Annotated in this window: 52 protein-coding genes, 8 tRNA genes and 1 pseudogene (1 of these 61 only partly in view); 34 read left to right on the top strand and 27 right to left on the bottom strand. The window is 45.9% G+C overall.

Annotation, left to right across the window (positions count from 1 at the left end):
- Positions 1–99 precede the first annotated feature (99 nt).
- Positions 100–438 (bottom strand): PBPRA1643 family SWIM/SEC-C metal-binding motif protein, encoded by a 339-nt coding sequence (locus L5M51_RS11095; RefSeq protein ID WP_113939267.1) that lies wholly within the window; start codon positions 436–438, stop codon positions 100–102.
- 381 nt (positions 439–819) lie between these two features.
- Between L5M51_RS11095 and L5M51_RS11090 the strand changes: the two genes are divergently transcribed.
- The 3 genes from L5M51_RS11090 to L5M51_RS11080 all read left to right on the top strand — a co-directional run bounded on the left by L5M51_RS11090 (position 820) and on the right by L5M51_RS11080 (position 4,174).
- Positions 820–896, top strand: a tRNA-Trp gene (locus tag L5M51_RS11090).
- A gap of 673 nt (positions 897–1,569) precedes the next feature.
- The gene (locus L5M51_RS11085; protein WP_263172697.1) at positions 1,570–2,781 is read left to right on the top strand and encodes an NnrS family protein; all 1,212 of its coding nucleotides are present in this window, start codon (positions 1,570–1,572) and stop codon (positions 2,779–2,781) included.
- Positions 2,765–4,174, top strand: coding sequence for an ammonia-forming cytochrome c nitrite reductase subunit c552 (locus tag L5M51_RS11080; RefSeq protein WP_263172784.1), 1,410 nt, complete (start codon positions 2,765–2,767; stop codon positions 4,172–4,174). The genes L5M51_RS11085 and L5M51_RS11080 overlap by 17 nt, the downstream gene beginning before the upstream one ends.
- A 286-nt stretch (positions 4,175–4,460) precedes the next feature.
- Here the strand turns inward: L5M51_RS11080 and L5M51_RS11075 are convergent, their stop codons facing one another.
- Both L5M51_RS11075 and L5M51_RS11070 read right to left on the bottom strand, forming a co-directional pair.
- On the bottom strand, positions 4,461–6,038 hold the full coding sequence (locus L5M51_RS11075) for an ATP-binding cassette domain-containing protein (RefSeq protein WP_105251674.1): 1,578 nt from the start codon (positions 6,036–6,038) through the stop codon (positions 4,461–4,463).
- On the bottom strand, positions 6,035–7,633 hold the full coding sequence (locus tag L5M51_RS11070; RefSeq protein WP_263172695.1) for an ATP-binding cassette domain-containing protein: 1,599 nt from the start codon (positions 7,631–7,633) through the stop codon (positions 6,035–6,037). Before L5M51_RS11070 ends, L5M51_RS11075 begins: the two co-directional genes overlap by 4 nt.
- Positions 7,634–7,952: 319 nt before the next feature.
- On the opposite strand from L5M51_RS11070, the gene L5M51_RS11065 reads away from it, so the two are divergent.
- The 9 genes and pseudogenes from L5M51_RS11065 to L5M51_RS11025 all read left to right on the top strand — a co-directional run bounded on the left by L5M51_RS11065 (position 7,953) and on the right by L5M51_RS11025 (position 18,556).
- The gene (locus L5M51_RS11065) at positions 7,953–10,070 is read left to right on the top strand and encodes a TonB-dependent receptor (protein ID WP_263172693.1); all 2,118 of its coding nucleotides are present in this window, start codon (positions 7,953–7,955) and stop codon (positions 10,068–10,070) included.
- Positions 10,071–10,162: 92 nt separating this feature from the next.
- Complete coding sequence (locus L5M51_RS11060; protein ID WP_263172691.1) at positions 10,163–10,873, top strand: TetR/AcrR family transcriptional regulator; 711 nt, start codon at positions 10,163–10,165, stop codon at positions 10,871–10,873.
- Positions 10,874–10,945: 72 nt separating this feature from the next.
- Entirely contained in the window at positions 10,946–11,887 is a 942-nt protein-coding gene (locus tag L5M51_RS11055; protein ID WP_315942860.1) for an ABC transporter permease, read from the top strand.
- Positions 11,884–12,834, top strand: coding sequence for an iron chelate uptake ABC transporter family permease subunit (locus L5M51_RS11050; RefSeq protein ID WP_263172689.1), 951 nt, complete (start codon positions 11,884–11,886; stop codon positions 12,832–12,834). The genes L5M51_RS11055 and L5M51_RS11050 overlap by 4 nt, the downstream gene beginning before the upstream one ends.
- On the top strand, positions 12,831–13,613 hold the full coding sequence (locus L5M51_RS11045) for an ABC transporter ATP-binding protein (RefSeq protein WP_263172687.1): 783 nt from the start codon (positions 12,831–12,833) through the stop codon (positions 13,611–13,613). The genes L5M51_RS11050 and L5M51_RS11045 overlap by 4 nt, the downstream gene beginning before the upstream one ends.
- Positions 13,610–14,611 (top strand): annotated as a pseudogene (locus L5M51_RS11040) (siderophore ABC transporter substrate-binding protein). Before L5M51_RS11045 ends, L5M51_RS11040 begins: the two are co-directional and overlap by 4 nt.
- A 154-nt stretch (positions 14,612–14,765) precedes the next feature.
- On the top strand, positions 14,766–15,056 hold the full coding sequence (locus L5M51_RS11035) for a DUF2607 family protein (protein WP_028761491.1): 291 nt from the start codon (positions 14,766–14,768) through the stop codon (positions 15,054–15,056).
- An 85-nt stretch (positions 15,057–15,141) separates the two neighbouring features.
- On the top strand, positions 15,142–17,310 hold the full coding sequence (locus L5M51_RS11030; protein WP_263172685.1) for a TonB-dependent siderophore receptor: 2,169 nt from the start codon (positions 15,142–15,144) through the stop codon (positions 17,308–17,310).
- On the top strand, positions 17,300–18,556 hold the full coding sequence (locus tag L5M51_RS11025; protein WP_263172683.1) for a DUF1624 domain-containing protein: 1,257 nt from the start codon (positions 17,300–17,302) through the stop codon (positions 18,554–18,556). The genes L5M51_RS11030 and L5M51_RS11025 overlap by 11 nt, the downstream gene beginning before the upstream one ends.
- Positions 18,557–18,649: 93 nt before the next feature.
- Here the strand turns inward: L5M51_RS11025 and dpsA are convergent, their stop codons facing one another.
- Complete coding sequence (gene dpsA, locus L5M51_RS11020) at positions 18,650–19,117, bottom strand: DNA starvation/stationary phase protection protein DpsA (protein ID WP_028761488.1); 468 nt, start codon at positions 19,115–19,117, stop codon at positions 18,650–18,652.
- 243 nt (positions 19,118–19,360) lie between these two features.
- On the opposite strand from dpsA, the gene L5M51_RS11015 reads away from it, so the two are divergent.
- Together L5M51_RS11015 and rimI are read left to right on the top strand one after the other, a co-directional pair.
- Positions 19,361–19,726 carry a hypothetical protein gene (locus L5M51_RS11015; protein ID WP_263172681.1) on the top strand — a complete coding sequence of 122 codons (366 nt, stop codon included), beginning with the start codon at positions 19,361–19,363 and terminating at the stop codon, positions 19,724–19,726.
- Between the two features lie 47 nt (positions 19,727–19,773).
- Positions 19,774–20,361 (top strand): ribosomal protein S18-alanine N-acetyltransferase, encoded by a 588-nt coding sequence (gene rimI / locus L5M51_RS11010; protein ID WP_411569248.1) that lies wholly within the window; start codon positions 19,774–19,776, stop codon positions 20,359–20,361.
- Positions 20,362–20,526: 165 nt separating this feature from the next.
- Here rimI and lipA read toward each other — a convergent pair whose 3' ends face one another.
- From lipA to leuS, 14 genes are all read right to left on the bottom strand, one after another.
- The gene (lipA, locus tag L5M51_RS11005; protein ID WP_028761485.1) at positions 20,527–21,492 is read right to left on the bottom strand and encodes a lipoyl synthase; all 966 of its coding nucleotides are present in this window, start codon (positions 21,490–21,492) and stop codon (positions 20,527–20,529) included.
- The gene (gene lipB / locus L5M51_RS11000) at positions 21,489–22,142 is read right to left on the bottom strand and encodes a lipoyl(octanoyl) transferase LipB (RefSeq protein ID WP_028761484.1); all 654 of its coding nucleotides are present in this window, start codon (positions 22,140–22,142) and stop codon (positions 21,489–21,491) included. The genes lipA and lipB overlap by 4 nt, the downstream gene beginning before the upstream one ends.
- Positions 22,143–22,235: 93 nt before the next feature.
- Positions 22,236–22,502, bottom strand: a complete 267-nt coding sequence (gene ybeD / locus L5M51_RS10995; protein ID WP_006082758.1) for a DUF493 family protein YbeD — start codon at positions 22,500–22,502, stop codon at positions 22,236–22,238.
- A gap of 121 nt (positions 22,503–22,623) precedes the next feature.
- Complete coding sequence (locus L5M51_RS10990; RefSeq protein WP_028761483.1) at positions 22,624–23,799, bottom strand: serine hydrolase; 1,176 nt, start codon at positions 23,797–23,799, stop codon at positions 22,624–22,626.
- Positions 23,800–23,940: 141 nt separating this feature from the next.
- Positions 23,941–24,786, bottom strand: coding sequence for a septal ring lytic transglycosylase RlpA family protein (locus L5M51_RS10985; RefSeq protein ID WP_131523223.1), 846 nt, complete (start codon positions 24,784–24,786; stop codon positions 23,941–23,943).
- A complete protein-coding gene (gene mltB / locus L5M51_RS10980; RefSeq protein ID WP_263172680.1) occupies positions 24,770–25,846 on the bottom strand; it encodes a lytic murein transglycosylase B in 1,077 nt (358 codons plus the stop codon). Before mltB ends, L5M51_RS10985 begins: the two co-directional genes overlap by 17 nt.
- A 16-nt stretch (positions 25,847–25,862) precedes the next feature.
- On the bottom strand, positions 25,863–26,969 hold the full coding sequence (gene rodA, locus L5M51_RS10975; RefSeq protein WP_028761480.1) for a rod shape-determining protein RodA: 1,107 nt from the start codon (positions 26,967–26,969) through the stop codon (positions 25,863–25,865).
- Positions 26,966–28,822 carry a penicillin-binding protein 2 gene (mrdA, locus tag L5M51_RS10970; protein ID WP_131523225.1) on the bottom strand — a complete coding sequence of 619 codons (1,857 nt, stop codon included), beginning with the start codon at positions 28,820–28,822 and terminating at the stop codon, positions 26,966–26,968. The genes rodA and mrdA overlap by 4 nt, the downstream gene beginning before the upstream one ends.
- 61 nt (positions 28,823–28,883) lie before the next feature.
- Entirely contained in the window at positions 28,884–29,354 is a 471-nt protein-coding gene (gene rlmH, locus L5M51_RS10965; protein ID WP_263172678.1) for a 23S rRNA (pseudouridine(1915)-N(3))-methyltransferase RlmH, read from the bottom strand.
- Positions 29,354–29,683 carry a ribosome silencing factor gene (rsfS, locus tag L5M51_RS10960; RefSeq protein WP_006082751.1) on the bottom strand — a complete coding sequence of 110 codons (330 nt, stop codon included), beginning with the start codon at positions 29,681–29,683 and terminating at the stop codon, positions 29,354–29,356. The genes rlmH and rsfS overlap by 1 nt, the downstream gene beginning before the upstream one ends.
- 107 nt (positions 29,684–29,790) lie before the next feature.
- Complete coding sequence (gene nadD / locus L5M51_RS10955) at positions 29,791–30,441, bottom strand: nicotinate-nucleotide adenylyltransferase (protein WP_263172676.1); 651 nt, start codon at positions 30,439–30,441, stop codon at positions 29,791–29,793.
- A gap of 24 nt (positions 30,442–30,465) precedes the next feature.
- Positions 30,466–31,497 (bottom strand): DNA polymerase III subunit delta, encoded by a 1,032-nt coding sequence (holA, locus tag L5M51_RS10950; protein WP_263172675.1) that lies wholly within the window; start codon positions 31,495–31,497, stop codon positions 30,466–30,468.
- A 17-nt stretch (positions 31,498–31,514) separates the two neighbouring features.
- Positions 31,515–32,009, bottom strand: a complete 495-nt coding sequence (gene lptE, locus L5M51_RS10945; protein ID WP_028761476.1) for an LPS assembly lipoprotein LptE — start codon at positions 32,007–32,009, stop codon at positions 31,515–31,517.
- A 100-nt stretch (positions 32,010–32,109) separates the two neighbouring features.
- A complete protein-coding gene (gene leuS, locus L5M51_RS10940) occupies positions 32,110–34,689 on the bottom strand; it encodes a leucine--tRNA ligase (RefSeq protein WP_263172673.1) in 2,580 nt (859 codons plus the stop codon).
- A gap of 121 nt (positions 34,690–34,810) precedes the next feature.
- Here leuS and L5M51_RS10935 point away from each other — a divergent pair, with 121 nt between their 5' ends.
- Positions 34,811–35,311, top strand: a complete 501-nt coding sequence (locus tag L5M51_RS10935) for a zinc ribbon-containing protein (RefSeq protein WP_173497496.1) — start codon at positions 34,811–34,813, stop codon at positions 35,309–35,311.
- Positions 35,312–35,415: 104 nt separating this feature from the next.
- Here the strand turns inward: L5M51_RS10935 and L5M51_RS10930 are convergent, their stop codons facing one another.
- From L5M51_RS10930 to miaB, 7 genes are all read right to left on the bottom strand, one after another.
- Positions 35,416–36,075 carry a class I SAM-dependent methyltransferase gene (locus L5M51_RS10930; protein ID WP_263172671.1) on the bottom strand — a complete coding sequence of 220 codons (660 nt, stop codon included), beginning with the start codon at positions 36,073–36,075 and terminating at the stop codon, positions 35,416–35,418.
- Positions 36,076–36,263: 188 nt separating this feature from the next.
- The gene (locus tag L5M51_RS10925; RefSeq protein WP_173243242.1) at positions 36,264–36,767 is read right to left on the bottom strand and encodes a Tfp pilus assembly protein FimT/FimU; all 504 of its coding nucleotides are present in this window, start codon (positions 36,765–36,767) and stop codon (positions 36,264–36,266) included.
- Between the two features lie 10 nt (positions 36,768–36,777).
- Entirely contained in the window at positions 36,778–38,352 is a 1,575-nt protein-coding gene (gene lnt / locus L5M51_RS10920; RefSeq protein WP_173243245.1) for an apolipoprotein N-acyltransferase, read from the bottom strand.
- Between the two features lie 6 nt (positions 38,353–38,358).
- The gene (corC, locus tag L5M51_RS10915; RefSeq protein ID WP_006082742.1) at positions 38,359–39,234 is read right to left on the bottom strand and encodes a CNNM family magnesium/cobalt transport protein CorC; all 876 of its coding nucleotides are present in this window, start codon (positions 39,232–39,234) and stop codon (positions 38,359–38,361) included.
- Positions 39,235–39,274: 40 nt separating this feature from the next.
- On the bottom strand, positions 39,275–39,736 hold the full coding sequence (gene ybeY / locus L5M51_RS10910) for an rRNA maturation RNase YbeY (protein WP_105251690.1): 462 nt from the start codon (positions 39,734–39,736) through the stop codon (positions 39,275–39,277).
- On the bottom strand, positions 39,726–40,775 hold the full coding sequence (locus L5M51_RS10905) for a PhoH family protein (protein WP_263172670.1): 1,050 nt from the start codon (positions 40,773–40,775) through the stop codon (positions 39,726–39,728). Before L5M51_RS10905 ends, ybeY begins: the two co-directional genes overlap by 11 nt.
- Before the next feature lie 214 nt (positions 40,776–40,989).
- Positions 40,990–42,414 (bottom strand): tRNA (N6-isopentenyl adenosine(37)-C2)-methylthiotransferase MiaB, encoded by a 1,425-nt coding sequence (miaB, locus tag L5M51_RS10900; protein WP_006082739.1) that lies wholly within the window; start codon positions 42,412–42,414, stop codon positions 40,990–40,992.
- Between the two features lie 377 nt (positions 42,415–42,791).
- Between miaB and L5M51_RS10895 the strand changes: the two genes are divergently transcribed.
- The 10 genes from L5M51_RS10895 to L5M51_RS10850 all read left to right on the top strand — a co-directional run bounded on the left by L5M51_RS10895 (position 42,792) and on the right by L5M51_RS10850 (position 47,081).
- Positions 42,792–44,054, top strand: a complete 1,263-nt coding sequence (locus L5M51_RS10895; RefSeq protein ID WP_263172669.1) for an FAD-dependent monooxygenase — start codon at positions 42,792–42,794, stop codon at positions 44,052–44,054.
- A gap of 165 nt (positions 44,055–44,219) precedes the next feature.
- Positions 44,220–44,807, top strand: coding sequence for an aminoacyl-tRNA hydrolase (gene pth, locus L5M51_RS10890; RefSeq protein ID WP_028761467.1), 588 nt, complete (start codon positions 44,220–44,222; stop codon positions 44,805–44,807).
- 132 nt (positions 44,808–44,939) lie between these two features.
- Entirely contained in the window at positions 44,940–46,031 is a 1,092-nt protein-coding gene (gene ychF / locus L5M51_RS10885) for a redox-regulated ATPase YchF (protein WP_219251197.1), read from the top strand.
- A gap of 208 nt (positions 46,032–46,239) precedes the next feature.
- Positions 46,240–46,316: transfer RNA gene (locus L5M51_RS10880), tRNA-Met, on the top strand.
- Positions 46,317–46,410: 94 nt separating this feature from the next.
- Positions 46,411–46,495, top strand: a tRNA-Leu gene (locus tag L5M51_RS10875).
- A 59-nt stretch (positions 46,496–46,554) separates the two neighbouring features.
- A tRNA-Gln gene (locus L5M51_RS10870) sits at positions 46,555–46,629 on the top strand.
- A gap of 24 nt (positions 46,630–46,653) precedes the next feature.
- Positions 46,654–46,728, top strand: a tRNA-Gln gene (locus L5M51_RS10865).
- Between the two features lie 2 nt (positions 46,729–46,730).
- Positions 46,731–46,807 (top strand) — tRNA-Met (locus L5M51_RS10860).
- Between the two features lie 75 nt (positions 46,808–46,882).
- Positions 46,883–46,967 (top strand) — tRNA-Leu (locus L5M51_RS10855).
- Positions 46,968–47,006: 39 nt separating this feature from the next.
- Positions 47,007–47,081 (top strand) — tRNA-Gln (locus tag L5M51_RS10850).
- 206 nt (positions 47,082–47,287) lie between these two features.
- Here L5M51_RS10850 and L5M51_RS10845 read toward each other — a convergent pair.
- Positions 47,288–48,064, bottom strand: a complete 777-nt coding sequence (locus L5M51_RS10845; protein WP_263172667.1) for a hypothetical protein — start codon at positions 48,062–48,064, stop codon at positions 47,288–47,290.
- A 446-nt stretch (positions 48,065–48,510) separates the two neighbouring features.
- Here L5M51_RS10845 and L5M51_RS10840 point away from each other — a divergent pair, with 446 nt between their 5' ends.
- The 7 genes from L5M51_RS10840 (at position 48,511) to secF (ending at position 55,211) form a co-directional block, all read left to right on the top strand.
- Complete coding sequence (locus tag L5M51_RS10840) at positions 48,511–49,107, top strand: PepSY-associated TM helix domain-containing protein (protein WP_263172665.1); 597 nt, start codon at positions 48,511–48,513, stop codon at positions 49,105–49,107.
- 16 nt (positions 49,108–49,123) lie between these two features.
- Positions 49,124–49,636, top strand: a complete 513-nt coding sequence (locus L5M51_RS10835) for a DUF2271 domain-containing protein (protein ID WP_105251693.1) — start codon at positions 49,124–49,126, stop codon at positions 49,634–49,636.
- A gap of 55 nt (positions 49,637–49,691) precedes the next feature.
- Entirely contained in the window at positions 49,692–50,510 is an 819-nt protein-coding gene (locus L5M51_RS10830; RefSeq protein ID WP_028761462.1) for a DUF4198 domain-containing protein, read from the top strand.
- Between the two features lie 299 nt (positions 50,511–50,809).
- Entirely contained in the window at positions 50,810–51,286 is a 477-nt protein-coding gene (greA, locus tag L5M51_RS10825) for a transcription elongation factor GreA (protein WP_028761461.1), read from the top strand.
- 385 nt (positions 51,287–51,671) lie between these two features.
- Entirely contained in the window at positions 51,672–52,265 is a 594-nt protein-coding gene (locus tag L5M51_RS10820; RefSeq protein ID WP_263172779.1) for a hypothetical protein, read from the top strand.
- 226 nt (positions 52,266–52,491) lie between these two features.
- Entirely contained in the window at positions 52,492–54,306 is a 1,815-nt protein-coding gene (gene secD, locus L5M51_RS10815) for a protein translocase subunit SecD (protein WP_105251696.1), read from the top strand.
- A 2-nt stretch (positions 54,307–54,308) separates the two neighbouring features.
- A complete protein-coding gene (gene secF, locus L5M51_RS10810) occupies positions 54,309–55,211 on the top strand; it encodes a protein translocase subunit SecF (RefSeq protein ID WP_028761458.1) in 903 nt (300 codons plus the stop codon).
- A gap of 89 nt (positions 55,212–55,300) precedes the next feature.
- Here secF and yhbY read toward each other — a convergent pair whose 3' ends face one another.
- Positions 55,301–55,600: a ribosome assembly RNA-binding protein YhbY gene (gene yhbY, locus L5M51_RS10805; RefSeq protein ID WP_006082725.1), complete on the bottom strand. Its 300-nt coding sequence runs from the start codon at positions 55,598–55,600 to the stop codon at positions 55,301–55,303.
- A gap of 90 nt (positions 55,601–55,690) precedes the next feature.
- On the opposite strand from yhbY, the gene rlmE reads away from it, so the two are divergent.
- Both rlmE and ftsH read left to right on the top strand, forming a co-directional pair.
- Complete coding sequence (rlmE, locus tag L5M51_RS10800; RefSeq protein ID WP_006082724.1) at positions 55,691–56,320, top strand: 23S rRNA (uridine(2552)-2'-O)-methyltransferase RlmE; 630 nt, start codon at positions 55,691–55,693, stop codon at positions 56,318–56,320.
- A gap of 29 nt (positions 56,321–56,349) precedes the next feature.
- A protein-coding gene (ftsH, locus tag L5M51_RS10795) for an ATP-dependent zinc metalloprotease FtsH (protein WP_263172664.1) crosses the window boundary here: on the top strand, positions 56,350–57,671 show its 5' portion. Its footprint extends 649 nt past the window's final position; the window shows 1,322 of its 1,971 coding nt (coding positions 1–1,322); its start codon is at positions 56,350–56,352; its stop codon lies off the right edge, out of view.

The raw sequence follows: 57,671 nt of genomic DNA, 5'->3' as shown, positions 1-57,671 counted from the left end.
TTCGGGCAGAAACTAAAAAGAGGGGAGTAAAGGGGCGATTCCCGACGCACAAAAGCGTTACAGCAAAAGTCCCTATCTATATCACGCTTATGAAAGCGCTTACTTGCCGCAGCACTTCTTGAATTTTTGACCGCTACCACAAACGCAAGGCTCGTTACGATTCGGTTTTTTCTCGAAAGTCGTGGTCTTAGGCTTATTTAATAAACCGTCTAATTCAACAATATCTTCAGCGACGTCGGCATTGACTTCGATATTGGCGAACAGCTGGTGTTCGGCAACAATCGCGGCAACTTCGAGTTTACGCGCTTCGTCGGCAACAATTAATTGTAATGGTAATGCTTCTGTACCCGGTTTAGCGGCACGTTTAGTGTTGTAGCCATAGCTTTCGTGCTTTGGCTTAGGGGTTTTACGACCCTTGAAGAAAAATTTGTCAGACATGAGTGGTTCCGTCGAGCTGTGTATGAAATTGACGATGCTTATACTATAAAACGCCGATTTTATAAATCGAACTCAGATCTTTTTTCGATAAATGCGCGTCTTTAACCCTTAAGCACCTCAAAATGGCCGAAACGGCACACTTATTCGACGTCATCAAACTGATTTGTTGTGGGATCATTAAGTCGAGTTACTATTAACCTATGGGCTCTAAACTAAGTATCTACTACGTCATATCGCTAATATGCGATGGCTTTTTAATCTCAGTGGCAGTTAAATCAACAGCAATAGCCTAACTTGTTTGAAAAACCTTCAGTTAATGAGTTTTGCCATAAAAAGTACTTTACCTTTGGAGGTGCTTTTAGCATAATGCCCCACGTCAACAGGGGTGTAGTTCCAATTGGTAGAACAGCGGTCTCCAAAACCGATGGTTGCGGGTTCGAGTCCTGCCACCCCTGCCAAATAAAACAACGGCTTGCATAGAAATATGCGAGCCGTTTTCTTTTGCGTTGAATAAAGCGTAAAAAATGATTTTGCTTGGATTGAATAACTTGCCATTTTTTAACACTACCAATTGCCGGTACTATTTCCATTTTTTTGTCGTAACCCTCCAACATAACTGCGGCTTGTAGGCTACTTACTGCCAATGCTTGTTCATCAAATAGGTTGTTGGCGAAGTCACTAATCCGCCAGTTTTTAGCTTGATAATCGACGCTAAAGCGAGTTACCACATAATCATCTGCAACTGTCATCGCCGTTATAAATTGAGCTGCCTGTGCTATCAAAGTCTTGGCTGTGTTCGAAATAAGATAGGCCAATCAAAGCCACGGTTATTTAAATCAAAACGGTATTTATCCTATCTAAAATTTACCAATGTGTGACTGGTTTGTGCCGTTACTTGTGTAAAAGTCTGCATTGAACCTTTGCCTGTCATGAACCCACAGTACATTGATCAAGACTATTAGCCGTCAGAAATGAGTATTCCACGACACTTTATTTTTTGTTCATCTTTGGGATCTTAGTTCCAAAATCTAAGATTTAGTTTGAATTGAAGGTCATAACAGTACAATATAAGAACTATATTGAATGCATCTTAATTGTGTTCATCATCGTTCTGCTACTCGGCTAACAACTATGCTAAATATTGATGATCCTACACAAACCGAACGTACTCACGCGTTATGGCGCTTAGGCTTTAGACCTTTTTTCCTTGGGGGAGCAATATTAGCTGCGCTATATATCCCTTTATGGCTATTAACTTGGTTTACTCCCCAATATAGTTTTTTCCCTTCATCCTTTTGGAGCAAGATATTGCCGCTATGGTGGCATCCACATGAAATGCTGTTCGGTTTTGCTATGGCAATTGTGTGTGGATTTTTGCTGACTGCCGTTCAAAATTGGACTAACCAACCCACATTAAAGGGATGGCCACTCGCATTGACCTTTAGCTGCTGGCTATTGGCACGATTATTACTCTTACTCCCAATGCAAGTTCCGCTCATTTTGCCCGCCGTGTTTGATTCATTGTTCCTTGGTATGGCAAGCCTTACCCTATGGCGCTGTATTTATAAGGTGAAGCAATGGCGCAATATTGGTTTTCCGATCATGTTGTTTGCCGCACTCGTGATTAACAATGTCAGCTATTACGCTTTATTTGAACGCGATTTTATCCTTGCCAACCAGATCTGGCAGGCGATGTTATGGTGGTTAGCCTTACTTATCACCATAGTCGGTGGACGTGTCATTCCATTCTTTACCGCGATGCGCATTAAGGCCACTAAAGCAGATCCCTTAACTTGGATTGAATACCCGCTGATCCTGACGATGATCTTGCTCGTCATTCAATCACTCATCCACCTTATACCTCTGGAAGTCGAGCGAGGCTTACTGCTCATTGCGGGGCTTTTGCAGCTGGTCCGACTTGCACGCTGGTTACCCCATAAAACACTGAAAGAACCTATGCTGTGGTCCTTGCATCTTGCCTATTTAATGTTGCCTCTCAGCCTGTTAGCTATGAGTTGGTATCTCGATAATGAATATGCCTATCGCAGTTTGCTTCACCTATTTGCTATTGGTTGTATGGCTACCCTGTGTCTTTCGATGATTTCCAGAGTGTCACTCGGGCACACAAGTCGAAATATTTATGAGGGCCCTAAGATGATCTTGGCATTTATTTGCCTACCGTTAGCGGCACTGCTCAGGGCGCTAATGCCCATCTGGTTTCCGGCCCACACCCAAGTCTGGTTATGGTTGGCTGGCAGTTGCTGGTTTATCGCATTTGCACTGTTTGTATGGCATTACTTGCCGATACTTTCTCGCCCCCGTATTGATGGGCGCCCAGGTTAATATTGATGTTAGGACAAAAGGATACAAAGTGAAAACTTATTTTAAAACAGTCACATTGCTAAAAATGATTTGCTTGCTCGCCATAACTACATGTACATCTGTAGCGGCTTCCGATACTAGCAACCAACAAAAATACCCTAACCAATATCAATCTTGGCAAGCGACATCTGAACAGGTCGAGCGCGAAGATATGCTCGCCAATTATCCCGCCAGCATCATACTCTGGGCAGGATCTTCCTATGCAAAAGAGTACCATAGCCCACGTGGGCATCATTTTGCCGTTGCTGATGTGACGCATACTTTACGTACAGGTGTCCCCCCTAAGGCAGGAGAGAAAGGATTATCCGCCAGTTGTTGGACCTGCAAGACACCGGATGCCCCTAGATTGATTGAACAACTGGGATTTGAAGGATACTCTGCTAAAAACTTTACCGATTTGGGCAAAGAGATCCAAAGCGTAGTGTATTGCAGTGATTGCCATGAATCTGGCACTAATAAGTTAACTTTACCTCGCCCCCATGCCCAAGAGGCTATGGCTAAAATTCACCTGCCATTCGATAAACAAGATACCGATATGCAAGGTGCGCAGGTATGTGGTCAATGTCATGTCACTTACTATTTCCGTCCGGAAAAAAGTAATGTTGTAAATATTCCCTGGATTTTTGGCAGCACAGCCGATGATATTGAAAAATATTATGACACTCGCCGCTTCTTCGAATGGATCCATCCTCTTTCGAAAACGCCCATACTCAAAGCACGTCATCCTGAGTTTGAACACTGGAGTCGCAGTAAACATGCCGAAGTCGGTGTTACTTGCATTACCTGCCATATGCCAACCCAGCAGGATGCAAAAGGTGTTGAATTTACTAGTCATAAAGTTGATAAAGCCTTACCGCATTTTGATAACAGTTGCAGTGGCTGCCATAGCAGTAAAACCAAAATTGAAACCAAGCTCGCGGCCAATAAATTAACGATTGAGACCAAAGCCCGCGAAGTTGAAGCTCTGCTCGTCAAAGCCCACTATGAAGCTAAAGCGGCATGGGATGCTGGTGCTAAATGGGAGAATATGAATGAGCCAATTATGGCGATACGACACAGTCAGTGGCGCTGGGACTTTGCCATGTCTTCACATGGTTTGTATGCACATAATCCACAAGAAGGTAAGCAGCTTTTAGATAAAGCTATCGAACAAGCGAACGAAGCACGTCATCTGCTCGCTGGAATATTGAAGCAACTTAACGTGACTCAAGTTAGTTATCCAGATATCAGTACTAAGGAAAAGGCCCATCAAGCGATAGGGTTAATTGAATCGGATTTAATCAAAGAAAAACAAAAGTTTATTGAAGATGATGTTAATAAAAACTGGCAGCCTGTCGCAAAATATGGTTATTAGTTTATTAGCGGGTGGCTGATAATTTGAGGGATTTTAAAGCTCAAAAGCGAGAGGAAGTTCGAGTATTTATGCTTTGATTCAGTGAGCGTTATGCCAACAAGGCTTGGTCGGTTCTACAGCGATGCTCATCTTCCTTTGCACGAGCAATAACTGCAGCCGAAATGATTCATGTCATTTCGGCTGCAGTACATAACTCATTGATAGGTTGGTCAGTAACGACAAATTAATCACTGTAATCTGTGTCAGATATCTGTAATTCAGTTTTTTAATGCGTAGAAAGCCGATCTTACTTTGAGGCAAGTAATTGATGAAATTCTATTATCTTGGTTGGCTGCCAAAGTGATTGGTTTCGATGCGAAACTAAAACCAATGTACAACTCTGTTCGCAAATAGCCTTGGCTACACGCTTTTCTGTCTCTTCATCCAATGCCGAGGTGGCCTCATCCATTATCAGAATCGGTGCATTTTTGATAAGCGCGCGTGCTAAGGCAAGCCTTTGGCGTTCCCCTCCCGATAACCCTGCGCCTTGCAGGCCGACTTCTTGGTAAATGCCCAGTTCTGATCTGTCTAATACTTCATCCAGAGCCACTTGGCGTGCCGCTTTATCTACGGCTTGATCGTCGGCATCAGGGTTACCAATACGAATGTTACTGGCAATGGTGCCTGTAAAGATGAGTGGATCCTGCGGCACATAGGCGAAAAAGCGGGCAAGTTCAGTTGCGGGAACTGACGTGAGCGGCACCTTGCCCAAAGTGATCAGGCCTAGGGTGGGATCATCAAAGCGCATCAATAGCTTAAGTAAGCTGGTTTTACCTGAACCGCTCGGGCCACAAATCAGCACGCGTTCACCTGATTCGATAGTGGCATTGATATTTTGCACCGCAGGGGGAAATGTTACGTTATTCAATTCGATTGTATGATTGTTCGGTGTCTTTTGTTGCGCTTGGCTTGGCTCTTTGAGCGTTGGCGCATGAGTCGCTTGTCGATAGTGTTTAATAGCCGCTAACTGATCATTAATGCTTATTGCCGCCACGGCGAGAGTCTCAAGTGGCGCCGCCGCGCGCATGGTCAACATCAAAACAGCGAGCAGCATTATCGTATTGTTTATACCGGATAGCACCAGGTAGAGTGCCATGCCTGCAATAGGTAAAAAACTGGCGATAGCCGACAGTAATGTTGCTATAGCAGCGGCGCGATTAGTTCGTTCCAATGCGATTTCTTGTGTTTGCCAGTTTTGCTCCACCCGTGTTGTTGCGCCGCTATATCCTGCTGCTGTGCGCAGTAACTCTAAGTGGTCGATCAGTTCAAGAGTTGACTGCTCTGCAGCCAATTCAGTGTTGTTTCGGTCCATATCTGCGCGGGCAAGGGCTCGTTGCGCCATACTCTGAATCACAAATGACATCAGCAACAAGCTAGCCAACATTAGTACCAGTGGTATGCCACCGATCAATCCTATGCCAAAGGTAATGCAGAGCGGAATAAGCGGTGCATGAATAAATACCTGAAATTGATGTGCCGGAATACTCATAAAGCCAGGAATACTCCGAGAGACAGTTTCTATGAGTAGTGTCCTGACACTCGGTGTAAACCAAGAGAGTTTCGCTTGTTGCATGGTCGTGCCTAATGCACTGTAGAGCGCATTGGCCAGCCTTGCGCCAGCCCAAAAACCTGAACGCGAAGCCAGTATTGTGGTGAGTATGGTTATTGCGGCAATCGATAGCACTTTTTGCGGTGATTGCTGCTGAGTAATGGCTAAAGCCAGTTGAATGTAGCATGCCGCTTCCAATATGGCCGCCACAGCCCAACCGCAGGCAACAGGTATTAAGTGCTTTATGGCTGCGTAATCTTGGGGACGATTTATCATTGGCCTTCTCCTTCCCTGTGATGCTTGAGTGCGAGCTTGTCATCCGCCAGCTCGGCAAGCGTTAAGTCATGGGTGACCATCACAATCGTTTTGTGGTTTGTTTTTGCGTGATGGTGTAGTGCTGTGAACACGTTAAACGCCGTTTCGCTGTCTAGGGCCGATGTGGGTTCATCAAGCAATATCACCCTAGCGGGTGAAAGAAACACACGGGCAAGATTAACGCGTTGTATTTCACCGCCAGACAGTGTGCTCGCATGAGTATTTAAGGGTTTATCCAATTGCGCACAGTGTAATGCTGCTAAGTAATCGTCATCCGTGGCACAAGGTGCGGTGAGCGCGAGATTGTCGGCGATGGAGGTCGCCAGTAGTCCCGCACTTTGTGGTAATAGCATGATCGCGCGATTAATCGAGGCTTCATCCATCTCTTTGAGTACCATACCAGCGAGTCGAATATCTCCGGCATGTAGCGGCTCCATGCCAGCTAATAAGCGCAGTAATGTGGATTTACCAACACCACTGATCCCTGTAACTGCTGTCACTCTGCCAGATCTAAATTGATAGTTAATGGGCACAGATTGATTGCTTGTAGACAGTGAAGGCACAACATTCGTGAGGGTGAGCGGCATAGGTGTATTAAGCTCAATATTGCCGCTACCAACAGGAACTCTCGATTGCTCAAGAAAATCCGTTAGCCGCTGAGCGGCAGCGCGGCCCGTGGCGAGATAATCAAGCCCATGCCCGAGCTTTAGGGCTGGCGTGACTATGGCCAGACTGAAGAACAAGGCTGCAGCAAGGTTTTCTGGGGGCCATTCATACCCGATGGCATAGACAATCGCAAAAGTACAGACAGCCTGCAGTAGTGATGTGGCCACGGCGACTGAAGTTGATACCTTGCTTACCCGCTCAAGAATATCCCCAATAAAATGTGTCGTTGCCTTTTGGTAGTCGGCCATAGCACCCGTTTGTGCGCCATAAATGCGAAATACAGGCGCACCACGGGCGTAGTCATCTACTGCTGCAGTGATATTTCCCATCACATTGACTCGTGCTTCCCCCTGTTTTGCTGCAAGCCTTGGGATCACCACCAAATAGAAAAGCGCTGCGACTAGACCTGGGATAAGGGCAAGTAATGCCACTAAGCCCGCACTTAAGATCAGCAAACCAATAGTGATGACAGGGACAATAATAAAGGTCGCTAGCTCAGAGGGTAAATGCGCGATCATATGATGCAATGACGCTATGTCATCGACCATTAATCGCTTTAACTTTTCGCCCTTATATTTTGCCAAAGTACTTGGTGGCAGCCTGACAAGATGCGCTGCAACCTGACGCCTTAATCTTCCAGAAAATTGCGCCTCAGCATTGTGATTAATCCAAGAGGCGCTACCAGAAAGCAGTGCCGACAATATCCAAAATATGAGCGCACCCGCTAACCAAAATGAATGATGTCCAGCAATAAGCTGTATTACGCACCAGAGTGCACTTAGTGCCATCACGCCGGTACCAGCCGCTAGTAATGTTCCGAAAGTGAGTGCGGGAATCGCCGGACGTAGGGCGAAGGCTAATGTTGAAGTGGGACTGAAAAGTCGCTGCATTTTAATGTTCACCTAAAAAATCGAAGTGGAACAGGCTGGGCTTCGATCTGGAAAGTGTGATTAACACAAGGCCAATGAAGCGATGAAGTCTTGATATTGCAGAGTAAAAAATAGTCTGAGTGCCAGAGTTTATGGGCAAATGAACATCCACGAGCCAAATTCCTTGTTTCATAAAAATTGAACCGCCATGAGATGGCGACCATATTAAGCGGTCATTTTTATTTATCAACACAGTGTTGATAAATGTTTTGAACGGCGATAATATAATTGATAACTATTCTCATTGGCAACAAATCTTTCGTATAAGGAGTTATTACACATGCCCCGATTTGGTAAGTTTTACCCACAATCAAAGTGGGTTATCGGTTCTCTTGCGCTGGGGCTTAGCGCTATTTCCGGCTCAACTATTGCTGACAGTGGAACTGCTCCGGATAAGCAATCCAAGCAACAAGATGCAGCGGGAAATATTGAAGTCATCACAGTTTACGGTCAGAAAATCGAGCGCACGCTGAAGGAAACGGCTAGCTCAGTGACAGTGATCACTGAAGAACAGTTGAGGAAAAATGCCGACCAATCAACGATTTCTGAAATTCTCGGCGGTACGCCAAACTTAATTTATGCCGGAAATACCGATGCGCCCATTATCCGCGGAACAGATACTAAAGGGCCTGTTGCAGCGGGTAATGCCTACTTATCTAAGCCTGTGCCTGGGGCAACTATCAGTGTTGATGGTAAATATCTGAGCCCCGCAGAACTGGATTTAGGTGCCGCAGGCGTGTGGGATGTGTCGTCTATTGAAGTTTACCGTGGTCCGCAAACGACCAGTCAAGGAGCCAACAGTATTGCTGGCGCTGTAGTGATCCATACCCATAACCCCACTTATACGCCAGAATTTGCAGCACAAGCACTTTATGGCAGTCGGAATAAGCAGCGTTTTTCGGTTATGGCGTCCGGTGCGCTCAGTAATGACTTTGCCGCAAGAATTAGCGCAGATTACAGTGCTAGAGATACCTTTGTTGATTACGTTAACCCAGATTTTACTGCCCATGATTTGGATTTTGAGTTTAAAAACCAAAATCTACGGGCGAAGTTGCTATGGGAACCCGAAAAATACAGCAACTTTTCCGCCATGCTGACTTATTCCTCCACTGAGGCTAAACGTCCCAGAAACGAGGTGGTATCAGAACCCTATGATGACTTAGAAAATCGTTCAATTTTTCAGGACAATCAAGAAGTCAGTAATCGTGTTGGAATTTTTGATCTTGAATATGTGTTCGACAATGGGATGAAGTTGCATAACCAACTGCAGTATTCAGAAGGGCAGTTTGATTATCGGTTCGCAGCACCTTATCAAGGGATCGCAAAACGAGATAATGAAAACTTTTCGAATGATATAAGGCTGAACTTTGGTGACAAGAGTTCAGAGTTTAGTGGGGTTGCCGGTGTCTTCTACTGGGATGATAAAACCAACAACAAGCTGAACAACGTATTTGGTAATGCCGACGCAGACCTGAGACATACCAGTTTTGCCCCCTACGGTGAAGTCATATGGCGCTTCTCACCCAAGTGGGCATTCACCAGCGCTCTTCGTTATCAGTCTGATGAAATTAGCCACGATGGTATTGCCAGCTACATCCCAGGTGTGCGCCATCAATATGAAGAGACGTTTACGGCTTTATTACCTAAGGTTGCCCTGTCCTATGATCTGACAGATAACGTCTTAATCGGCGCTATGATCAGTGAAGGTAACATTCCTGGGGGCACAGGTATTAACTTCCGCGGCGGCGAATATTATACCTTTGATGCCGAATCGGCATGGAACTATGAACTTTTTACCCGTATCGATCTGCTTGAACAACGCTTAATCATAAATAGCAATCTCTTCTACACCCGCTTTAAGGATTCACAACGTTCAGTTACTGACTACCTCGATGGACGTCCCTTTGGTTCTGTCATTATTAATGCCGATGAAGCGCAAAGCTATGGGATTGAATTAGATTGGAACTTTAAAGTTGCCGATAGTTTTAGCTTATATGGTGGGCTGGGTTTACTTGAAACTGAGATAAGTGAATTTAATGACTACCGTGGCGAGGAGTTTGTCGGCAACGAGTTTAGTAAAGCGCCGGGATATATGCTCAATATAGGGTTTGACTATTCAATCACAGACACTATCAAAGTGAGCGGTGATGTGCGCCATACGGATGGATACTTTTCAACGGATACCAATGAGCCAGAGTTAAGAGTGGGATCTTACACTACGGTAAACCTGAATTCTTCCTATCAAATCAACCAATATTTTGAAGCCTTTGTTTATGCACGCAATTTGCTGGATGAACGTGCACCCGTGGCAAAAATGGCTGACAGAAGTACCGGAGGCGTGGATGCATATTTACTTGAACCTCGAGAAATAGGTGTAGGCGTTAGGGCGAAGTTTTAGCGGCTAGCTTCTACCCGCTGTATTGGGTATTGCCATGCAGCGGGTAGCAAGAGCGGTTAGAATGGCTTTTTTGCCTTGGAAACCTTATCGATATGACACAAGTACCGGAGCAACTTACTCAAAAACGCCAGCGTGGTAGACCAAGCCGTATTTCCCGTGAGGCTATCGCCAGAGCTGCGTTGGAGATTGGGGTTGATCAAGCGACCATCCCTGCTATAGCCGCGCATTTAAAGGTCGATCATTCTTCCCTCTACCATCACGTAGCAGGTCGAAATGATGTTATCTCCATTGCCGCTGAGCTTGCAATTAATGAGCTGGACTGGCGAGCGCCAGCGGCCACAGATTGGCGGAGCGAATTGATCATATTGACCGATGCCATTTGGGCACTCTATGAGCGTCATCCTGGCCTCGCTGAGTCTATCCATCAGGCCAGTGTTACGCCGTCATCGGGTATACGTTCTTTTGCTGAATCGGTCGAAAAGCTGCAACGCAAAGGCTTCTCCCTCGATGAAGCAGTGCTTGCCGTTGATATCTTAGTTGACATGGTGGGGGAGTGCTTTTTGGGATGGTGGTCAACCACTAAACCAGAGGCCGATGGTCGGACACGTAAAGAGCGAATTATCGCAATTTGGGAAGATGAAGCCTCCAAGCTCCCTGATAAAGCTGAGCAGATAAATGCGATGGTAGACATCATGAAGGTGGGCGCCCGCAAATGGTGGGAGCGAAAACGTGACTTAGTGTTAGCGGGTATTGCCGTTACCCATGCCCAAAAGGCAGGGGGATCCGATAAGGCTCAAACATAGCGCGTCGATATGAAAACCTCATAGCGGCTGCAGATTAGTACAAGATTTATTGCGTATAGGAAGTATCAGCTTGTGAAGGTGGTTTATGCACTGACGTGCTTTTTTGTGCTTTGTTTTGCCTCATTGCTGCTAGGCGCAAAGTATGCCTCTGTGACGCAGATGCTGACGTTCTCGGATGATGTTTGGTTGGTGTTATCTGCTAGTCGTCTGCCGCGGCTCTTTGCCTTGATTTGCTCAGGTGTCGGGCTCGCAGTCTGTGGCGTGATATTACAGCAGATTGTGCAAAACAAGTTTGTTGAACCTGCTACTTGTGGCGGGCTTGATGCCGCCAAACTAGGCATATTAATTTCAATCATTCATGCCCCGAGTATGGGGGTTACCGCCAGAATGTTGGGGGCTTTGGTTTTTTGCCTGCTTGCGAGTTTAGCCTTTATTCTGATTATTCGTGGTATTCGGTATAAGAGTCCGGTGCTCATTCCAATTATTGGGATTATGTTTGGCAGTGTACTCAGTGCGATAGCGGAACTTTATGCTTATCAAAACAATATGATGCAGAGTATGCAGGGATGGATGCTGGGTGATTTTTCAAAAATCGTGCAGGGTAACTACGAAATCATCTATCTGATCCTTCCCGTAGTCATACTGACCTACCTTTATGCACAGCGCTTTACCATTGTAGGAATGGGCGAAGGCTTAGCTACCACACTAGGCCTGAGTTATTTCAACCTAGTTATCTTAGGGTTAGTGCTGGTTTCCCTGACCATAGCGACCACAGTTATCACAGTCGGGAGCATTCCATTTATTGGTTTGATTATTCCTAATCTTGTCGCTATGCGTTACGGCGATAATTTAAAACGTACCTTGCCTATTATCGCCTTTGCTGGCGCAACACTACTGATTATCTGCGACTTACTTGGTCGGCTTGTTTTGTATCCCTTTGAAATTCCTATAGGTCTAACGGCAAGCTGTTTAGGTGGACTCATATTTTTAGTTATCGTTTGGAAAATCAAATGAAAGACAGTGCATGGCGTTTTTTGAGCTGGGGGCTGCCTATTATGTTGGCAGTCACATTTTTATTGATGGGCTCAGGCTTTGATTTTGACTATGTCATACCGAATCGATTGGTGCGTTTGGGCACTATTTGCCTTGGTGGTGTCTGTATTGCGTTTTCTTCGATACTGTTTCAGACCTTAGCCGGAAATCGCATTTTAACGCCATCTATCATGGGGTATGAAGGGGTTTACTTGATTTTGCAGGCTCTGTTGATCCTTATCTTAGGGACGGGCAGCAGTATTCTGATCACCGCTAACAGCAATTTCTTTGTCTCAGTCGTGGTGATGTTGCTTTACTCAACGGCGATTCACCGCTGGCTATTTAGTGGAGATCGACATGATGTGTTCTTCCTACTGCTTGTGGGCTTAGTGCTCACTGTGGTGTTAGGCAGTTTTACTCAGTTAATCCAATATTCTATCAGTCCCGGTGAGTTTTCTATTTTCCAGAGCTATAGCTTAGCGTCGTTCAACCGCGCTCAACCAGAGCAATTGCTTATCTCTCTAGTGCTTGTCAGTGCCGTGTGTATTGCCGCTTGGAGAGTGCGCGCTGTACTTGATGTATTACTGATGGGGCGGGAGCAAGCTATCTCTCTTGGTATTGATTATCAAAAAGTGGTGCGCCTGCTATTGGGTCTTATCGCGGTATTGGTCGCAATATCAACCAGTTTAGTGGGGCCGACTGCTTTTATGGGGATATTTGTCGCGAACATGGCCTATGCACTGGCAAGGCATCCGTCGCACTCATTTACTTTGATAACAGGATGCGCCGTTGCTATCTCGGTTTTTCTGATCGCGCAAATGCTCGTTGAGCATCTGTTTAATTATCAAACCAGTGTTGGGCTGTTAATTAATCTATTTTGTGGCGCCTATTTCTTTGTCTTAATTCTTAAACCTCGGAGCGCAGTGTGATAACCGTCAATAACTTATATCAGTCTTATGGCGCGAAACCTGTGCTAAAAAATGTCACTGCACAATTTCCCGAACATCAGATGACTTCTCTCATCGGCCCTAACGGTGCCGGCAAAAGTACCTTACTGATGTCGATTGGTCGGTTACTGAATATCCAGCAGGGCGAGGTATTACTCAAAGGTACTGCTATCCACAATATTCCCTTGAAGGATTATGCCAAGCAAGTGGCAACCATGCGTCAGTTTAACAGCCTCAATTTACGCCTGACGGTCAGGGAGTTAGTGGCATTTGGTCGTTTTCCCTATAGCCAAGGGGCACTCACAAAGGAAGATCATTGCGCCATTGATGAAGCGCTGTCGTTTTTAGCTTTACAGTCATTAGCCAATGTATTTATTGATGAACTTAGTGGCGGACAACGCCAAATGGCTTTTCTGGCAATGGCGATTGCGCAGCAAACGGATTATTTATTGTTAGATGAACCGCTCAATAATTTGGATATGAAACATGCCGTTAGCATAATGCGGGCGCTTCGTCATCTGTGTGACGATTACAAACGAACGGTAGTGTTAGTGGTTCACGATATCAATTTTGCGGCTAACTACTCCGACTATATTGTCGGTATGAAGCAAGGCGTTGTGCACTGCGCTGGACCCGTTGAAGAGGTCGTCACAGCACAAAGGTTAAAAGCACTGTACGAACTGGATCTTGAGGTGCTGAAAACGAGTCAAGGAACTGTATGTAATTATTTCAACTTCAACTTACAAGGAGAATACAAGTGACGTCGAAATGTAGAAGTGGGACTAAAGTGGTAGCGATTCTGTTATTTAGCTCGGCTTTTTTGCTGGCCTGCGACAATAAAACCGAGTCATTACAGCCTGCATCATCGGATACGAGTGCTTCAACGGTTGAGTTGGAGTTTGCCCCGATAGAGGTAGAGCATAAGTTGGGCACTACTGTTATTACAAAACGGCCAGTACGCGTTGCGGCCCTAGATATGAATGAAGTCGACTATCTCGAACAGTTGGGTGTTCCGATTGTCGGTATGCCAAAGGATTTTGTTCCTTACTACCTGAAAGACTACAGCAACAATAGTGATATCGTTGATTTAGGTGCTATCGTTCAACCCAATATGGAACGTATTTATGCACTTAAACCCGATTTGGTGCTGATGTCATCCGTTCAAGCTAGTCATTATCAAGCGCTTTCCAATTTGGCACCAACCATTCATTTGGATATTGATTATCAAGACAGCAACAGCGATTACTTTGATATAGTCACAAAACACTTATTGATGCTGGGTAAATTATTCGATAAGTAAACCTTGGCAAAACATAAAGTGGATGAACTGGAAACTAAGATCCAAGCCGCCAGAATGGTGATTAAGGACAGGCCTGAAAAAGCCTTGGTGGTGCTACATAATAACGGCGCTTTTCGATTTTTAGGTATTCGTTCTCGCTATGGGTTTATTTACAGCGCGCTAGGGGTGAAACCCGCTAGCCTTTCAGAGCAGATGGGATTGCACGGTCAACCTGTATCAAGCGAGTTTATTCTTGAAAACAATCCCGACATCATTTACGTGGTTGACAGAACCGCAGTGATGGAGCGAAGCCCCGTATTGGATAAACAATCTATTGATAATCCTCTTTTGCGTGAAACTAACGCTTGGAAGACGGGGAACATTATTTTTGTGGATCCCGAGGCTTGGTATATAACTGGGGCGGGCATAACATCCCTTAATATTATGATTGATGATGTGTTAAAGGGTTATGTAAAGTAGATGGCTGCAAATAGTCTATGGACGGCATAGCTAATGACTCATGAGATAAGTTACCTCTTGTAACATTTAAGCCCTACGGCTTAGGTAAATCGGTTTGCAACTTTAGTAGTGCTTAACATACAATCGCCTGCCAAATTATCTGAGGAAGTAGGGTTTGAATAGTGTGATACAAACAAGACGCACCCTAGCGATATGGCTTGCTGCCATATTGGTGCTATTGTCTGTTGCCATTGCTGTTCACAGTGTTTCCCATGCTAGTGAAGACTCTAAGGCCAATTGTTCGCTGTGCTTACATCAGCACCAGTTGCAACATGCGCTAACCAGTACCCCCTTTCATTTTCAACTCGCTCAGCAGGGTTATATCTCGGTTGAGTTTCAGGCCGTTTCCTTTAAGCGACCTTTTAGTCGTTTCTTCAATAGTCGTGCTCCGCCCATAACAGCATAAGTTACTGTTTATTCAATTTATCTTAATTAACTTTGAGCGCCTTGGCTTAGCTAAGGCGCCTATGCTGTTTATTTTCGGAGTGAAAATGACTTCTTTTTATGTCCCTAAGCGCACTGCGCTGTTGCTGGGCGCCTTGTTTGTGCTCAATCCTATTTCAATGTTGTTGGCCGCAGAAAGCAGTCAATCGAGTTCACAAGCTATTGATACTGTGAGTGACGCAGTGCTTGACACTGACATTGAACGTTTAAGTATCCACTATCGCCAAGCCTATCGTGGCAATGTGTCCTCAACTGAACTTCCCCAAGCGATCAGTGTGTTAGACGAGCAATTGATAAAAGATGCGGGGCTGACGCGGTTTCAAGATGTACTGGACTATTCCGCGAGTGTGGCGCGGCAAAACAATGGCGGCGGTTTATGGGATAGTTTTTCCCTACGCGGCTTTCCGGGCAACGAAAACATGCCATCGGGGTATTTAATCAATGGCTTTAATGGTGGCCGAGGTTTTAGTGGTCATAGAGATTTATCAAACGTTGCCTATGTCGAGATTTTAAAAGGCCCAGGTTCGGCACTTTATGGCCGCTCGGAGCCCGGTGGCACAGTTAATATCGTCACTAAGAAACCCCAATATGAAACCAGTGGTTATTTAAAAGCATCGGCTGGGAGTTTCGACCAATATCGGTTAGAAGGTGATGTGACCTCAGGTTTAACCGATAACTTGGCATTTCGGATTAATGGCGCTTGGCAGGAACACGATAGTTTTCGTGATTATGTGTTTAGCGATAAAAAAATCGTTACGCCGTCTGTGCGTTGGCAGATTTCCGAAAAAGCTTCCTTGCTGTATGAAATGGAATACCTCAAGCAGGAACAGCTATTCGATCGCGGCATTATTGTGCTCAATAACGATATTAATACCGTACCCCGCTCGCGTTATTTAGGTGAGCCTAATGATGGCGCAACGGAGGTGAATGCCACAGGGCATCAGCTGACCTATGACTATGAATTAAATGATTGGTCATTAACTGCTGGCTATAACTACCGAGACTCTAGCTTGAAGGGGTATTCGTCTGATGCCGAGTTAGCAAAGGGGCGGCAATCGCTATTTGATGATGGTCGCACGCTGACTAGGCAGCACAGATATCGTGACTACGCCTCTGAGGATAATTCGCTGCGTCTAGAGTTAAGTGGTCATGTGGATACGGGTTTTATTCGTCATAATTTGCTGCTTGGTGCAGATGTCTATCACTACAATTTGAAGACGGGACTGTATCGTTATCGGGGCAAAAAAGGTGAATACGCCATCGATATCTATGCCCCTCAATACGGTGGGCCTCAGCCAGAGGTGAGTTTGTTGTATGAGAATAACGAGACTCAAAAGGCGTGGGGGACCTATCTGCAAGATCAAATGGATTTAACAGAAAAGTGGAAGTTGCACCTTGGGCTAAGGTTCGATAGTTATCAGCAAGATATCAGTGAAGTCGCGAAAGATACTCTGTCAGAGCAAACCGATAGTCGAGTCAGCCCCAAGGTGGGTCTGGTGTATTTATGGTCCGATGCCTTAAGTTTCTATAGCTCTTATTCTGAAGGCTTTTTACCGCTTTCTGGAACTGACTTTGCGGGTAAGCCATTCGAAGCGGAAGAGAGTCAGTCGGTTGAACTGGGGATGAAGTTTAATGGTACTTGGTTAAACGATCTTCCTATAAACGGTAGTTTAGCCGTGTTCGATGCCCAAAAGAGCAATATCTTGACCTCAGATCCTATCAATGTTGGTTTTTCTGCCACCTTAGGTAAAGCTAAAAGTAGCGGGGTTGAACTCGATTTAGCCGCCGAACTGACGGAGGATTTACAAGCAAAATTATCCTATGCCTATCTTAATACCCGTACCGCCAATGACAGCTTGAATCCTGATTGGGGCGTGCTCATTCCTGCAGGCAGTCCACTGGTGAATGTGCCAAAGCATACCGCGAGTGTGATTCTGAAACAGGATTTGAATAGGCTTTCTATTGATGGTCATCTAGGGCTTAGCTGGCGTTATGTGGATTCGCGCCTCGGCGATTCTGCCGATCCGAGTTTTCAATTGCCTTCTTATCAGTTACTTGGGTTGTTTATGAACACCCACTTAAGCGACAACTTAAGCCTTGGAGTGAATCTGGATAACTTACTGGATGAACATTACATCGCGAGTAGCTATTCCGCTCTTTGGGCCGTGCCGGGTGAGCCACGTAGCATTAAAGTGAGTGTCAGCTATGAATTCTAATATCAGTGCTAACCCAGCGTTATCTTCAGGTTTTGCCGAGCAAGAACTGGGTCGTTCTATTGGCCGCACCCGGATTAATAGTATCGATATGATGCGCGGCGCCGTGATGCTTATCATGTTACTCGACCATGTGCGGGAGCGGTTTTTCTTTCACATGCAGGTGAGCGATCCTATGGATTTGAGTTCGACTTCTTGGGGGCTTTTTGTGAGTCGCTTTGCCGCCCATTTTTGTGCGCCAGTCTTTGTGTTCTTAACCGGGGTTTCTGCATGGCTTTATGCCAATCGTAGCCATGGCGAGCCACGTTCAGCACGTATGTTTTTGATTAAACGCGGGCTGTTTTTAATCGCGCTGGAAATTTTTGTGATTAACTTCTCTAACCTCTCTTGGATGGTCAGCTATTACACCCTTTGGTTACAGGTGATTTGGGTGATTGGTCTGAGTATGTTAGCGCTCGCTGCGCTGATAAACCTGCCTAGACCTTGGATGGCCCTTTTAGGATTTGCGATTGTTTTTGGCCATAATCTGTTGACACCAATTGGTTTTCAGCCCAATGAGTGGGCTTACGGTCTGTGGACCATATTGCACGACCGTGGTTATCTCGTCAGCGAAGGTGTGCTTAGGGTTAAGGTGAGTTATCCCGTGCTGCCTTGGATTGGGGTGATCTTACTGGGTTATGTTGCAGGGCTACTTTTTAGTAATAAACCGAACGGAAGCCATCTTGATGCATCGGCTCGCCAGCAAAAGCTGTTGTTTTTAGGGATCAGCTGTTGGGTACTTTTTGCGGTGCTACGTGGGTTTAACCTTTATGGTGAAACCTTGCCTTGGCAGTCGGGGGCACATTTGGGTGAAACCTTGATGTCGGTATTCAATTTAACGAAATACCCGCCATCATTAAGCTTTTTACTGGTGACCTTAGGCGGCATGTTCTTTTGCTTAGTGGCCTTTGAGCGGTATTTTGCATCAAGTGGGAAAGTGGGTGGGAGATTAGCGCGAGTGGGCCATGGGTTGTCTGTGTTTGGCTCAGTCCCTATGTTCTTCTATATCTTACATTTGTACGTGCTGTTACTGCTTTATACTTTAGCGAAATTCATCTTTGGCGCAAACCATGGTGAGTACTTTGGCGTGAGCAATATAGGATGGGTTTGGTTTATCGCGGGCGTGTTAGCCATCGCATTGTATTATCCCGTTAAGCGATTTAGCGAATATAAAAAGCACAGCACTCAGGCTTGGATTAAGTACCTCTAATCTATTCTGTTTGATCAAGCTTTAAATGCAAAAGTCGCCAAGTGTTTACTTGGCGACTTTTTGCTTTGGTCAGAGCAATAATCTATTTAGCGATTATTCTGCGAGTAAGCTGCGTAACATCCAAGCGTTTTTCTCATGCAGTTGGATGCGCTGGGTGAGTAAGTCCGCAGTCGCCTCATCATTCGCTTGATTCACCAGCGGATACAAGGCTCTGGCATTGCGGATTACTAGCTCCTGATCGCTTAATAGTTCGCGGATCATGGTTTCGGCTTGAGTGACACCTTGATCTTCTTTTATCTCGGTCAGCGCGGCATAGGCTGAATATGAGCCGAGTGCTCTGGCGCCTAATGCACGTACACGCTCTGCGATAAGGTCGACCGCAAGGGCTAGTTCGGTATACTGCTGTTCAAATAGCAAGTGTAAGCTAGTGAACATTGGGCCAGTAACGTTCCAGTGAAAGCTATGGGTCTTAAGGTAAAGACTGTAGCTGTCAGCCAATAGTTGGTTTAGCCCTGCGGCGATTTCTTCTCTGTGAGCTTGATTGATACCTATGTTAATCATGGCGTTTTCCTTCTATTGTCTTACTGAGTGTGTTTAGTCTAATCTTCTGATATTAAATGTAAAATGAGTAAATTAGATTTTGTAAATCTATAAATTCGATTGAACTTCCGAGTGTTAAATCTCGTAAGCGATAAAGCCAGATATCATCTCCTTTCGCCGTGCTGCAGTAACAATGCCATGGCAGAACTGCTATCCTAGCGGCATATTGTGAGTTGATACTTTAATTGAATAAAACTGACCCTAATGAATAAATCAGCCTATTTAACCGCCATGAATGTGACAACTTGGCGAGTGCGCGACACTAAGGTGAAACCTTATTTAGTGATTTGGGATGAAAATGGTGAGTTACCAGAAGCAGAGCCGCTTATTGACGCTGTGCTAACGCTTATCGACATAAAGCGGGACGAATGTGATTTTGACTGTGAGCCCCATACGGGTAAACAGATCGTTTGGGATCTGCGACGTCACAAAGTCAGGCCACGTACCGCATGGTTAGTGTCTGAGCCGTTGGCCGATTTATTGGTGGGTTGGCAGGCTAAAAGCGCGCTCTGGCAGCAGATTTACCAATGGCGCGACCAAATTAGCGGCCAAGCGCCAAGCAAGTCTTAAGCTTTACTCGTAAATACATTAATAACCAATACTTTGGAATACCGGCGTTGAACATCCCACCAGTAGATAGTCTATTCACGACACCATTCGCAGCACAATTGACAGTAGGTTTGCCTGTTGAGCTTGTGGCTCTCACGCTTGAAGATGTTCCCCAAATGGCGCAGCTTGAATCCTTGGCCCATAGCCATCCCATGAGTGAGGGGAATCTTGCCGATTGTTTTGGTCACTTGTACCGTGTCCTAGGTTTACAGCTGAGTGCTCACTTAGATGTAGGTGCAAATACTGAGGCAAATATTGACGTCGATTCGGATTCAGATACTTATCACATCGAAGGACTTTTAGGGTTTGCGATAGTGCAGCAAATTATCGATGAAGTGACTTTATTGGATATTTGCCTATTACCGAGTCAGCAGGGCAAAGGTTACGGCAAGTTATTACTCAAGGCTGTGATGGCATCGGCCAAGGTATCGGGCGCTGTGGTGCTTATGTTAGAAGTGCGAGAGTCTAATCTCGGCGCCCGTGCTTTATATCAAAAGGCTGGCTTTATTGAATCGGGACGTCGCAAAGGTTACTACCCGATAGAGGGCGGTAAAGAAGATGCTATCTTGATGGATTTAGCGATAACCCAAGAATAAGCAGAGCATTAGTGTTCATGTCGTATAACGACAGCTATACGAACCACTCTTCATAAACAACAGTCATAAAAAAACAGCCAATAAAAAACAGCGCCTAAGCGCTGTTTTTCTATTTTAATAACCTTGAAATCTACATCACCTAAGCTCTGCATCTAAGCAAGAAGGTTATTTCACTTCTTTACCTTGGGCTTGCAGGTCCGCATGGTAGCTTGAGCGCACTAATGGACCACAGGCTGCATGGGTAAAACCTAATTCATCGGCTAAGGCTTTAAGCTCATCAAACTCTGCTGGTGGCACATAACGTTCAACCGGCAAATGGAACTTAGACGGCTGTAGGTATTGGCCTAAGGTCAGCATTTCAACTTTATGTTCTCGCAGATCACGCAGTACTTGAGCGATCTCTTCGTTGGTTTCACCCAGTCCCATCATCAGACCTGATTTAGTGGGCACATTGGGATGACGTTCTTTAAAGCGTTTTAGCAGATCGAGCGACCATTGGTAATTCGCACCTGGGCGCGCTTTACGATAATGCATGGGCGCCGTTTCTAAGTTGTGGTTAAACACATCAGGCGGCTCAGTCGATAAAATATCTAAGGCAGCATCGATACGACCACGGAAATCAGGCACTAAGGTTTCGATCTTGATGTCCGGATTAAGCTTGCGGATCTCACGGATACAATCGGCAAAATGCTGTGCGCCACCATCACGTAAATCGTCACGATCTACAGAGGTAATCACCACATATTTTAGCTTCATATCGCGGATTGTTTGCGCCAATTTAACTGGCTCTTCAGCATCAGGCTTAAGCGGACGACCATGGGCCACGTCGCAGAATGGGCAACGACGTGTACAAATCGCACCCAAAATCATAAAGGTTGCTGTGCCGTGGTTGAAGCATTCCGCGAGGTTAGGGCAAGAGGCTTCTTCACAGACAGAGTGCAGGCCATTTTTACGCAGCGCTTGCTTGATGTCTAAAATGCGTTGATTCGATGCTGGCAGTTTAACCCGTAACCAATCGGGTTTACGCAACATAGTGTCGCGCTCTGATGGGACGATTTTGACCGGAATACGAGACACTTTATCGGCATCTCTTAGTTTTACTCCGGGTTGTAAACGTTCAGGCCTATTCATGACGCTGCTAATCCTTGATGATGAACTAGGTGTTGATAGCCCAGTAATTGGCTAAAAGTAATAGTAAGTTGCTCGCCCGCTTCAATCACGGTTTGTGGTCCGCCAAGTGCTTTGCATTGCACCATTTCAAGACCGGCATAACCACAAGGGTTGATGCGGCGAAATGGTGCTAAATCCATATCGACATTAAGGGCTAATCCATGGAATGAACAGCCTTTACGGATGCGTAATCCGAGGGAGGCAATTTTACGTTCATCCACATATACACCCGGCGCATCGGCCTTGGCATAAGCGTTAATGTCGTACTTGGCGAGCATATCGACAATGCTTTGCTCTATATGAGTAACGAGTTGACGCACGCCGACTTTACTACGTTTTATGTCGAGAAGAGGATATACCACTAGTTGTCCAGGGCCGTGGTAAGTGACTTGGCCACCACGGTCCACTTGGATCACCGGAATATCGCCAGCATTCAAAATATGCTCGCTTTTACCAGCTTGGCCTTGGGTAAACACGGGTGGGTGTTCTACTATCCACAGCTCATCTGGGCTCTCACTATTACGCGTGTCAGTGTAATGCTGCATAGCATGCCACACTGATTCGTAATCTTGTTTTCCAAGATGCCGAATGTGCAAAGTCGTGTCTTGCAAGGGCAACCTCTCCCCTTAGAATTGAGTGGCGCTATTATACGCCTCTTGACCATAAATGTAAGACAGATCACATTTCATGGCCTTGAGGAATATTTATAGTACGCGGCGTACGCCTTCGATAGCGGCAAGTTCAGTGTACAAAATTTCGATATGGTCTTTGCTTGTCACTGTCACGCGGATAGTAATGGAGTGATAGCTACCTTTGCTCGACGTTTTTGTCGAAGGTGAATAATCACCCGGTGCATGTTTTTGTACCACAGCCACGACTTTGTCAGTTAGCGTTTCGTGGGCTTCACCGACGACCTTAAAAGGAAATGCGCAAGGGAAATCCATCAGTTCATCAAATTTAGTGTCTAACATACTCAGTACTCTTAGCGGCTATATTGGGATATATATGGTGGCGATTATACCCGATTCAAGGGCGATGCACTCCCCAAAAAAATAAAGCCACCCTAAGGTGGCTTTATTTATGGGACTTAGCTTAGCTAAACCATCCAGAAAACATCTGCTTAAAGTAATCGACTAATTTACTAAACCAGCTACCTTCGTTGACTTCTTGCAAGGTCACCAGCGGGAACTGGGCAATGTCTTTACCATCAAGTTGGAAGAATAGACGGCCTACAGTTTCACCTTTTTTCAACGGTGCATCTAATGGCTTAGTCAACTCGAAGTTTGCTTTCAAGTCTTTACCACGGCCACGGCTGATTGTAATAGGTGTATCAGTTGCGACGCCTAAATCAACAGTGCTCTTGTCACCGTACCATATTTGTTGGGTTGTGAAGCTATCACCCGCTTTGTAAGGCGTGACAGTTTCAAAGAAACGGAAGCCATAGGTCAGTAACTTTTTACTTTCAGCTTTACGGGCTGATTCACTTTGAGTACCCAGAACCACAGAAATCAAACGCATGCCGTCTTTGGTTGCAGATGCGACTAAGTTGTAACCTGCACCAGAGGTGTGGCCTGTCTTGATACCGTCCACGCTCATGCTGTTATCCCACAACAAACCATTACGGTTATATTGTTTGATACCGTTGAAGGTATAAAATTTTTCGCTATAGATGCGGTATTCTTCTGGAACGTCGCGGATTAAGGCTGCACCTAACAATGCCATATCATAGGCAGTTGTTTTGTGGTTTTCTGAGTCTAATCCATGGGAGTTTTCGAAGTAGCTATCACGCATACCCAGCTGTTTTGTCCATGAGTTCATCATGTCAACGAAGGCGCCTTCGGTGCCAGCGATATGCTCTGCCATAGCCACACACGCATCGTTACCCGATTGGATGATGATACCGCGGTTTAAATCCCCGACTTTAACGGTAGTACCGACTTCAATGAACATCTTCGAGGAGTCAGAGAAGTTTTTAGACCAGGCATTTTTACTGATAGTCACATCATCATCGACCGAGACATTGCCCGCTTTGATTTCTTGACCTATGACATAGCTGGTCATCATTTTAGTTAGGCTGGCTGGGTTAAGGCTTTCATAAGCGTTACTCTCAGCGATAATCTGGCCCGAATTATAATCCATCAAGACGAAAGCCTTGGCGGCCACTGCTGGTGCATCAGGTGTAATAATAGGCTGCGCAGCATAAACGGGGAGAGACACACTGGAAATTAGCAGCAATGTTTTAATGGGACTTTTTACAAAATTCATCATTAACTTGGCACGTCTTTTGGTTGTATTAAATGGAAAGGATTCGAGAAGATCTCCAACAGTGTACCACTTTCTGACTGTGGGTTTTAGTGAAGGTTCCTTCATATCTATTTTTAAATCAATTCTGGTCCGAGCAAACAGTCATTACTCATGGACTATATAGCCCTCAGGAAAGCCATTTTGCTGGACGTTATTGAGCAGTTTGTCTGCTAATTCAGGTTGGCCTATGGGGCCGAGCTGTAGTCTAAACATATTGTTTGCGGCTTGTACACGGGTCTTTACCTGATATTTTCGCTCCAGATTTTTCGCCATGGTATTGAGTTTGGCTTTATCTTTCGATGCGACTAACTGAATGTAATGATTACCTGTATCTTGCGCGCTGGCAATAGCCGAATTAGTGGCCGCGACACTGCCGACATACACCACATCGAGTTTGATCCGCGCGGTTCCTTTGCCGAGCATGCCGAGTTTATAGGCGGCGGCGTAGGAGACGTCGAGAATACGGTCTGAGTGGAATGGCCCGCGATCGTTGATACGAATGATCACTTGCTTATTGTTATCTAAGTTAGTGATCCGAGCATAACTTGGCAGTGGCAGCGTTTTATGGGCACCTGACATGGAATACATGTCATAGGGTTCGCCATTGGATGTCTCATAGCCATGAAATTTTTCACCGTACCATGAGGCACGGCCCGTTTCACTAAAACCTTGGCCTGTGTTCATCACCGTGTAAGACTCGCCGTAAACCGTATAAGGCTTGTTACCGCGGCGACTATAGGGCTCGTACTTAGGCGTGGCATTTGGCACATGATCCACATTGGGTGGATTGAGTGGCAGCTTGTCATTCTTTAGCGAATAGCGCCCCTTGTTGGGGTCCATATTTTTTTTGTTTGTGCTGGAGCTAGCTTGGTTTGGGCTCGAAGAACACGCAACAAGTGTGAAGCACGCAACCAAAGCGACAAGCTGTAAAAGATTATTTTTTAGCGGCATGCTGTTCCTTTAATTGTTGGCTAAATTGATAAACGGCCATTGAATACAAAGGACTGCGATTATAGCGAGTGATTACATAAAAATTGTTTAAGCCAAGCCAATAATCATCGTGATCGGCTTGTTCCAGTTTAATGAGTAAGGCTTTTTGCGAGACATCCAAGTCCCTCGCATCAGCCAAGGACAAGGTTGGCGTTAGAATATTGGCGACTTTATAATTGAGCTTTTCGCCTGCCCATACTTTTGCTTTTGGCGCTGTTTGGCTGCTATTGACCAGCGGCAAAGCAACTGGTGCATTGGCTTGCCAACCGTGTTCATGGAAATAATTGGCAACACTGCCAATTGCATCCTCTGGGCTTTGCAATAAATCGCGGTTACCACTGTTATCGAAATCGACGGCGTAATGGCGGTAACTTGAGGGAATAAACTGTCCATAACCCATGGCACCCGCATAGGAGCCTTTGAGGGTATTGATATCTAAGTGTTCTTCTTTGACTAATTTCATCAACTCACCAAATTCCTTGCGAAAAAAGGTGGCGCGAGGCGGGTAGTGAAAACCTAAGGTATAGAGGGAATCAATTACGGGGTAATTACCTGTGAACTGACCGTAGAAGGTTTCAATCCCAATAATGGCAACGATAATCTGTGAGTCGACATGGTACTTAGCCGCCGCTTTAGCAATGGTTTTCTCGTGTTTTTTCCAAAAAGCGAGCCCAGCATCAAGACGTTTTTCTGTTAAAAAAATCGGGTAATACACATGCCAAGGTTTTGCTTCCCATGGACGGGTCATCGCATCGATAACCCCTTGGTTGTATTTTGCTTTGTCTAGAAAAGCGAGCACTTCTGTCCGAGTAAAACCTTGTTTTACTTGAGCTTGGATAAACTCTTCTTTGAGCTCAGCGGGAGTTGCGGGTACTAGTACTTTATCCACTGCGGGAGCCACTGGGGTGCTTGAAGCGGGTGCCTGCGCGGGTGTCGGTTCATTTGCCGTGGTGCATGCGACTAAGCATGAACTTAAACACAGTAAACCGAGTGGAGCCAAATAAGCTCGGAGAGTAGGCATAAAAAAGTCCCTAAAATTATCTATCTACGAAACGTCTATGGGTATGAATGCTCATAAGAATGCCAAACCCTGTCATCAATGTCAGCATGGAGGTTCCACCATAACTGACAAGGGGCAGTGGTACACCTACCACGGGCAGGATACCTGAAACCATGCCAATATTCACAAAAACATAAACGAAAAACGTCAGCGTGATACTGCCAGCCAGTAGACGAGCGAAACTGGTTTGTGCGCGGGAGGCGATGACTAACCCACGGCCTATGATGTAAAGGTACATAATTAACAGTAAGATACTGCCAATTAAGCCAAATTCTTCACCTATCACCGCAAAGATAAAATCGGTATGGCGCTCGGGAATAAACTCAAGCTGTGATTGAGTGCCTTCGAGCCAACCTTTGCCCCAAAGCCCACCTGAGCCGATGGCGATTTTCGACTGGATAATGTGATAACCCGCGCCGAGGGGATCTTGTTCAGGGTCGAGCAGGGTTAATACCCGCGTTCTTTGGTAATCGTGCATCAAGAAATACCAAAGGATAGGCAGGAAGGCGAGTACTGCCGCGATAAAACTGCCAACAATGATCCAGCTCATACCCGATAAAAACAGCACAAAAATCCCCGATGCGGCCACCAAAATTGAGGTGCCTAAGTCGGGTTGTTTAGCGATCAATAGGGTTGGTACGAGTAAAATCACTCCTGCGCCAGCGAGGTAACGTTTCTTGGGGGGAAGAGGGAACTTACTGATATACCAAGCCATTGTGATGGGGAAGGCGAGTTTAATAAGCTCTGAGGGTTGGAACTCCATAAAGCCTAAGTTCAACCAGCGCTGCGCGCCTTTATTGATTTCACCGAAAAAGTGTACCCCAAGCAGCAAGACAACCCCCGCAAGATAAATGGGTAATGCCCAACGTTTAAGCGCTTCAGGATTGATTTGTGCCATGGTAAACATGATGCCTAGCGACAACACCATACGGAATAGTTGTCGTTCCATCATCTCTAAATCTGCACCGCTGGCAGAATAGATGACAAACAGGCCAAAGCCCATCACAGCTAATAGTCCGAGCAATAATGGCAAGTCTATGTGCAAGCGTTGCCAGATGTTTTGATATTGGCTATGGGTACTCATGGTATGGGTTTCCAAGTATCTCTAAGCATATATTCATCGAGCATAGCTCGAGCGACTGGGCCAGCATTTGCGCCGCCCCAACCTGCGTTTTCCATCACGACGGCGAGGACTATTTTAGGATCCTCGAAGGGCGCATAGGCCACAACTAAGGCATTATCGCGGAAATGTTCGGCAATTTTACTGGCATCGTATTTAGTATTTTCCGCCACGCCGATGACCTGTGCAGTACCGGTTTTCATTGCGGCAGTGTAAGTGGCATCGGTAAAGCGTGACTTATTTGCAGTTTGGCGCATAGCTTCGTTGATGATGTTCCAGTTACGGGGATTTTTAAGTTCAATTGGCGGTAACTCATTAATCGGTGAGTCAATTTTGGCAGTATTGTCTTTAATGGATCTCAGCAGATGTGGCGGGAGACGGCGGCCTTTGTTGGCCATAATCCCAACGGCATTAGCGAGTTGTAATGGCGTTGCCGTCCAATAACCTTGGCCAATACCTACGGAAATGGTGTCGCCTATATACCAAGCTTGATTGTACTTTAAGCGTTTCCATTCTTTGGATGGCATATTGCCAGCCGATTCTTCAAAGATATCAATCCCTGTATTTTGGCCAAAGCCAAATTGTTCCATAAAGCGGGCGATATGATCGACACCGACCTTATAGGCTAACTCATAGAAAAAGGTATCGCAGGATTCTACAATCGCGCTATAAACGTTGACCCAGCCATGCCCCCAGCGTTTCCAGTCGCGGTATTTACGTTCAACACCAGGTATTTGCCAAAAACCGGGATCCCACACTCGGGTACTCTCGCTAATGGCTTTCTCATCAAGGCCTAACAGTGCGAGGTGAGGCTTGATGGTAGACGCAGGTGCATATTGACCTTGAGTCGCACGGTTGATCAAAGGGCGGGATTTATCATTGAGTAACGCACTGTAATCTTTGCTATTAATGCCTTGTACAAACTGGTTTGGATCATAGCTTGGGCTCGATACCATAGCTAATACTCCACCGTCACGGGGATCGATGGCAACAATAGAACCGCGCAGACCTGTGAGTAGTTCCACCGCTTTTTGTTGCAGCTTGAGATCTAAGGTGAGGTAAATATCTTGCCCCGGCTCTGGCGGCACAATTTTTAAGGTGCGAATGGCGCGGCCGCGGTTGTTCACTTCTTCTTCTAAGTGTCCGGGTTTGCCATGCAGCAAAGATTCATAAAATTTTTCAATGCCTTGCTTACCAATGTCTTTGGTTGCCGCATAGTTTTTCCACAGATCGCTGCGTTCAAGTTGGGCGCGATCTCGGGTGTTAATTTTGCCTACATAGCCCAGCACATGGGTGATTTGCGCGCCGTAGGGATAGTTACGTTTAAGACCCGCTTCGACTGAAATACCCGGAAATCTGTGTTGGTTAACACTAAAAATGGCCACTTGCTCTTCGGTGAGCTGGTTTTTCAGTGTTAACGGTTTGAAACGGCGATGAAATTTCAGGGCGTCAGTAAAGGTTTCGCGCTCGTCATCGCTGATCTCAATTAACTTGCCGAGTTCATCTAAGGTCTCTGACATGTTACTGATTTTTTCAGGCACGAGATCGAGGGAATAAAAGGGTAAATTTTCAGCTAAAAGTATGCCGTTGCGATCGTAAATGAGACCACGACTAGGGGCAATTGGAACAACACGGATGCGATTATCATTTGAGCGAGTTGCATAATCTTTATAGGATTCAACCTGTAAATGATAAAGGTTGGTGACTAGTACGCAAAATAGAGCGAAAACGCAAAAAAAAGTGAAAAGCGCCCTGCGCTTAAAAAGAGACGCCTCGGCGGCGTGATCATGCATTGTTATCCGCTTTTTTGGCGACACTTATGCTATCTCCGGCTGATCCCATGACGGGTGGTTGACACTCGTTAACATCAAGATCCCGCTATTCTCTATGGTAGGGGTGATTCGTGTTCACGCTCCACGCGCGGTACAAACTTTCGGCAACCACCACCCGTACGAGTGGGTGGGGTAAGGTTAATGCCGAAAGACACCAACTTTGGTTTGCCGCTTCTTTGCAAGCTGGCGCTAATCCTTCTGGTCCACCAATCAGTAAACTGACGTCGCGACCATCGAGTTGCCATTTAGTCAGCGCGGTTGCTAGCTCGGGGGTCGTCCAGTTTTTGCCGGGGAGATCTAAGCTAACAATATGATTACCTTTGGAAATGGCCGCCAACATTTGTTCGCCTTCTTTTTGAAGTATCCGGACAATGTCGGCATTTTTCCCCCGCTTTCCAGCGGGTATTTCGATAAGCTCCAGCGCCATATCACGGGGAAAACGGCGCTGGTATTCTTCGAAACCACGGGTAACCCAATCGGGCATCCGTGTTCCTACTGCGATGAGCTGTAACTTCATCAGTCTTGCTTTTCTGACCAGAGCTTTTCAAGCTGGTAGAAATCACGGGTTTGATCTTGCATAACGTGCAGGATCACATCGCCCATGTCCACAAGAACCCATTCGCTGCTTTCGCGGCCTTCAACACCTAAAGGTGGAATACCGGCTTTTTTCGCTTCAACCACAAGGTTTTCGGCGATAGCTTTAACGTGAGTCTTTGATGTACCTGAACATATGACCATGTAGTCAGTGATGTTAGATTGCTTGCTGACATCCAGAACAACAACGTCTCTGGCTTTCAAGTCGTCGATCTTGTCGACAACAAACTGTTTTAATTCCGCGCTCTGCACGCTGGCGTACCTCATTAATTTTAAATAGCGCGGTAGTATACCAGTGTTGCTGCTGGGAATACATTGTCATTGGCAGTTGAGTTGGCGATATCTGCTTACGGTTCGAGCTAAGGTAAGTAAAGTCGTTGATTTTGGATGTAATCTAGCGTGACTGGCATGAGTAAATCGGTGGGAATTTCGCCTTTTGCCAGTTGTTCGCGGATTTGAGTTGAGGAAATATCCTGTGGCGTAATTGTCACAGGGAAAATCTGCCCACAGTTTTTATGGACGCTGCTAGTACGACCTTCCACAGTCCCTTGGGGCGCTTGACTGCGGGCCGTCAATACCTGTTGCATAGGATGCTCTGCATCGAGCTGCCAACCCGGGCGCTGGCAGACAACGAGATGGGCAAAGTCGAATAGGCGTTGCCACTCATGCCAGCTTTTTAATTGGATGAAAGAGTCCATCCCCATGATAAAAAACAGCTCGTCTTCCGGATGTAAGGCTTTCAGTTGCTCAAGCGTGACAACTGTGTAGGAAGGCGTGTCACGTTTAGCTTCGATGTCGCACAGTGCAAATCCGTCGAGTTGCTGACAGACATCAGCTACCATTTTGAGGCGCTGTGTTGTGGTTAAGTTAGGCTGCTGTTTATGGGGCGGAATATGGTTCGGCATCAGTAGGATTTTATCCAAGGCTAATGCTTGCTTCACTTCAATCGCAGGACGGATATGACCATAGTGTATCGGGTCAAAGGTGCCGCCTAAAATACCAATACGCATATCAAGCCTTTGGTTAACCTATGATTAGTCTATGGCTATATGTGCCAGATGCCGATGGGCTCTAGGATCAAATAACAGACACAGGTGGCTCAGACCAGTCCAATCCTCTTTCCCCTGTTGCTTTAAGTTGAGCTCAAGTTTCGAGGCGAGGGCGAGCATATGTTCGAGTTGTTCAAGGCTGAGTCGTTGCAGCGCCGCTTGATACAGTGGTTTACGTTTATCCCAAATTCGATGTTTACCCCAGAGTGCACTTAGCGCAACGCCTTGGGCTTGCTCGCATTTCAAATTGAATAACAAACCGAGTTCTTTAAACAAGGCCCACAGCAGGATAGGTAAGGCAGTGCCTTCGCTATTGAGCTGGGCTAGCATGTGCTGCGCGCTATCCTGTTTATTATTCAGCAATGCATCCGTGAGTTGGAATACGGTGAAGCGCGACTGATCTTCAAAATAGTGGCCCAGTTCGTCGGCACTGACGGGTTTTGTTGGGCTCAGGAGTTGCAGCAACTGCATGGCTTGATCGGCAGCCAGTAAATTCCCTTCATACAGAGAATGCAGCATAGCACGGGCATCAGGCTGCAGATTGAGCTTAAAGTGCTTGATGCGGCCATCGAGCCAGCGCATAAACTGCTCGCCCTCTGGCGTGGCGCAGGGCAGATACATGCCATGGGCATCTAAGGTCTTAAACCATTTACTGTTGGTTTGCTCTGTGGCGAGCTTTGGCCCTTCGATAATCAACAGCATATCGGGATTGGGCGTCTGCAATAGGGCTTGCAGTGTGCTTGAGCCTTCGGCACCGGGCTTAGCTTGGGGAAGGGTTAGCTCAATCAAGCGTTTACTGGAAAACAGGCTCATGGCCTGCCATTCCTGAGTCAGATCGTTCCAATTAAAGCCCGTCTCTTGAATGAGTTGGACTTTTTCATCGAATCCCTGACGCTTGGCGAATTGGCGGATCTGATCTTTGGTGGTTTCAATCAACCAAGGATCATCCCCAAAAATCAGATAACAAGGAAATAACTGGTTAAGGTGGCGGGAGAGTTGGTCTGGATAGACTCTCATTTAATGATAGCCCCGCATTAATTCACCTCAGTACTGGCCATTGCCTGCAGAATACGATCGGCAGCTTGGATACGCATTTCCTTCGTCAGCAATTCCATTTCACGACTCTTTGCCAATGCGGTACGCGGATCGTCTAAGTAGTCGCGGCGAATTTCAACCTTGAAAGGCTGCGCTTCTTTGCCCGGCAGTGCCACAGCAAATTCGACTAAATAAATTAGCTCATACTCGGCGACGTTACCTGTGGGGTACAAAGATAATGTCGAGCGTTCAAGGGAGTCGGTGATTAGCCTTAATACTGGAACGTCATCGGCGGCGTCGACAACTTGGATATTGTTCAAGCGCAGGCGTTCACGCACCAGACGGGTGAGTTCACTGTATTCATCCACGCTGCTCAAACTCAAATGATTGAGGGCATCAGGGATCTGATAACTGCGTTGAAGCTTAAAACCGCAACCAGCACTGGTCATAATGACCAGTGCCATGATTGCGAAGCATATGCGTTTGATTAGCATAGATTTCGCGGTTTCCTATTCGTGGTATACCCTACAGGCTTGAAGTTGCAGCTATGCTGCAACTTCATTGGCTTTGAGTATAGCGAGTTATTAGCAGCCGTTAATTGGCCACTATGCTGAGCAGTTTGCCCGGCACATAGATCACTTTACGTACTATTAGGCCGTCTAGGTATTTGATCACGTGTTCATCACTCATGCCTAAGGCTTCTACTGATTCTTTATCAGCGTCGGCGGCTACTGTGATTTTTGCGCGAACTTTACCGTTAACTTGCACAACGATGAGCTTGCTGTCTTCAACTAGCGCAGCTTCATCAACGACTGGCCATTGGCTGTCTTCGATGTTGCTTGCATTACCTAACTCGTTCCACAGGTTAAAGCTCACATGCGGAATGATAGGGTACAGCAAACGTACGATGGCCGATAAGGCTTCGCCAATAATGGCGTTGTCTTGACCTGTGGTTTGTGGTGCTTTTTGCAGATGGTTCATCAGTTCCATCACGGCGGCAACCGCAGTGTTGAACATCTGACGGCGGCCGATATCGTCGGTCACTTTCGCGATCGTCTTGTGGACTTCACGGCGCAGCGCTTTTTGATCGGCAGTTAACTTGCTGACATCTAAGGCTTCGCTGTTATCTTGGTTCACATGCTCGTTTGCAAGTTTCCACAGACGTTTAATGAAGCGGTGTGCGCCTTCAACGCCAGACTCTTGCCATTCCAGAGTTAATTCTGGTGGTGAGGCGAACATCATAAATAGGCGAACCGTATCTGCACCGTATTTTTCGACCATGACTTGAGGATCGATACCATTGTTTTTCGACTTAGACATCTTGCACATGCCGGTATAAACCAGCTCGTTGCCGTCTTTGTCGATAGCCTTAGTAATACGGCCCTTGTCGTCTTTTTCTGTAGTCGCTACATCTAAAGGCGAAACCCATACACGGGCGCCTTTTTCGTTGATGTAGTAGAAAGCATCGGCCAACACCATACCTTGGGTCAGCAATTGTTTAGCTGGCTCGTTAGAGTTAACCAGACCTGCATCACGCAGCAACTTGTGGAAGAAGCGGAAATATAACAAATGCATACAAGCGTGTTCGATACCGCCAATGTATTGATCCACAGGTAGCCAGTAGTTGGCTTTAGCGGGGTCTAACATTTCGTCTGCATGCGGGCTGCAGTAACGGGCGTAATACCAAGAGGATTCCATAAAGGTATCGAAGGTATCGGTTTCGCGCAGCGCATCTTGGCCATTAACTTGGGTTTTTGCCCATTCTTTATCGGCCTTGATTGGGCTTTGAATACCGTCCATCACGACATCTTCTGGCAGCAATACTGGCAGTTGATCTGCTGGCGTTGGGATCACAGTGCCGTCTGCTAAGGTCACCATAGGGATTGGTGCGCCCCAGTAACGCTGACGTGAAACACCCCAATCGCGCAGGCGATAGTTGACTTGGCGCTTGCCTTTACCTTCGGCGACTAACTTGTTAGCGATGGCATTAAAGCCCGCTTCAAAGTCTAAACCGTCGAACTCACCCGAGTTAAACAGTACGCCTTTTTCGGTATAAGCGGTTTCGCTAATGTCCACTTCGCCATCAACAGGCTTGATCACAGCTTCAATCGCTAGACCGTATTTTTTTGCAAATTCAAAGTCACGTTGGTCGTGCCCAGGAACTGACATTACGGCACCTGTGCCATAGTTCATCAACACAAAGTTAGCTGCCCAAATTGGGACTTGCTTACCAGTGATAGGATGAATGGCGAAAAGCCCTGTAGCGACACCGCGTTTTTCCATGGTCGCGAGTTCGGCTTCAGATGTTGTGCTGTTTTTGCACTCATCGATAAAGGCGGCAAGCTCAGGATTGGTTTGCGCGGCGATTTCAGCTAATGGATGACCTGCGGCAATCGCCACATAGGTCACGCCCATTAAGGTATCTGGACGCGTGGTATAGATATCGAAGCTTTTATCGTGACCTGCGACGCCGAAGGTCATTTCCACACCTTCGCTGCGACCAATCCAGTTGCGCTGCATGGTCTTAACCTGTTCAGGCCAGCCATCTAAGGTATCGATATCGTTTAATAATTCTTCTGCATAGGCAGTGATCTTAATAAACCACTGTGGAATTTCTTTTTGTTCCACAGGGGTATCACAGCGCCAGCAGCAACCGTCTTGAACTTGCTCGTTCGCCAGTACGGTTTCATCGTTTGGACACCAGTTGACTGAAGCTGTCTTTTTATAGACTAGGCCTTTCTCGTACAACTTAGTGAAGAACCATTGTTCCCAGCGATAATATTCAGGGGTACAAGTGGCGATTTCACGGCTCCAATCGTAACCAAAACCCAGCAATTTCAGCTGGTTCTTCATGTATTCTATGTTTTCATAGGTCCATGGTGCAGGCGCAGTCTTGTTGTTAATTGCGGCATTTTCTGCGGGCAAACCAAAGGAGTCCCAACCAATAGGCTGGAGCACGTTTTTGCCTTGAAGACGTTGAAAGCGTGCAACTACGTCACCTATGGTATAGTTGCGTACGTGTCCCATGTGGAGTCTGCCAGAAGGGTACGGAAACATCGAAAGGCAATAAAACTTTTCTTTGTTTGCGTCTTCAGTGACTTCGAAGGTTTTGTTGTCATGCCAGTGCTTTTGCACTAAGGCTTCAATTTCTGAGGGATTATATTGCTCTTGCATCACTCTATTTCCGGCAGTGCCGCCTATTATTGGATCTAACGCCATATCAGCGCGAGTAAGATCTGCATAGAATAAACTAGAAGCGATGCATTAAAAAGGTTCGTATGAAGGAGTATTGGTTATGAATGATAGAAGTAACGCGTTACTAGGACTGTATCAAGCCTTAATTACCGAAGTGAAATCTCAATTTTCAGAAGATAACACTATGACTGTAAAGAACTTATTTAATTCTGTCACTCAAGGTAAGGAGTATTTACGTCTTAAAGAACAGGCAGGGGAAGATGAACTCGCTTTAGTCGAACAATTCTTAAAGCGTGATATTACGAGTTTTCTCCGTGAGCAGAACGCGGATAGTTTGAGTCATAGCCCAACCGTGATTACTTTAGAGAATACGCTTTGGCATTGGCTCAGTGAAATCACCGACCGCAGCCAAGTAGAATGGCATGAGTTAACGCAAGATTTTAAGCACCAAGGCTACTACAAAAGTGGTGACATAGTGAATCAGGGCATCATGGTGTGCACTAACTGTGGCAATGAAATGAGTATTGAATTTCCAAGTCCCATCCCAGATTGTCCAGAGTGTGATCATGAAGAATTTACCCGCGAGCCGCTAACGCCTTAATCAAGGTGATGATGTTATGCAGCTAAAACGACGCCTCTGCGTCGTTTTTTTTAGAGTTCTATTAGACCTAAATGGCTCATATCTGCATTAATTAGGCTGTTATATCAATTGTTGGTACGAGAGTAGTTGAGGATTTGACCGCCAAAGGGCGCTAATAAAAATTCAGTGTGAATGGGTTTATGTTGTGAGTGTTCGTAGCCTAAGGTCACCATACGTTTACTGAATTTTGCATGATTACCACGGCCTGGATCGACTAAGACTACATCACAAACCGGTTTAGCATGCTGCTCAATAAATTGTGACAACAGATCGGCATGCTCTTGTTCGTACAAGAGATCGCTACCGATGATCAGATCAAATAAGCCTAAATTCGTTTGTGCATCTGCCCATCCTGTTCGAACAAACGGAATCGCACGACCATGATTTAAATCGATATTTTGCTTAAGGAAATTTTCCGTCTCGGGGTGATAGTCGGTTGCTGTGATGTCGGCATGTCTGTGGTTTAGCACTAGACTTGCCAGCCCTATACCGCAGCCAACTTCAAGAATGCGTTTATTATCAATTTGATAATCGGCCATATGATGGGATAGCACTTGGCTAGACGGCCAAACTATGCCAAATAATGGCCAAGTTGCGGAGGAAATACCGAGCTTTTCAGCTTCGCCATCTAGGTCTTCAAATTCTTGGTTATTTCTTAGGGTTCTGACATGAATGTCGAGATCCCCAAATTCGTGGGTTTGGTAGCGCACGCGAAGCTGTGCCATAGAGTTGCCTTGACTGTGTACCTTGGTTAAGGAACGAGGTAATGGTACCAATCATATTGGCTATGCAGACACAGTCACTGTGATTGGTATAAGGCCACGTCTAATCGTTCACCTTAACGTGGAACGCGCAATCAGCCTAATGTATTCGCAGACAATTGCGTGATAACACAGGTTAACTGAGTGTCAGCCTAACAACCTTGGGTGTTGATATCATATTGCGGCGCAGTGCTGGCATCGCTGGCTTGGGTGTAGCGGAAATAGCATTGGTCATCATTCACTAAGGAATTGTTGTTAAGATCGTAGCCTATATAAGTGATATCAATGCCTTGATATTGGATGATAAGTTTATCATCTGAGGTGATCCATTTTTCCACATCAGTATTATCGAGGTAACCCCATTTTAATCGTGTATCTGGCGTGCCATCACCATTGAGGTCGATATCAATAATATCATCGCGCCCAGCTACCGCTTGGCTCAGTAGGCTAGGCATTTGGGTTTTTGAGTAAGCTAGTATATTGGCTGTTTTAACGCCGGCCTGTACTTGGTTTAAGGTTTGTACCCGCGCTTCTTTACTTAAACCGATAAATCTAGGCGCGGCGATCACAGCCAAGATCCCAAGCACAATAATCACAACGACAAGTTCAATTAAGGTAAAACCTGCCACATCTTGTTTATTGACTTGGTAATGCATGGCCTCAATCCTATTGCGCTTTAAAACGTCGGGCAAGACCGAGTAGAACGATTAAACCACAGAGTATCAGTAGGGGCATTTGGCCTAATTTTGCAAACCAAGTTTGCCCTGTGACTAATGGAATGGTTGCACTTAGCACGCCTATTTCAAACTGTGGCAATGACGCTGTAATATTGCCATGCTCATCGACTATGGCTGTCACGCCATTGTTGGTTGCGCGTAATAGAGGCCGACCCAATTCAACCGCGCGCATTTGAGCGATTTCCATATGCTGTAATGGCCCATTTGAGCTACCAAACCATGCATCGTTAGAGACAGTTAATAGTATATCTGTCCCTTGATTAACGTTGTCGCGCAACTGTTCCGGAAAGGCAATTTCATAACAAATTGCTGGCGCGATTTTATGGCCTAGGGCGCTGAGGTTAGGCTGTTGATATTCGCCTCGTGTAAAGGACGACATGGGCAAATTAAAGAAAGGTGCTATCGGGCGCAGCAGCGCTTCAAAGGGGACAAACTCGCCAATTGGCAACAGATGGTGTTTCTTAAATTGATTACTACCATCGCCCTCATAGTCAGGGCCTGCTTGTTGTTTCTGATTATGATTACCAAGCACAATCAATGAATTATAGAACTCATTGTTTTGATGGCTAATAATGCCAGTGATAATTGAGGTATGGTTTAGATTGGCGACTTTATTGGCGTTATCTAAGAAGTCCTGCACCATAGATTCTGGCGCTGGAATTGCCGCTTCTGGCCAAATAATGATATCGGCATCCAGATGTTCACGGGATAAATCCATGTATTTTAACAGCGTCGGCCACAGGGCATCGGGTTCCCACTTCATGCTTTGGGGAATATTGCCTTGTACCAGTGCCACTTTAATATTTTCACCCGTAGGATGAATCTCCCAAAGTTTAGGCGCAGCCCACACGGCCAGAATACTGAGCGGCAGTAAAAGCAGTAAACTCTTATAACGCTTAGTAAAACAAAGTGCTAATGCACCAGCGAGCATGGCCAATACAAAACTTATTCCCAGTGTGCCTATGATGCTGGCAAGGGGTTTTAGCGGCCCTTGAGTTTGCGAGTAACCCGCCCATAACCAAGGGAAGCCTGTCATTACCCAGCCACGAGCCCATTCGGTCAAGGTCCATAACGCGGGGAATAGGGCGAGATTACGCCAAAGACCAAATCGAGTTTCACCATCATGGCTCAGCGTTTTAGTTAACCAAACCAGCGCTAAACCAGTTAGCGCTGGATACAAGGCTAAATACAAGGCTAACAAGGCCATTAACCCAACGGAGGCAATGAGCGGCATACCACCAAAGGTATCCATGCTCACGTGAACCCAGCTGATCCCTACGGAAAAACAGCCAAATCCAAAGCTTAACCAATAGTAAAAGCTTGCCTTAGCGCTCAGCGTTCGGCTGTGCCAGAGGGCAATAGCCATGGCAAACGGATAGATTATCCAAATGGAATAGGGCGCAAATGAAAGCGCCGTACTGGCGCCAAGGGCAAATGCCAGTACGAGTCTCAAAGCACTAGGTTGGGACTGTTGTTGGGCAAAAGCCCGGATTTTTTTTAGCACGAGTGATTATTCTACGTCTTCGCCAGTATTAGGATCGGGGAGTTTAACTCTGAGTTGGATTAAACGCCTAGTGTCAGCATTGATGACTTTAAATTCTATGCCTTCAATGATGATGCTCTCGTTACGTTCTGGCAGATGGCCAAAGGCGTGTGAGACTAAGCCGCCGACGGTATCAAACTCTTCATCGCTGAATTCAGTGTTGAATTCTTCGTTGAAATCTTCGATTGGCGTCAAGGCTTTAACCATATAAACCGTGTTACCAACTTTGCGGATCTCGGTTTCTTCAGTGCTATCGTGGTCGAATTCGTCTTCAATCTCGCCGACAATTTCTTCAAGAATATCTTCGATAGTCACAAGACCCGATACACCGCCGTACTCATCAACCACAATCGCCATATGGTAGCGTTGAGAGCGGAATTCTTTTAACAGAACATCGACGCGTTTGCTTTCGGGCACAACCACGGCGGGACGGATCACGCGATCCAGTGAGAAGGGCTCATCACTGTTGGAGAAACCGTAAGGGATCAAATCTTTGGCAAGCAATATACCTTCGATATGATCTTTATCTTCGTTAACGACGGGGAAGCGCGAGTGACCTGAACCAATCACTGTCGCAAGTAACTCTTCGACCGAGTTGTCTATCTGGAGGGCGACAATTTGAGCTCTTGGGATCATGATATCCCGAACACGCATATCAGAAACGTCTAATACACCTTTTATCATCTCGCGGGTGTCTTGGGTGATCAAATCGCGCTGCTCGGCACCATCAATCACATCAACTAGATCTTCGCGATTTTGAGGTTCGCCCTGAAATAGCTGACTTACTCTATCAAACCAACCTTTCTTGTGGGCGTTCGTACTAGGGGGGATATCGTCACTCATAGTTTTCTCATTAGCTTTTGATAGGGATTATCTTAGCTAATTATTGTTCCTTATATGGGTCAGTAAAACCTAAGCTTTCAATGAGTTGAGTCTCTAATGACTCCATCTCTTCGGCTTCTTCATCGTCGATGTGATCATACCCTAGCAGATGCAAGCAACCATGTACAACCATGTGTGCCCAGTGCGCTTCTAGTGGTTTTTGTTGTTCACGGGCTTCATTTTCAACGACTGCCGCGCAAATGACAAGATCTCCGAGTAAAGGAAGTTCAATTTCTGGTGGTGCTTCAAAGGGAAATGACAGTACATTGGTCGGTTTGTCTTTACCGCGATAGGTATTGTTGAGCATTTGGCTCTCGCGGCTATCGACGATACGTATGGTTAATTCAGCTTCATCCATGCTATTGCCAATTGCGGTAGTGACCCAAAGGGCGAATTGTTCGTCCGTTGGTAGCCACTCACTGGTGCTGGCATGTTGAATATCTAAGGCTAACTCAAGACTCATGTGTTGCGGCTTCCTGCTGTTGCTTTTGGTACTGGCTTTCTTTTTTGGCTTTTAAGGATTGCTCTTTTAACTCGAAGGCTTCATAGGCTTCAACGATACGGGCAACCACAGGATGGCGCACTACATCTTGGGAGACAAAAAAGTTAAAGCTGATTTCTTCGACTTGGCTTAACACTTCAATCGCGTGACGTAGCCCTGATTTTTGATGTTTAGGTAAGTCGGTTTGAGTGATGTCGCCTGTGATCACCGCACGGGAATTGAAACCGATACGGGTAAGGAACATCTTCATCTGCTCGATTGTGGTGTTTTGGCTTTCATCGAGAATAATAAAGGCATCGTTTAAGGTACGACCGCGCATATAGGCAAGCGGCGCCACTTCTATTACATTTTTCTCGATAAGGCGTTCCACTTTTTCAAAGCCAAGCATCTCGAACAGGGCATCGTAGAGCGGGCGTAAATAAGGGTCGACCTTTTGGCTGAGATCGCCAGGTAAGAAACCGAGTTTTTCACCCGCTTCCACCGCAGGGCGAGTCAGTAAAATGCGGCGCACTTCTTGGCGCTCTAACGCATCTACTGCCGCTGCTACGGCAAGGTAGGTTTTGCCCGTTCCTGCTGGACCAATACCGAAGGTAATATCGTGACGCGTAATATTGGCCACATACAAGCTTTGATTCGGATTGCGTGGCTTAATGACACCGCGGCGGGTTTTGATATTAATACCGCTGTCGTCGTTAGCGTCTGCTTGCTCTAGGGCAATGGCCGCTTGAATGGCGATATGGACTTGCTCAGGCTCAAGATCGGGCGTGCTGCCTTTAACCGTTTGGGTCTCGATGTAGAGTTCTTTGAGTAAGTTGTTGGCGCTTAAACAGTTGCGTGGTAGTCCGGTGATCTGGAAATGATTGTTCTTACGGACGATTTCAACGCCAACGCGACGTTCTATCTGCTTGATATTGTCATCGAATGGACCGCACAGTGAAGCCAAACGGCGTGTTTCTGCGGGTTCGAGATACAGATTCATGGTAGTTAATTTACTGGACAAATAGCACTCCCAATAGCGAATAAGAAAGCAAGGTACGAGGTTGGTTAACCATCGCAAGATAATTTTAGTTTACGAGCCATAGCCGATAATTGCTAACGGAAAATAACAATTGCCTCGGTAGACTTAAACAAAAGTGCGTGAAAGCAAAAGGGCGACTAAGTCGCCCTTCTTTATATAGGTACCGATATCGGTACTGTTTAAGCCGATTAAACGCTTATGGCTTAAATTGAGTCACACCCAGTTCATCATCTTGCTTGCGCTTGGCCAGAATTTCAGCAGGGCGCAGGCTACGACGTAGATCCATTTCATCTTCGCCGCGGATAAAGACACCGCGCAGTGAGTTAGTGTAAACGTCGACGATTTCGACATCCACGAAAGTACCAATGTGTTTTGGTTGACCTTCGAAGTTCACCACTCGGTTGTTCTCAGTACGGCCGCGCAGTTCCATAGGATTTTTCACCGATGGTCCTTCAACCAGAATACGTTGCACTGTGCCCATCATGTGGCGGCTGTAGCGCATGGCTTGCTGGGTGATGCGGTCTTGCAGAATCGCCAGACGTTGTTTTTTCTCTTCCATATCGACGTTATCGGGTAAATCCGCCGCTGGCGTGCCCGGACGTGCGCTATAGATAAAGCTGAAGCTGTGGTCGAAACCTATGTCTTCAATCAACTTCATGGTATCGGCGAAGTCTTCTTTGGTTTCGCCAGGGAAGCCAATGATAAAGTCCGAGCTGATTTGAATCCCTTCACGGGCTTTACGCAGGCGGCGGATGATTGACTTATATTCAATCGCCATATGGCCGCGTTTCATCGCTGTGAGAATACGGTCAGAACCCGATTGCACTGGTAAGTGCAAGAAGCTTACAAGCTCAGGGGTATCTTCGTAAACGTCGATGATATCTTGTGTAAATTCAATCGGGTGACTGGTCGTGAAGCGGATACGGTCGATACCGTCGATGGCTGCCACGAAGCGCAGTAATTCCGCAAAAGTACAAATTGCGCCATCGTGAGTTGCGCCGCGATAGGCATTCACGTTTTGGCCGAGCAAGTTTACTTCGCGCACACCTTGCTCTGCCAATTGGGCGATTTCAAGGATAATATCGTCCGATGGACGGCTGACTTCTTCGCCGCGAGTATAAGGTACAACACAGAACGAGCAGTATTTGCTGCAACCTTCCATGATAGACACAAACGCGGTTGGGCCTTCGGCGCGTGGCTCTGGCAGACGGTCGAATTTTTCGATTTCAGGGAAGCTGATATCGATAACCGCTTTATCACCACGGCGCACTTGCTCGATCATCTCGGGCAGACGGTGCAAGGTTTGTGGTCCGAAAATAATGTCGACACATTGGGCTCTGTCTTTAATGGCTTTGCCTTCTTGTGAGGCAACACAGCCGCCCACGCCAATAATCAAATTGGGATTTTTATCTTTAAGCGTCTTCCAGCGCCCTAGCTGATGGAACACTTTTTCTTGCGCTTTTTCACGGATAGAACAAGTGTTGAGCAGGAGAATGTCTGCCTCAGACGCTTCTTCAGTCAAGGTATAACCTTGGTATTCGCCTAACAGATCAGCCATCTTGGATGAGTCATACTCATTCATTTGACAGCCCCAAGTCTTGATATGGAGTTTCTTACTCATCAGTTGTGTCGCCCTAAGATGACCAATAAAAATAGCGCGACATTTTACCTGCTGTTACGGCTGCTGACCAGCTTTGTCCACACTTTTAGCTGTTGGCTTTTGCCAAGTACGATACCCTCACAAATGGTAAGTTTTTATTGTTCGGCTGCATTTGGGCAAGATTAATATTGTTAACAGGTTGAGCTTTCGTTATTTCCAGCAAACTATTCGGGCTTGAATGCCTATGTCTTCACGGATTTCGAATCGAAATGCGCTCAACATTTCCGTGGTATCTTGATATAAGGCATAATCGAGCGGGTTTGTGAAAAGTCGCTTGAGCAGAAATACAGAAGGGCTTAAAGGTGGTAACTAAGGTCGTAACTAAGGTGGTAAGTAGGATGAGCCAGATTGAAGAGACACATGCACAGATGATATCCGACACCACAGATTCTAACGTGACTCATTCTGACGTCACTCATGCTGAAGGCACTCGATTCGATGTCATTCTTGTCGGCGGCGGCATGGTTGGTGCGGCGACGGCAATTGGATTAGCCCAACAGGGTTTACAAGTGGCGGTGATTGAATCCTTTGCGCCAGAGGCTTATCAAGCCGAACAGCCATTAGATGTGCGAGTCTCGGCCATCAGTGTTGCTTCTGAAACGCTGCTTGAACGTCTTGGCGCCTTGGACTCATTGCTCAAGATGCGTAATGTGCCTTATTTGGGCTTAGAAACTTGGGAGCTCGATGGCTGCATCACCCAATTCCACTGTTCACAAATTGGCGCCAGCCATTTAGGCCATATAGTCGAAAACCGTTTAATCCAACTTGCCCTGTGGCAACAGATGACACAATTGGCAGGCATCACCTTATATTGTCCCGATAAAGTGGTGGCATTTACCCGCGATAGCGATGGCGTGAGTGTGCACTTACAATCGAATAGTAAACTCATCGCTAAGTTGTTGGTTGGCGCCGATGGTGCTCACTCGCAGGTACGCCAATGGGCGGGAATTGGCATTTCGGGTTGGGATTACGCTCAATCGGCCATGTTGATTAATATCAACACCGCACAGGGACAACAGGATGTGACTTGGCAGCAGTTTACGCCCAAAGGGCCACGTTCCTTATTACCTTTACCTGGCAATAACGCTTCGCTGGTGTGGTACGACGACGCCAATCGAATAAAACAGTTAATGCAGCTTAATCACAAACAGTTGGCCGAGCAGATACGTTTGCATTTCCCTGCGCGCTTAGATGCCGATTTCACCGTTGAGAATAAAGGCAGTTTTGGCCTCACTCGTCGGCATGCCCAGCGCTACTATAGTCATAATGTGGTGATTTTAGGCGATGCCGCTCACACCATTAATCCCCTCGCAGGCCAAGGGGTGAATCTTGGATTTAAGGATGTCGAAGCATTTTTGGCGGTAATAAAGGAGGCATTAACTCAAAATAACCTCTGGTGGTCGAATGAGGTGCTTGCCCAATATCAGCGCAAACGTTATCGCGATAATCAATTGATGATGACGGCGATGGATTTGTTTTACGCCGGTTTTAGCAACGATATTCTGCCGCTAAAGCTGCTGCGTAATGGCGCGTTAAAGTTGGCAAACATCAATTCCCCGCTCAAAAAGACTGTCCTTAAATATGCTATGGGGCTTAATTAACGCTGAGTTGTTCTGTGTTCTGACCTTGTGTTCTGCTCCTGTGCGATGACGTGGCATTTGTTGACTTGGGGTTTGAGTGCTAAAATGCCGCGTTTTTAGCTGGTATGGTCAGTTCAGTCGGCACTTTGCGCGGCTGTCATCGACGAAATAACGATATTGAGTGTCATGAGCGAAATAAAATTAATAGTTGGTCTGGCTAATCCAGGTGCTGAATATGCACACACTCGCCATAATGCGGGGGCTTGGTACGTTCTTGAGTTAGCGAGAATTTGCGGCGTGACTTTAGTGGCCGACAGTAAGTATTTTGGCTTGACCGCCAGAGCAGTATTGCACGGTAAAGATGTCCGCTTATTGATCCCGACGACTTATATGAATTTAAGCGGTAAAGCGGTTGGCGCTTTGGCGAATTTTTTTCGTATCACGCCGGAAGAGATTCTGGTCGCTCACGATGAACTCGATCTGCCGCCCGGTGTGGCTAAGTTTAAGCTCGGTGGCGGTCATGGCGGCCACAATGGTCTGAAAGATATTATTGCTAAACTGGCTAACGATAAAAACTTCTACCGTTTACGCTTAGGTATCGGTCATCCCGGTGATAAAAATCAAGTGAGTGGTTACGTACTGGGAAAAGCGCCTGCTAAAGAGCAAGAACTTATCGAGGCGGCGATAGATGAAGCCGTGCGTTCTACCGAAATTTTGTTTAAACAAGACATGGTGAAAGCCATGAACAGATTACACTCCTTTAAAGCGGAGTAGGTTTTGCCTTTGGCGAGACTTAAGTGATTCAAGTGATTTAATTATTCAGTAATGTGCTGCCATAGGGCAGGACGACTAAACCTCGCTGATGAGTGTGACTTGTCAGCCAATAATCGAGAGAAAGGTAAGCATATGGGTTTTAAATGCGGCATTGTTGGTCTTCCTAACGTAGGTAAATCAACGCTTTTTAATGCGTTAACTAAGGCTGGCATCGAAGCGGCTAACTTCCCGTTTTGTACCATTGAACCTAACACTGGTGTTGTACCTGTGCCGGATCCACGTCTGGATGCGTTAGCTGCGATTGTGAATCCACAACGTGTGTTACCTACTACCATGGAATTCGTGGATATCGCAGGTCTCGTAGCCGGCGCATCTAAAGGCGAAGGCTTAGGTAACAAGTTCTTAGCTAACATCCGTGAAACCGATGCCATTGGTCACGTAGTACGTTGTTTTGATGATGACAACATTGTTCACGTTGCTAACAAGGTTGACCCTGCTGGCGATATCGAAGTCATCAATACTGAATTAGCGTTAGCTGACTTAGACAGTTTAGAGCGTGCGGTTCAGCGTCAGCAGAAACGTGCTAAAGGTGGCGATAAAGACGCTAAGTTTGAAGTGGAAGTATTAGAAAAAATGCGCCCCATTTTAGACGAAGCTAAAATGTTGCGTTCTATGGATTTATCGAAAGAAGAGCTGGAAGCGGTGGCTTACCTGAACTTCTTAACCTTAAAGCCGACCATGTATATTGCTAACGTTGCGGAAGATGGTTTTGAAAATAACCCGCACTTAGATGCCGTTCGCACCATTGCTGCCACTGAAAACGCTATCGTTGTTGCCGTATGTGCGGCGATTGAATCTGAACTGGCCGAGATGGAAATCGAGGAGCGCGATGAGTTTATGGCGGATCTGGGTATCGAAGAACCAGGTTTAGATCGTGTGATCCGCGCAGGTTATGAATTACTGAATCTGCAAACCTATTTCACCGCAGGCGTGAAAGAAGTGCGTGCTTGGACTGTGCCAGTGGGGGCGAGTGCTCCGCAAGCGGCAGGCGTTATCCATACCGATTTTGAACGCGGTTTTATCCGTGCCCAAGTGATGGCATTTGACGACTTTATTGCCCACAAAGGTGAAGCTGGCGCGAAAGAAGCCGGTAAGTTACGCGTGGAAGGTAAAACCTATATTGTTAAAGATGGCGATGTGATGCATTTCCTGTTTAACGTATAACAAAGCTTATTCACGCTGTAAGTCTCGATAAATTAAGCTAAGTATGAGCAACAAGGTGTTATTTAGCACATCTGTTGCTCAGTTTGGTGAAGTAATAGCCGAACAGCTTAACCTAAGGGAAATAGCGAAAAAAAGCTGTTGACCTAGATACCTCGAATAAGCATAATACGCCCCGTTCCTCGCTGAGAGGGGCGCGTAATATCGATGTGGCAATGTAGCTCAGCTGGTTAGAGCACAGCACTCATAATGCTGGGGTCGCAGGTTCAAGTCCCGCCATTGCTACCATTTTATTTAAGATAAATTTCTTATATAAAATGAATCACGATTTTACTCTAGCATTGATTGCTAGCATCTCTTCTCGATGTAAACATGAAACTGTGCGGGAATGGTGAAATTGGTAGACACGCCAGATTTAGGTTCTGGTGCCGCAAGGTGTGAGAGTTCAAGTCTCTCTTCCCGTACCATTTTTAGATATATGAATTTAGAAACATCGGCGATAGCGGATGTTTGAAACAGAGTTAGTTGGGGTATCGCCAAGTGGTAAGGCACCGGGTTTTGATCTCGGCATTCCAAGGTTCGAATCCTTGTACCCCAGCCATTTTTTCTCAGTTTCCAAGTTGATTGGGGTATCGCCAAGTGGTAAGGCACCGGGTTTTGATCTCGGCATTCCAAGGTTCGAATCCTTGTACCCCAGCCATTGGCAATGTAGCTCAGCTGGTTAGAGCACAGCACTCATAATGCTGGGGTCGCAGGTTCAAGTCCCGCCATTGCTACCATATTTAACTCTGTTAAAGTGATTTTTCAGAGAAAAATCCAAAACTGTTGAATAGACAATTTTGGTACATTTTGATGCGGGAATGGTGAAATTGGTAGACACGCCAGATTTAGGTTCTGGTGCCGCGAGGTGTGAGAGTTCAAGTCTCTCTTCCCGTACCATCAAAATGCAATCTTCTATAGAAGATTAAACAAGTTTATTGGGGTATCGCCAAGTGGTAAGGCACCGGGTTTTGATCTCGGCATCCCAAGGTTCGAATCCTTGTACCCCAGCCAAAAAGTTAAAAAGCCTGTCTTCGGACAGGCTTTTTGCTTTCTGACTTTTAACTATTTTCAGCTTAGCGTTATTTTGCTTTCAGTTTCCCTTCAATTAGCCCGTCCAGCCTTTCCCTTGTCTCTATAATTCCCGTTGGTTGTGGCAATTCAGCTATTTTCAAAGTTAATCCACAGTGCCATTTGAGCTGACACTGTGGTGATCCGTTTTATTGCTTTTTGATTTCAGGAGCAACGGGTGGCGATTTTATTTCTGCTGGAGCTGCTGGAGCTGCTGGAGCTGCTGGAGCTGCTGGAACCACTGGAACGGCGACTTTTGCAGCTGCTTCAGTGATATTGATTGGCATTGCAGCATTCTTAATGACGGCATTCTCTGTGACCGCACTATCAATAACGGCACCTTGAGCCGCTTTAACATCACCTGTTGCAACGGCTTTGACTGCATCAGGTATTGCTAACTGTTGCTGTACTTGATTTGCCCCCGCTTCTAAGGCTTTTTGTTGTAACTTCTGTGGATCGGTATAGTCGGCTAATTCCTTCGGCCAACTTGGGACCCGTTTTTCTGCCTGATTACTGAATTGTTCAGAAATCACTAAGGGTGCACCGCCTTTCATCAGCATGACTGCCATTTGGTTGGTGTCTGAGTTCCAAACAAGACCCGCTTTTTCGGCCATTTCGGGGACCGGGGTGTAAGTTGACACTAAGTAGATGAGTGGACCTTCCTGTTGGATCTTGTCGGCCGTTTTGAGCAGGGACAGGGTCGTATCGTAATTTTTACCCAGCAATTCCTGCATACGGTTTTTGATGAGCGGTTGTTCAAATAATCCGACATCGTTCGGATCTAAACCGACAAGGGGTTTAAGCAGGGCCCACATGAGCTGGCCTTGAGGTGACATTAATAATAGTGGTGCAACACAGGCGTTGAGCATTAATGCGAGCCACACAATATGCAGGCAGCGCATTTTTTTGAGCAGAGATGTACTCAAGATGATATTTCCTTGGAAGTACCAGCAAGTCGCCGGCGGCGGATTGTAGCTGATTGGCGTAAGGTAAACGAGAGGGTGGTAAAGTAAATTTTAAGCAAAAAAATTAGCCCACATGTTGGATTTTATCCTTATGAATTTTAAAGGTATTTACAGGTGATACAATAAATTATTTGCTGCTAATTTAATCGAAGGTAATGGTTTTTGAGTGCTAAAAACAGATTTACCCCTAAGTGCTTTATTTTTAGCACTTATTTTTCTTCTTACTTTTTAACTTCTTTTTCAGTATTGAATATGTAAAGTTTGTAAACTTTGTTCTGTTTGATAATCGATCTCATTTAATCTCGGCGCATTAAATTAGTTTAATGCAGCTCATTTCTATCTTTAGCTGCATAGGGAAAGCAGACTCTGGAGGTATTTCTCTTCGGTTTGTTTTTGAGAGTGCATCATTGAAATTAAGAGTCAGTAAGTCGTCTTTGTCCTTTGCCCGCATTATTCATGTTTATGTGTCTATGGCTTTATTGTTGCTGATGCTGTTTTTTGCGGTGACAGGTATAACGTTAAATCATCCTAATTGGTTTTCTCAAACTGATCAGGAACCTAAGCGGGAACAAGTGCCAATCCCTGCCTATTTGTTACCCGTTAATGCCCAAGACTCACAATGGCGTCTGGCTGCGGGTCATTGGTTGAAAAGTGAATGGGCTATGGATATGGCGAGTGCCGATATCGATGAAGATGAAATTAGTTTAGTCAGCAAAGGACCTGGTACTTATCGGAGTCTGACATTGGACTTGCTCGACGGCCAAGCCTATGTCGAAACCTTAGATTACGGTGTCGTTGCCGTAGTGAATGATTTACATAAGGGCCGTAACACAGGCACAGCTTGGGCTTGGATACTCGATCTCAGCGCTGTGCTTATCATTTTATTTTCGCTCACTGGGGCTTATTTGTTGCTGCCTCAAACCAAGCGCCTCAAAAAGTCATTGTTATACATGGTACTCGTCAGCAGCAGTTGCGGGCTTGTGTATGTTTATTTTGTTCCATAAGGAGTGTAGGCCGAGTATGCGTCATCTTATTCGCACCATTGCGGTGAGTGCTTTGTTTGTCAGTTCTGTGGCGTTTGCGACGCCTAAAATGACAGTCGATTTAACCTTGCCTGAAATTACCGAAGGGCAATATCACAGACCTTATGTGGCCGTATGGGTTGAGGATGCCAAGGGGCAAACGGTTAAAACCTTAAGCCTTTGGGTATGGGATGAAGGCCATAAATGGTTGAAAGATATCCGTCGTTGGTGGCGTAAAGCCGGACGCGAAGATATGAGCTTTGTTGACGGTATTGCATCTGCGACACGTCCCGCGGGTCATTACAAAATCGATTGGGATTTAAAAGATGAGGCGGGAAAAGTGCTTGAACCTGCCACTTACACTGTATTTATTGAAGTGGTGCGTGAACACGGTGGTCGCGATCTTGTACGACAAAATATCGATTTAGCTGCAGGAGATTTCTCTGTGCAGTTGCCCGCCACGACAGAAACTGGCGTTATCGACATACGCTTAAGCGGCATGGCTCGTTGAGTCAATCCATTAAATATTTAGCCCGTATATTAATCGTTAAACTTAAGGAAAAGGCATGAAATTACGTCTTATTACATTACTTGGCACACTTTGTATTAGCCCATTGGCAAGTAGCCACGACAGATGGATTTTACCTAGCCACTTCAACGTTTCGGCTGAAAGTGAAGAAATTGTGTGGATTACCTCAGATGTGTCTGCCAGCAATCAAGTGTTTATGATGGATAAACCTTTTAGTGCCAGTGATGTGCGTGTGCTACAGCCAAATGGAAAACCAACGTCTCCAAGTTCAAGTTACACGGGCGGACGTAAGTCGGTGTTTGATGTACAACTGATGCAAGATGGCACTTATAAGTTTGAAAAAGAAGTTTCACCTCGTTATTTTTCTCAGTATAAAGTTAAAGGAAAAGAAGGGGTTGTACGTAGCCGTATGGATAAAAAAGCCACAACTGCTGCTATGCCAAAGGGAGCCTATGAACTTGAAAGTTCTTTAAATGTGTCGCGGGTTGAAACCTATGTCACACGTAATAAGCCAACTGAGGAAGTGTTAAAGCCTAAGGGGGAATATTTAGAACTAGTGCCTGTGACTCATCCTGCAGATATTGTTGAGAATGAAGCTGCTACCCTGCAATTTGTTTTCGATGGTAAGCCCGTTGAAGGCGTTAAAGTCGCCATTATGAAAGACGGTAGCTTATACCGTAACAAACCAGAGGAAATCGAATTTACCTCAGATAAAGACGGTAAAGTTTCAATGATCTTACCTTCAGCAGGACGTTATCTCTTACATGCGGCAATTGAGCGCCCTAATTCAGATAAATCCCTTGCTGATAAAACGGTTAGCGAAATCTTTTTGACCTTTGAGGCTGGGCTTGAATAAATGAGTTAACCTCTATTTGAGGTTTTTTGCTTTGAGTCTTAATGCCCACGGTCTAAATGGCGAGTGGGCATTTTTGTATTCATTTCGTACTAAAACGTGTGCGAAATTTCCTTAGGTATACAGATTTGAATTTGATTACTGGTAACTCTGCTTAAGGTTGGGTAAGCTGCGTCAATGCATTGTTCTTAGTGCATCAAAAGCGCATAACGATTAGAATAGCGCAATTCCACCCTCATTTGACTGTGTTGACCTTAGCGTTGACACGGGTTGCTTTTGTTTTAAAGGAGACGAAAGAAGTTATGACTAAGGTTCCTATGACAGTTGTCGGTGCAGAGCAGCTGCGTAAAGAGTTAGATATTCTCAAGTTTGACCGTCGCCCTAAAATCACTGAAGCAATTGCTTCAGCGAGAGAGTTAGGCGACTTGAAAGAAAACGCGGAATACCATGCGGCTCGTGAGGAACAAGGTATTTGTGAAGCACGTATCCGTGATATTGAGGGTAAGTTATCTAACGCGCAAATTATCGACGTCACTAAGATGGTGAATAACGGTCGTATCATTTTTGGCGCCACTGTGACTATTTTAAATCTCGATACCGATGTTGAAGTGACTTATCGCATAGTCGGCGATGACGAAGCGAATATTAAAGAAAACCTGATTTCAGTGAATTCACCAATAGCCCGCGGTTTAGTCGGCAAAAATGAAGGTGATGAAGTGTCTATTACTACGCCAGGTGGTATGACAGATTACGAAATCATCTCAGTACAGTATTTATAATCTGCTTATAATACTTTGCTTATAGTGTTGTGAGCGTGACTCATGCGATATCGCTAAAACCGTCCTAGGGCGGTTTTTTGTTATACGCGAATTAAGTTTGTTTACGGTTTGAGTTTAGGGCGTTAGCCAAAGATATCGATCGCGCTTCAGCGTTGAATTCGGGGTAAGATGGACAAAGTTTAATTTGTCTCTTTGTAGGTTTTTACCTAAGCTGCCATCCTAGCAAAATCAACATTGGCGAAATGTGTATGTTGTTTTTTTGCGCGAGTTTCACTTTATGGACCCACAGTTAAGCATCAAAAGCGAACAGTGAATAGGTTCATCTTTAGTTTGATAATGTTTTATAAGAGGGCACGCTTTGGTCAAACATTGGCGTACAGGATTGATGTTAGTTTGCGTGGCGATCATGTTGATTGCGCACTCGGCTAGCTATGCGCCAAAACCCTCAGTACAGCGCAGTGATGCAGCTCGCCATTATGCTCAGATGCATACTGTGAGTCTTGATAGCTCTACTCCCCATGCAAAACGAAGCGCTGAGCCTCAAAGCTTACCCGATGCCGATGTTATCGCCCAAGACAATGCACAGCTCAATGCCCAATTTAATGCACAGTCTGATGCGCAAACCGTTGAAAGCTGCGGCTCACCGAATAGTCATGATACCGATCTAGTCAATTCAGAATTAGAATCACAGCCAGCACCTTGTCCGAGTTCTGGCTATGTGAGTCATTCAGATGACTTAGATTTTGCCCCGATAAATTCGCCGCGATTTATCAGTCTTGCCCAGCACGATGTGCGTGAGGTCAAGCCAGTATATGTACTCGCTGTAGACTTTACTGCCGAACCGACATCCAATGTCGTTGAACCCACCGATCTTGATATCACATCAGATTGGACGCTTTCTGCTGTTTCTTCCCCCGCCCGAATTTCGGGTTGGAAAGTCTCAAATCTTCAATATCGATTTAGCCAACAAGCCGCTTAACTCGCCTATTTAGGCATGACGTTGATAGGAGCCTACTCTTATCGATTTTTCATGCTGTTGTCTTTTTGTACTCACCGAAACTTTTTATAGCTGCTTAAGTAGGCAGTGATGTTTTGAGCCTTACGAGCTTAGCCGCTGGTACTCAATCACGTGTTTCGGACTGATATCAATATGTTCGCTTAGTGATTTGATTCAAATGCTGAGCGTTAAATAGCGAGTTAATCCCATGGAAAGAAAACCCAATCAACGGCTGCTAAATCACTATTCAGCTTGGAAATACTTAGTGCTTATCGTCACTATTATAGTTATGCTATTCAGTGCTTTGCCGACATTTTATGGTGAGGATGCGGCGGTGCAGGTGGGCGCGAAGGCGGGGTTAACGCTCACACCTATTGCCCTTCGAGATAAGCTACAAGCTGAAGGCGTGACGGTAAAACGTATCGACCAAAAAAATGGTGAAACCTTAATTGTCCTCGATGCGGATAACCAACAAACCTTAGTCAAAACTTTAGTCTCTTCTATGGTCGCAGAGCCAAAAGAATTGACTTTATCCCTTGCCAGTGCGGCGCCAAGTTGGTTACAAAACTTAGGCTTTCAGCCGATTAAACTCGGGCTCGACTTGCGCGGTGGCGTACAGTTCTTACTCGATGTTGATATTGATCCTGTTTATCAAACTCAGGCCGAGACGCTTGTTGATTCGCTACGTCAATTCATCCGTGAGCAGAAAATTCGTGGTGCCAGCGTGCATTTGGACCAAAGTCATCAGTTAAACATGACGTTGCCCGATAATGATGCCCGTGCTGCCGTGCGTCAAATGATGAAAGAGTCCTATCCTAATTGGCAGCTATCCAATGCAGATGGCGCGGGTTTACTGATTAAGTTGAGCCAAGAAGAGCAAACGAAACTGCGTAACTTGACAGTGCAGCAAAACTTACAAGTGATGCGCAGCCGTATTGAAGAACTCGGTATCACTGAAGCTTTAGTGCAGCGTCAAGGGGAGCATCGAATTCGGATTGAATTGCCTGGAGTACAAGATCCTGCCGCTGCCAAGAATGTTATCGGTGCTACGGCGAGTTTGGCCTTTTTCGAGGTTAAAGAGTCTGGCTCCGTTAATGCTATGGTACTCAATGACAAGTCTGGTAAGCCTATTTATGTGAGCCGCACACCAGTACTGGGTGGCGATCATATTGTCGATGCGAGGGCGAGTTTAGGCGAGATGGGCATGGCGGAGGTGAACATTAACCTTGACCGTGTGGGTGGGCAGAAAATGTCTGAGTTTTCCCGTACCAATATCGGCAAACCTATGGCGACGTCTTACAGCGAATACAGCCGTGATGAGCAAGGTAAGGCAAAGCAAACACAAGAGATTATCAGTGTTGCGACTATTCAATCCCAACTTGGAGATCGTTTTCGCATTACGGGTGCAGGCTCCTATCAAGAAGCACAACAATTAGCTCTGTTACTGCGAGCGGGCTCTATGACGGCGCCAGTGACTATTGTTGAAGAGCGCACTATTGGCCCGACGCTGGGTGCTGAAAACATTGAAAACGGTTTTGCTGCCCTTGGTTTAGGGATGGGGATTACCTTGCTGTTTATGGCGCTTTGGTATCGCCGTCTCGGTTGGGTGGCGAATATAGCGCTGATCTCCAATATGGTGATCCTGTTTGGTTTACTGGCGCTTATCCCTGGCGCTGTGTTGACCTTACCTGGTATTGCGGGTTTGGTGTTAACAGTCGGTATGGCGGTTGATACCAACGTACTGATTTTCGAGCGAATAAAAGATAAGTTAAAGGAAGGTCGCAGTTTTGCGCTGGCAATTGATACGGGGTTTGATAGCGCGTTTTCTACCATTTTCGACGCCAACTTCACCACTATGATTACTGCTGTGGTGCTTTACTCCATAGGTAATGGTCCAATCCAAGGTTTTGCCTTGACCTTAGGTCTAGGTCTATTGACCAGCATGTTTACCGGTATCTTTGCTTCAAGGGCCTTGATCAACTTAGTTTATGGACGTGATGCTAGCCGTCATGTAAAGGTATAACTATGAAAAATATCAATCTAACTAAATGGCGTTATGTTTCGAGTGCTATCTCAATTTTGTTAATGCTAGTGTCATTAACCATAATCGGCGTGAAAGGTTTTAACTGGGGCTTAGATTTTACTGGCGGTGTCGTCACCGAAGTGCAGATCGATAGAAAAATTACCAGCAGTGAATTGCAACCTTTACTCAACGCCGCTTATCAGCAAGAAGTGAGTGTAGTCTCCGCCAGTGAGCCGGGACGTTGGGTGTTGCGCTATTCCGATATAAAGAGTGCCGATACAGAGCAAGGTAATATCGATATTCAGCAGGTATTAGCGCCGCTTAACTCTGAAGTGCAAGTGCTTAACAGCAGTGTTGTAGGGCCGCAGATTGGTCAAGAATTGGCAGAGCAGGGCGGTTTGGCGCTGTTAGTCGCTATGCTGGCGATATTAGGTTATTTAAGTTACCGCTTCGAATGGCGACTCGCATCGGGTGCACTATTCGCGTTAGTGCATGACGTAGTGTTCGTGCTGGCATTTTTCGCGTTGACTCAGATGGAGTTTAATTTAACGATACTTGCGGCTGTGCTGGCGATTTTAGGTTATTCCTTAAACGATTCGATCATTATCGCTGACCGTATTCGTGAATTATTGATTGCTAAGCCAAAGCTTGCTATTCAAGACATTAACAACCAAGCAATTGTGGCGACGTTTTCTCGCACTATGGTGACCTCAGGAACAACCTTAATGACGGTCGGTGCGCTGTGGATCATGGGCGGTGGGCCGCTGGAAGGATTTTCGATTGCAATGTTTATCGGTATATTAACCGGCACATTCTCTTCTATTTCAGTTGGTACCTCATTGCCTGAGTTATTAGGCTTAACGCCAGAGCATTATAAGGAACAAGTGATTTCTGAAACACCTTAGGGCTATGCTAATCGCTTAAATTAACAGCGAAAACAAAAAGGCCACTCGATTGAATGGCCTTTTTGTTAACACGATAAAATCAAGAAAAATTACTTTGCCTTTGGCAAAGCAATTTTCATTTCTGGTGATTGACGATAAATCACCAGAATATGACCAATAAGTTGCACTTTTGCGGATTGAGTTTCACGTACTATGGCATCAACGATGGCATTTTTTAGCTCTCTGTCGGCAGAGGCTACTTTCACTTTAATCAGTTCATGATAAGCGAGTGCGCTTTCAATTTCAGCGAGTACACCTTCAGTCAATCCATTGGCACCAAGCAGCACCACTGGCTTTAGCGGATGCGCTAGACCTTTTAAATGCTGTTTTTGTTTGGTTGTTAAGTTCATTTCTACCAACTTTTGCTGAGTTACTGTTGAAAAACGGCTATTCTACCCTTATATAGCCTTTGTGTAACTCTCAATTGTTGCGGATTTTAAATGTCAGGTATAAAACGTACGGCCAGTTCTAATCGCTGGATGCTAGAACACTTTGATGATCACTATGTCAAACTCGCCCAAAAAATGGGCTTGCGATCTCGCGCTGCGTTTAAGCTTGAGGAGATCCAGCAAAAGGATCAACTGATCCGCCCAGGCATGACTGTGGTTGATCTCGGTGCCGCTCCGGGAGGTTGGTCTCAAGTGGCAGTTAAATTAGCGGGAGATAGAGGTAAAGTCATCGCCTGTGACATTTTGCCTATGGATCCCATCGTCGGCGTCGATTTTTTGCAAGGGGATTTTCGTGAAGATAAAGTCCTTCAAGCATTACTTACTCGCGTCGGTGATGCTAAAGTTGACGTTGTATTGTCTGATATGGCACCCAACATGAGTGGTTCAGATAGTGTTGATCAGCCCCGTGCCATGTATTTAGTGGAATTGGCGTTAGATATGTGCCATCAAGTATTGGCTCCTAATGGCTGTTTTGCGGTAAAAGTCTTTCAGGGGGAGGGCTTTGACGAATACATGAAAGCGGTAAAAGCAGTGTTTAAAGTCGTTAAAACACGTAAACCAGACTCTTCACGGGCTCGTTCCCGCGAAGTCTATCTTGTGGCGACTGGGTACAAGTTGTAGTAACCTAGCGTTAATAATCGCAAGACTTAATGAGGTCTAGTAATTTGAGTGACATGGCAAAAAATCTAATACTCTGGGTTGTCATCGCCGTTGTGCTGATGTCAGTGTTTCAGGGTTACTCCCCCTCTTCTTCGTCATCGCAGAAGATGGATTATTCTACCTTCTTAGATAATGTCCGTGATGGACAGGTCGTAACTGTTGAAGTTAAGAGCGACCAACGAACTATTGAAGGTGCTAAACGAACTGGTGAAAAATTCACTACTATCATGCCGTTATATGACCAAGATTTAATTAATGATCTTGATCGTAAAGGCATCACTATGAAGGGCCAAGAAGCTGAAGAGTCAGGGTTCCTTACCCAAATCTTCATCTCTTGGTTCCCGATGTTATTGCTTATCGGGGTATGGATTTTCTTCATGCGCCAGATGCAAGGCGGCGGTGGCAAAGGCGCTATGTCCTTTGGTAAGAGCAAAGCCAAGCTGATGAGCGAAGATCAGATTAAAACTACTTTTGCCGATGTTGCTGGTTGTGATGAAGCAAAAGAAGAAGTGAAAGAGCTGGTTGATTACCTGCGTGACCCAACTAAATTCCAAAAATTGGGCGGCCGAATTCCAACGGGCGTACTGATGGTGGGTCCTCCAGGTACAGGTAAAACCTTGCTGGCGAAAGCCATTGCGGGTGAATCTAAAGTCCCTTTCTTCACTATTTCAGGTTCTGATTTCGTTGAAATGTTTGTTGGTGTCGGTGCATCCCGTGTGCGTGACATGTTTGAACAAGCGAAAAAGTCTGCACCTTGTATCATCTTCATCGATGAAATCGATGCGGTCGGTCGTCAACGTGGCGCGGGTTTAGGTGGTGGTCATGATGAACGTGAGCAAACACTGAACCAAATGCTGGTTGAGATGGATGGCTTCGAAGGTAATGAAGGCGTTATTGTTATCGCGGCAACTAACCGTCCAGACGTACTCGATTCTGCGTTATTACGTCCGGGTCGTTTTGACCGTCAAGTGGTCGTTGGTTTACCAGACGTTCGTGGTCGTGAGCAGATTTTGAAAGTGCATATGCGTAAAGTGCCGCTTTCTGAAGATGTGAAAGCAAGCGTGATTGCCCGTGGTACGCCAGGTTTCTCGGGTGCTGATTTAGCTAACTTAGTGAACGAAGCTGCCCTGTTTGCGGCTCGCGGAAATCGCCGAGTTGTAGGCATGGAAGAATTTGAGCGTGCAAAAGATAAAATCATGATGGGTGCTGAGCGCCGTTCTATGGTGATGTCTGAAGCCGAAAAAGAAATGACCGCTTACCATGAAGCAGGCCATGCGATTGTGGGTTGTTTAGTACCAGAGCACGATCCTGT

Source organism: Shewanella sp. SM73 (assembly GCF_025653795.1).
Taxonomy (GTDB): domain Bacteria; phylum Pseudomonadota; class Gammaproteobacteria; order Enterobacterales; family Shewanellaceae; genus Shewanella; species Shewanella oncorhynchi.
This window is presented reverse-complemented; position numbering and strand designations above follow the sequence as displayed.

Coding starts and splice junctions, on each gene's coding strand:
- L5M51_RS11095 (WP_113939267.1), bottom strand. CDS start 438: ATGTCTGACAAATTTTTCTTCAAGGGTCGTAAAACCCCTAAGCCAAAG.
- L5M51_RS11085 (WP_263172697.1), top strand. CDS start 1,570: ATGCTAAATATTGATGATCCTACACAAACCGAACGTACTCACGCGTTA.
- L5M51_RS11080 (WP_263172784.1), top strand. CDS start 2,765: ATGGGCGCCCAGGTTAATATTGATGTTAGGACAAAAGGATACAAAGTG.
- L5M51_RS11075 (WP_105251674.1), bottom strand. CDS start 6,038: ATGATAAATCGTCCCCAAGATTACGCAGCCATAAAGCACTTAATACCT.
- L5M51_RS11070 (WP_263172695.1), bottom strand. CDS start 7,633: ATGCAGCGACTTTTCAGTCCCACTTCAACATTAGCCTTCGCCCTACGT.
- L5M51_RS11065 (WP_263172693.1), top strand. CDS start 7,953: ATGCCCCGATTTGGTAAGTTTTACCCACAATCAAAGTGGGTTATCGGT.
- L5M51_RS11060 (WP_263172691.1), top strand. CDS start 10,163: ATGACACAAGTACCGGAGCAACTTACTCAAAAACGCCAGCGTGGTAGA.
- L5M51_RS11050 (WP_263172689.1), top strand. CDS start 11,884: ATGAAAGACAGTGCATGGCGTTTTTTGAGCTGGGGGCTGCCTATTATG.
- L5M51_RS11030 (WP_263172685.1), top strand. CDS start 15,142: ATGACTTCTTTTTATGTCCCTAAGCGCACTGCGCTGTTGCTGGGCGCC.
- L5M51_RS11025 (WP_263172683.1), top strand. CDS start 17,300: ATGAATTCTAATATCAGTGCTAACCCAGCGTTATCTTCAGGTTTTGCC.
- dpsA (WP_028761488.1), bottom strand. CDS start 19,117: ATGATTAACATAGGTATCAATCAAGCTCACAGAGAAGAAATCGCCGCA.
- L5M51_RS11015 (WP_263172681.1), top strand. CDS start 19,361: ATGAATAAATCAGCCTATTTAACCGCCATGAATGTGACAACTTGGCGA.
- lipA (WP_028761485.1), bottom strand. CDS start 21,492: ATGAATAGGCCTGAACGTTTACAACCCGGAGTAAAACTAAGAGATGCC.
- ybeD (WP_006082758.1), bottom strand. CDS start 22,502: ATGTTAGACACTAAATTTGATGAACTGATGGATTTCCCTTGCGCATTT.
- L5M51_RS10990 (WP_028761483.1), bottom strand. CDS start 23,799: ATGATGAATTTTGTAAAAAGTCCCATTAAAACATTGCTGCTAATTTCC.
- L5M51_RS10985 (WP_131523223.1), bottom strand. CDS start 24,786: ATGCCGCTAAAAAATAATCTTTTACAGCTTGTCGCTTTGGTTGCGTGC.
- mltB (WP_263172680.1), bottom strand. CDS start 25,846: ATGCCTACTCTCCGAGCTTATTTGGCTCCACTCGGTTTACTGTGTTTA.
- rodA (WP_028761480.1), bottom strand. CDS start 26,969: ATGAGTACCCATAGCCAATATCAAAACATCTGGCAACGCTTGCACATA.
- rlmH (WP_263172678.1), bottom strand. CDS start 29,354: ATGAAGTTACAGCTCATCGCAGTAGGAACACGGATGCCCGATTGGGTT.
- nadD (WP_263172676.1), bottom strand. CDS start 30,441: ATGCGTATTGGTATTTTAGGCGGCACCTTTGACCCGATACACTATGGT.
- holA (WP_263172675.1), bottom strand. CDS start 31,497: ATGAGAGTCTATCCAGACCAACTCTCCCGCCACCTTAACCAGTTATTT.
- lptE (WP_028761476.1), bottom strand. CDS start 32,009: ATGCTAATCAAACGCATATGCTTCGCAATCATGGCACTGGTCATTATG.
- leuS (WP_263172673.1), bottom strand. CDS start 34,689: ATGCAAGAGCAATATAATCCCTCAGAAATTGAAGCCTTAGTGCAAAAG.
- L5M51_RS10935 (WP_173497496.1), top strand. CDS start 34,811: ATGAATGATAGAAGTAACGCGTTACTAGGACTGTATCAAGCCTTAATT.
- L5M51_RS10930 (WP_263172671.1), bottom strand. CDS start 36,075: ATGGCACAGCTTCGCGTGCGCTACCAAACCCACGAATTTGGGGATCTC.
- L5M51_RS10925 (WP_173243242.1), bottom strand. CDS start 36,767: ATGCATTACCAAGTCAATAAACAAGATGTGGCAGGTTTTACCTTAATT.
- corC (WP_006082742.1), bottom strand. CDS start 39,234: ATGAGTGACGATATCCCCCCTAGTACGAACGCCCACAAGAAAGGTTGG.
- ybeY (WP_105251690.1), bottom strand. CDS start 39,736: ATGAGTCTTGAGTTAGCCTTAGATATTCAACATGCCAGCACCAGTGAG.
- miaB (WP_006082739.1), bottom strand. CDS start 42,414: ATGAGTAAGAAACTCCATATCAAGACTTGGGGCTGTCAAATGAATGAG.
- L5M51_RS10895 (WP_263172669.1), top strand. CDS start 42,792: ATGAGCCAGATTGAAGAGACACATGCACAGATGATATCCGACACCACA.
- pth (WP_028761467.1), top strand. CDS start 44,220: ATGAGCGAAATAAAATTAATAGTTGGTCTGGCTAATCCAGGTGCTGAA.
- ychF (WP_219251197.1), top strand. CDS start 44,940: ATGGGTTTTAAATGCGGCATTGTTGGTCTTCCTAACGTAGGTAAATCA.
- L5M51_RS10835 (WP_105251693.1), top strand. CDS start 49,124: ATGCGTCATCTTATTCGCACCATTGCGGTGAGTGCTTTGTTTGTCAGT.
- L5M51_RS10830 (WP_028761462.1), top strand. CDS start 49,692: ATGAAATTACGTCTTATTACATTACTTGGCACACTTTGTATTAGCCCA.
- greA (WP_028761461.1), top strand. CDS start 50,810: ATGACTAAGGTTCCTATGACAGTTGTCGGTGCAGAGCAGCTGCGTAAA.
- L5M51_RS10820 (WP_263172779.1), top strand. CDS start 51,672: ATGTTAGTTTGCGTGGCGATCATGTTGATTGCGCACTCGGCTAGCTAT.
- secD (WP_105251696.1), top strand. CDS start 52,492: ATGGAAAGAAAACCCAATCAACGGCTGCTAAATCACTATTCAGCTTGG.
- secF (WP_028761458.1), top strand. CDS start 54,309: ATGAAAAATATCAATCTAACTAAATGGCGTTATGTTTCGAGTGCTATC.
- yhbY (WP_006082725.1), bottom strand. CDS start 55,600: ATGAACTTAACAACCAAACAAAAACAGCATTTAAAAGGTCTAGCGCAT.
- rlmE (WP_006082724.1), top strand. CDS start 55,691: ATGTCAGGTATAAAACGTACGGCCAGTTCTAATCGCTGGATGCTAGAA.